This is a genomic window from Methanothermobacter thermautotrophicus str. Delta H, assembly GCF_000008645.1.
Taxonomy (GTDB): domain Archaea; phylum Methanobacteriota; class Methanobacteria; order Methanobacteriales; family Methanothermobacteraceae; genus Methanothermobacter; species Methanothermobacter thermautotrophicus.
The window spans coordinates 1,275,110-1,332,780 of sequence record NC_000916.1; the positions used below are offsets into that span (position 1 = coordinate 1,275,110).

Genomic DNA, 57,671 nt, shown 5'->3' on the forward strand with positions numbered 1-57,671 from the left:
TGAGTTCCTGGGGCCCTATGAATTCAAGGGGGACTCCTAGGAGCCTGGCAGCCTCCCTGATACCATCCTCATCCCTTTTCATGTAGCCTGTTGCAATGGCATCAAGCCGTTCGGGGGGTATTTTCAGCAGTTTCAGGGTTTCCCTGATGAGACCGATTACTCTATCTGATCCAACCCCCCTCCTTGTCCCTATCCCCATTGAAAGCTTGAGGGGTGCAAGCCTCATGACCCTTGAGTTGCAGTGGGCCCTCACAACCTCGTCCCCCTCCGGGACATAGGTGTAGGTTCTGCGCATATCATCATCAATCAGGGCCTCAAGGTCCCTGGAGGAGTGAAGTTCAACCCGGTGCCCCTGGATAATTGAGGAGTTGAAGTGCCTGATAAGGTGGGGGTCAAGGATCCTGTAGAAGTACCTCGCTGCAAAGGTATCAATACCAACAAGGCCATTGACGTCTGTGGATGTTGTTATAACGGGATTAGCACCTATCAGACCTGCAAGTTTAATTGCAAAGTCATTGGCACCCCCCGCATGACCGGAAAGTAGACTTATAACATTTGACCCCTTTTCATCAACAACCAGGACCCCAGGGTCCGATAGTTTGTTATTGATCAGTGGTGCTATCTTCCTCACCATTATACCTGCAGCCATTATACCCACTATAATGTCGCTTTCAGCGAAAACATTCCCCAGATCCATGTTCCGGTGCATGACTTCAACCGAAAGAATAGTCGGGTCCCGGAGGAGTTTCTCCCTCATCTCCCCTGCGAGTCTTCTGGCCCTCTCTGTTAGTGTGAGTATTGTAACTATCATGGTATCACCAGCATTACCCCTGCTGCAGCTAACGTGAACAGTATCAGGGTCAGGGAACTCAGCTTCACGGCATCAAGAAGTTTTTCATTGTCCAGTCCATCACATGGATCCCCGAGGACGTACACGCCCGGCTTTTCCAGCTGAACAGAAAGGGCCCCTGCCGCTGCAGCCATGGTGAAACCTGAGTTGGGGCTTGGAGTACGCCGGGCGTCCCTCAAAAGAATCCTGAAGGATCCCCTCCAGTTCATGCCGAGTAGGAGGGCTGCAGGGACCATCAGGACACCGGTGATTCTTGATGGGATGTAGTTGAGTATATCATCCAGCCTTGCAGGGAACCATCCTATGTCTCTGTTCTCGCTGTCAAGGTAGCCCACCATAGCATCAAGTGTATTGACCACCCGGTAGAGGAAGGCGCCTGGAAGGCCCAGGAGGATGAAATAGAAGATGGGGGCTGTCACCGAATCCGTGATGTTTTCTGTGAGTGTCTCAATCGCCGCTGAGGTTATCTGTTCATCTGAGAGGGAAGTGGTGTCCCTGCTGACGAGCATTGAAAGTTTCCTCCTGGCATCTTCAATGTCCTCCTTGAGGGATCCTCCAACCTCCAGGGCAGAGGTTACAAGCATCCTTATGGATATCACCGCTGAAAGTAAGATGGAGGATATAATGAGATTCAGGGGGTCTTGAAGATGGTTGATAAGGAACAGGGGGAGTGTGAAGGGCGCTGCAACTGCAATGGTGAGTATTATGCCGGATATACGGCTGTTTCCAAGGATGTTCCGCATCCATTCCACTGCTGACCCCATCCAGACCACCGGATGAAGCCGGTGTGGTGGTTCCCCAATGAGTAGGTCAAGGATTACAGCAAGCAGGAGGACTGAAACTTCACTCATGTACTCCTCTTTTAACTGTGCTCTGTTATATATCTGAGACATGTAATAATTTTTATCTATATATTCATGAAGGGAGATAGTTATAGCCGTGATAACATGTCCCAAGAAATGATCAAGAAATGGCTTGATGAAGAGGGGTTCCTCCGCATGGAGGTTCCTGACGAAAACGCCAGATTTCACTATGTTGTGAACTACCCTGAGGATCACGTTATCGATATAATCCAGCCCGCCGGAAAGGATGACATGATTCTCATAGCCTGCGCAACCAGTGTCAGTCCAGAGCACCAGGCAGGGATCCGGGCGCTCAGCATGGAGAAGAGGACTGAGTTCATATGGAAGGTCAGGTTCACGCTTAACCGGTTCGGGGTTGATTTCCAGCTCGACCATCCAGAAAACGTCCTTAACAGTTACCTCGTGACAGATGAAATATTCTTCGACGGCCTTTCAAAGGACAGATTGATTTCAAGTATAAAAAATGTCTTCAGGGCAAAACTGCAGGTCATGTGGATGATACAGGAACGTTTCGGTGAAGAAAGACCAGAACATGATAGCATGTATGTCTAGGGGAGGTCCGGTTCAACTGTAAGGACTCCCTGTAACCATTTTTCTTATGTGGGGGATGGCTTTCAACTGTAAAATCATTTGGGTTTCCTGTTTCTCTGGGTGTGGGTCAATGGTTTCAAGTGTAAAGTTTTTTCTCTCGTTTAGTTGCCCGAGTGAGAGAGGTCAATTTCAACTGTAACCAGCGAAACTTTATTCAGGCTTAACAGAGAGAGGTCAATTTCAACTGTAACTTTATTATTAAAAATTTGTCTAAAATAGTGACATCAGGTTCAACTGTAAAAGGTTCTTTCCTGGTTCGGCCTGGTTTACAGAGCGAAAAATAAAAACCTTAAATACACTTGAAATGAATGTCTCAAAAAATCGAGATCAATTAATACTAACTTACACTTGAAATGAATGTCTCCCTTACAGGTCATCAGAACCATGGTCAGATTACACTTGAAATGGATGTCTCCCACATCTAGCCATGAATCAGAGAACTGGATAAGGAACAGCAGGATTTTTTACACTTGAAATTCATCCCTCATGAATTCCCATCGAGGATCCAGATGGTTACACTTGAAATAGATGTCCCACATATATTATTATCGATCAACCTGATTTTAATAAAAACTTTTATCTAATAGTTGGAATAAGAGAATTTACACTTGAAATCTACCACACCCTCAAATCAGGGAATGGTAGTACGGGGCGCTGCCAGCTGAAAAGGTCATCCTGATATTGAATTTCACTGTATCCAGATTTTAGGGCCTTTACTGAAATTTGATGCAGCAGTTTTCTCTAAAAATTTAGTTGAAGTGGTACTATGAACATTTTTGATGAGATAGGGGACAAAGAATCTGTTTTTAAGGATAAGAAATATCTTGATCACAGGTTCCTTCCTGACAGATTACCTCACAGGGAGGAGCAGATACGATCAATAGCCAAGTACTGGGTCGAGGCCCTCAATGGAGTGACACCTCCAGACATTACAATCTATGGTAAAACAGGTACAGGGAAAACTGCCGTTGCAAAATTTGCCATGAAACAGCTGAAGGAGGCATCAAAGGACTGTGACGTGAATATAAGGACTGAATACATCCGCTGCACAGATTACACAACAGAGTACCAGGTCATAGCAAGATTATGCCAGCAGCTCGGTCGTGATGTCCCCTACCGTGGCTGGACAAAGGCTGAAATCGTGAACACCTTCAGGAACATGTTCAAGAAAAACGCCTTTGGCCAGGACATGATACTCATGGTCGTACTTGATGAAATAGACATACTCCTCAGAAATGATGGAGATGGACTCCTGTACACCCTCACAAGGACAGATAATGTCTCCATTTTATCCATAAGTAACTACGTGGAATTCAAGAAATTCATAAAACCCCGGGTCAGGAGCAGCCTCAGGGACAGGGAGATAGTTTTCCCACCCTATGGGGCCCAGCAGCTTGTTGATATCCTTGAGGAGAGGTCAAAGATGTCCTTCAAGGAGGGTGCCCTTGATGATGATGTCATACCCCTATGCGCAGCTCTGGCAGCCAAGGAGGAGGGTGATGCAAGGTACGCCCTGGACCTCCTCAGGACAGCAGGTGAAATTGCCGATGAAAGGGACTCAGATAAAGTCCTGGGGGACTTTGTGAGGGAGGCCAAGGACTACATAGAACACAACAAGATCACAGACATAATACTGACACTACCGAGCCAGCAGCAGAGGGTGCTTGAGGCCATACTCTACCTCACAAAGAGGAAGGAGGAAATAACCTCCGGAAGGCTTTATGAGGTCTACAAGGAAATAGCAAAGGGGGACTCTGTTTCCTACAGGAGGATATTTGACTTCATAAACGAGCTTGAAATGCTCGGCCTCATATCCACAAATACTGTTTCACGGGGAAGGGGAAAGGGACGTACAAATATCATAGACCTGCAGTGCGAAACCTCCCTCCTGGAGGACTCACTCTGGGGTGTTTAAAGCTTTTTTCTAGAGCCATCCCGCTCAAACTATCTTCTGGTTTTCAGATCCTCTCCTCTCACTTATCAGCAGCCTCAGGAGGGCCATCCGGACCGGCACACCATAGAACGCCTGTCTGAAGTACATGGCCTGTGGGAGGGAATCCACCTCTGGGGATATCTCATCTATCCTTGGGAGTGGATGCATCACAATCAGGTCCCTATCAGCCACAGTGGATCCATCTATGTGGTAGGCTCCCCTTATCCTTGAATACTCCTCAGGGTCAGGGAAACGTTCCTTCTGTATCCTTGTAACGTAGAGGACATCCACCTCATCTATGACATCATCAAGCCTTTCTGTCTCTTTAACTTCAACACCAGCCCTCCTCAGATCATGTATGATGTTATCAGGCATTCTGAGGACGGGTGGTGATACGAAGCTCATACTGGCACCGAAAACAGCCAGGGCATAGGCCAGTGAGTGGACAGTCCTCCCGTACTTGAGGTCACCAACCAGTGCAACCCTAAGGGAACCTATCCTCCCGAAGAACCTCTTCATGGTGTAGAGGTCCAGGAGGGTCTGTGTTGGGTGCTGCCCGGCACCATCCCCTGCATTTATCACTGGAACATCCACAACATCTGATATGTAACGTGCTGCACCCTCCAGGTTGTGCCTTATAACTATGGCGTCAGAGTAGGCTGAAAGCATCATGGCGGTGTCAGCCAGGCTCTCACCCTTAACGGCAGATGTCGCCCCCGTATCTGCAAATCCAACAACGTCCCCTCCCAGACGCTTCATGGCAGTTTCAAAGGATAGACGTGTCCTTGTGGATGGCTCATAGAACATCATGCCAAGTATCTTTCCTCTGAGGGCGCTGGAGGATTTTTCTCCCGATGCAAATGGCTCCATCTTCTCGGCTTCCCTGAGGATGAACTCGATATCCTCCCTCTTAAAATCCTTTATTGAGATAACGTTTTCAAACATCAGTACCCCTTCCAGATTTTCATATATAACCCTATAACTTCCTTAAATCTTTCTCATGAAGGTTAGATACCCTGTATGGCCGACCATCCTTGTTCTGGGCCTTGTACCCTGCTTTCTGACCTCTATTTCACGTTCAATGGTTTCAAAGGTCCTTATATCTGCAAATCCAACCTTCAACCCTATCCTGTGTATCAGCTTCACCTGTTCAATGTAGGGGTTGTAGAAGACTGCCCAGCCACCCCTGAGTAGGGAATCATGGACATCCTCCATCAGCTCCCAGGGCCTGGGCAGATCAAGGAAAACCAGGTCGAGGTCCTCCTCCTCTATACCCTCCTTTATATCCCTGTTCTTGACCTCCACGTTTTTGAATCCAAAGGCTGCAATGTTCTTCTCTGCTATCTCAGCAAAGTCCTCACGTATTTCATAGGTTGTGACGTGCCCTGATTCTCCCACCAGATTGGCAAGGTACATTGCAACTGTACCCGCACCGGTACCCGCATCAACAACCCTTGAACCTTCAACTATCCCTGTATATGCACATATCATTCCTATGTCCTTGGGAAGGAGTATTGAACACCGCCTCTCCATGAGTTCAAGGTAATCTGAGAGTCCGGGTTTAAGGACGTAAATCTCCCTGCCAAGGTGGGTTTTGAGGACATCCCCGGGCCTGGAATCCTCCAGGGTTTCTGCTTTGATGATCCCCATGTCACTCTGAAAGTCCTCTCCTTCTTCCAGGAGATATTTTTTACCTCTCTCATCCATAAGTATGCGCAAGTCCAATCACCTTACTCCTTGAATTGATATGTGGCTTCATCGGGTCCCTTAAATTCTGCCTCAATGACCCTCCTGATTTCCGAAGCCCTCTTTGCACCTATACCCTCCACGCTACGGAGTTCCTTCTCTGAGGCGTTCATAACACCTTCAACTGATCCGAAGGCTTCCAGGAGCCTTTCAGCGTACTTTGAACCGATATTTGGCAGGGATTCCACGATGAAGAGCTGCTTCTCCCTGAGGGTCAGTGGCTTCTTATCCGTGCGAACACGCATATCAGGCCTGCCTTCCCTCTGCTCCCTTATGGCTATCCTCCTTATCATTGCAGCGGTATCCTCGGCTGACCTCGTGGGGATTACAGGTATTCCAAAGTCCACAGCAACAGCTGCAAGGGCACCCCTCACGGCGTCCGGGTTTATGAATCCTGAATAGAGGTCATCCCCCTCTATGATCATAACAGGCCTTTTGAAGTTTTTGACCATCTCCCTTGCCTGTTTATACAGTCTTTTATCTATAATTGAACCAATAAAGTCCTGTGTTGTCTTCCTCTCAATTATAGTATCCTCGCTTATCTGATAGTCACCAACTGCAAGGGGTTTGAGTTCAAAATCCACTCCTATCTTTTTGAGTTCCCTGAGGACCCTTGAGTTGACCTCCCGGGAATCAGCATAGATGAAGGGTCCCTCCCCTGAGGGTTCCATTATGGGGTTAACCTCCACGTTAACTGACCCGCCCCTGAGGTTCTCCTTCATGGATCTCTCCTTCCTGATACTTGAGTAGTAGTATGCCTCGTCGCGGGTCTTCTCTGTTATGAGGACAACCATGCGGCCCTTCCTCTTCCTCCCGGTCCTTCCACGTCTCTGTATCATCCTTATCTCAGAGGGAACAGGTTCATACATCACCACAAGGTCCACCGAGGGGATATCTATACCTTCCTCAGCGACACTGGTTGATAGGAGCACGTCATGGTTCCCCATGCGAAATGATTTTATTATATCCCTCTGCTGTTTCTGGGTGAGGCCCTTCTCTCCGCTCCTGCTGTTCTGTCCATAAAATTTAACTGCGTTGATACCTTCACGTTTGCATCTCTGGTATATCTCCTCAAGGGTGTCGCGGAACTGTGTGAACACTATTATCCTTGCTTCATCTCCTTTAAGTTCCCTTTTCAGTATCTCCATTAGCCTGTCAAGTTTAGGGTGTTCCACCCCTGACATCATGGCCCTTCTTGTGAGGTGCATGGCCCTTGTAAAGTCTGGATCTGCCAGGAGACCCTTAGCAGCCTTTGTTTTCTTCTCCTTTAGCCGGAGAAGGTACTGGTGGAGTGGTCTTATGCCCTGTGTTTCAAGAAGTTCAAGGGCGTGTTCCACGTTTATACAGGATGCAAGGAGTGATATGGCCCTGTAGCATGCCCTTGGAGGGCTCGTTGATCGCGCTATCCTGTTCTGGACACGGCCCCTTGCCTTCAGAAGGTCCTTCTTACCCACACTGATGGTGTCTATAACACCGAGGTTTTTAAGCATCTTCAAGCGATTTTTAAGGACCTTCCTAAGGAGTTCCCTTATATCCTCAAGCTCCGGTGTCATCCTGACCTTTACCCATTCTATTTTTATGGGCTTGAGGTAGGGGCGCACATCAGGGTCCCCCTCTGTTTTCACCACAACCTCATTCATGAAGAGGTTCTCACAGACAGTTTTTATCTTATCCTCATCTGCACCCGGAGACGCTGTGAGTCCCAGTATGAGGGGGTGCCTGGCGTTCTGTATATAATTAGATGCAAGGAAGACGTATGAGTATGATCCAACTGCGCGGTGGCATTCATCGAATACGATGAGTGAGACGTCCCTGAGGTCGTATCTTCCAGCCAGGATGTCTGATTCAACTGTCTGGGGCGTGGCGGATATTATCTGGGATTTAATCCACCGTTCTTTTCTCTCTTCAGGTTTTATGCTACCTGTAAGGGATGTGCAGGTTGCAAGCATGAACTCCCTGAAGCTCTCCTCATGCTGTATGGCCAGGGGTTTGCTGGGTGATAGGATGAGTACCTTTGAGCCCCTGTATTTCCTGAGTCTCTCTGCAGCCACAAGGACAGCCACAACCGTCTTTCCGAGGGCTGTGGGGGCGACTATCATTGAGTTGCCCTTTCTGATGACATCTGCTGCCAGCAGCTGCTGATAGGTCCTTGCCTCTATTTTCTCTGGCTTTATGAGGGGGTGCTCTATGTACCTTGCCATGGTCTTTTATCTGGTCATCAATTTATTTAAGGTTCAGGTTCCTTTCAGTGCTGAAAATCAGGTTACCTGAGGCTTTGGCCTTCCTAGTTTGAGGTTTAAGAGATTAAAAGAAGGAATAAATGGGGGTTTATTGGGGATGATGCGTGTTCAACCGGTCTAAAAGATTTAAGGGAGGTTAAAGTGGGACTGAGGCAGCTGCGAGCACCGCAGCAACGGTGACTGTGCTCAGATGGCAGGCGTAGAGTGGAGCTGTCTGGAAGCTGTCCCTCAGAACCGGGAGGAACTGTGTGTAGGCTGAAATCCCTGTGAGTACCTGCAGAGCCACTGCAACGTAATTCAGGGTTACATTGCCAGACATGATATTTGCTGCCGTTGCAATGAGGGCAAGGATAAGGACTCCGAAGTGTGGCGCCATCCTCATCCCCATTATACGGAAGGTTATGAAACCTGATGAGATTCCTGCAAAGAGGAGTGCGAATATAATGACCTGATACATTTCATCACCTCTAGAAGTTCACCACTGCGTAGCTCGGGTCACTAAGCAGTGTTATGAACGTGGCTGCACCTGCTATCTTGCAGCCCTCGACCATGTTATCTTCTCTGAGCCCCCTGAACTGGGCGCTCATTTCACAGACGTAGATCTTAACACCCATCTCAATGACCTCGGCCATGAGTTCATCCAGCCGCGGGAAGGCCGGGTGTTTTACGGCGGCTGCACCACCCTTCCTTGCAATGCTCACGCCATCCATGAGGAGGAATATTGTGACATCCTTTCCCATGCTGAGGGCAGCCTTTGAGAATATGAAGGTGGCGTAGGCCCTCTCTGCATTCCCTGTCCCGTTGCTCTGGACAACGAGTACCTTATCCTTTCCTGTAAATTCCCTTTCCCTGCTAACATCTGTTTTTTCAAGGATGAGGTGGCTGGCCGATTTTTCAATGACCTCTGCCTTCATTTCAGGAGCTGAGAGTGCAAGGTCATCGATCACGTCACTGCTTTCTGATTTTATCTTTATCCTCATCCCTGGCTCCATTGAGGAGAGCCTATCCCCTACGATTATAACCGGGCCGGGACAGGTTTCTCCGGTAACATCTATCTCTTCAATACCCTGAGGTGAAATGTTAACCACCAGCCCCTTTTCTGTTTCTCTGGGAGAATATTCCATATGGTGCTTCTCTGCAACTCTCCTGACCTCTTCAGAGTCCTCCTTCAGGATCAGCTGGAGGTTCTGAACACCATTTTTAAGTATATTGTCTGTTATTATAGCTGCAGCGTATCTGTTTACTCCCCTGAGGTTTAATTTCATTTTTATCCCCATTTTTCCCTGAATTTTCTGAGGGCCTCCACAATTCCCTCAAGGTCAGATGCTGGTACTCCGACTGCAAGTTCCTCGGGCCTGATCCCGGCGTATTTCCTTGAACCGTTACACCCCATTGTCATGTTTGGGATGCCCCTCTCCCTTACAGCTGCAACGGCGTCTGCACAGAGTGACTGTATCCCTGAGTAGTCCCCGCTTATTCTGCCACCCCTGTCATGGAGGTATGCCTGGCTGAGTCTAAGCGCCTGGGCCGGTTTAAGTATGAATACAACGGCGTCTGGTTCGAAATCAGCCTCTTCGAGCGGTGCATAGACTGAGGCATGGTATTCCCCTTTCACCGCGGGAACGGCCTCTACGGTTTCAGCAGCAGCTTCCAGTGTGCTGTAGTTTCCGAGTTTATGGTACAGGCTTCCATCCGCAACCTGGGGTGGTACCCTGCAGAGTCCAAGGACCGCTGCGCCACCCCTGCAGAGGTGTTCGTCTGCAGTTGCATAGCCACAGGCACCCCTTAAGCGTGCATCCTGTATGAACTCGCAGTGCCTCTTCTTTTCAAGCTTTTCACCAGATATTTCCTCATTCTTGACTAACCTGACAGCCACGGGCTGCCCTCCATTTTCCAGGAGTTCCTTAAGTTCTTCTGAAATCTTCCTGTAATCCATACAACCACCTATACATGATAGTATAACTATACGATAAAGTATAAAAACCCAATATTTAAATTTTTCTCTAAAGTTATAATTCATGGTTATACCATAGCTATCATGGGGTGAGGTCAGTGGAGAAACTCTCTGAAACCGAGAAGATGATAATGTCCTACCTGGAATCAAATCCTCCAGAGGAGTGCATGCTCGACAAGATAACCCGTGGAATAAACAGGAGCAGGGCAACGGTTCTCAAGTACCTTCACATACTGGAGGCCAGGGGTCTTGTAACATACAGGACGGTTGGCAGAAGCAAACTATGGATGCCTGCGGGAGACCTTGAGGGAACTGTGGAATACACTGGAGACACATCCAGAGATTCTGAGCTTATAAAAAACGCATCAAAAATTCACAGAAACCTCCTGGAACTCCTGGAACTTGAAAGAAAAATAGATGACCCTGATAAACTCGTCTTCACCATAAACACCCTCATGGACATAGTAGTATCCAACGGCCTTTTCAGAAGAATGTTCCCCGGTGCACAGTGCCTTGGGGACATCATGGACCGGGAGAGCATGGTCCTCATTGAGAACAGAATGAAATCCCGGGGCACGATACAGGTCGATCTGAGGGGAAGGGATGGGATAAGGAGGAACTACAGCCTTTCAGTCACACCTGTAAACAACTTCTGGGTCATAATAGGAAGGGACCTTGCAAGTTCCTCATTTTCCAAGAATGAACTTGAGGTCCTCCTCACAATCACAAGGTTGAGATCATCCTCTGGCAGCCTTGAAGAGCTTATGAACTCAATAAGGGATGAATTATCCACCATAATGGACCTTAAACAGCTTTCGGTGGTCCTAAGCGATGCCTCAGGGTTCAGCAGGGCCTACGAATACCCTGAGTCAGAGGATCTCACTGAATTTGAATACTTCATCTACAGGAGCATTGAAACCCTCGAGACGGTATCATGGAGGCATGACTCGGGTCTCATGCTTTCAGTACCCCTCATCACAGAGGAAAGGGCGAGGGGAGCCCTTATAATCAGAAGCCCCGAGGACTCCATAGCCTCACAGAGCCTTGAAATCATAGAGATGGTGGCCGACGAGGTCTCAGAGTATCTAGAAATGGAGAAACTGAGACAGGAGAAGGATGAGTTCATAAGAACACTTCTGGCCATGAACAGGGTTTCCGAAATCATAAACAGTGATGAGGAAGAGGAAAAAATGCTTGAAAAATCAATCGAGGCCGTCATAGAAACCCTGGAATTTGAAATGGGATGCATATACCTCATGGAGGAGAAAAAGGAACTCCAGCTCAGGGTTCAGAGGAACTGCCAGAAACCCTCAGCAGAATGTGCATGGCCGGGGTCTTCACAGACCTCTTTGAGAGGTCCATTGAGAAGGAGGGGGTTATATACATAACCTCTGAGTCGCCTGAATACCGCATGATACATGAGTCCATAAGGAGAAACAATATAAGAACAATTCTAATGATTCCGATTAAGTTTTCAGGGGAGATAACAGGAATATTAAACCTGGCAAGTTACAGTGTTAAACCCTACAACAGGATAAGCCTTGAGAACATTTCATCAATAGGGCTTCAGCTTGGAAGCGCCCTCCAGAGGAAAAGTTATAACTTATAAGTTATAACTTTTAAGGTCTGATGAGGTTCATCCAGTCATCATAGACGGCATCAAGGCCACACATACCAGGGACATAGTTGGCGGCCTTGGCAGAGTCAACACCAAGGACCTCATAGCCAAGATCCTCCACAGGTGCAACCACCATGCAGGTGTCAGATACAACCATCCCACCTGCTGCCTCTATAACGTCTGTGTAGCCCATCCTGCTGGCAGCACTTCCTATGGCAGCAGAGGTGCACACCCAGAGGTCACAGGCAGGCTTATTTTTCCTTAAAAATGAGGCTATCCTCCGGATCTCATCCAGGGAACAGTGCGGGCACCCCAGGCATATGAGGTCAGGATCATCATCAGTGGTGGACAGCTCCTCCCTTGCCTCCAGTATATCCCCGGCATCAACCGTAATGCTATCCCCTGCTTCATCAGGAGAGGCTTCCATGTACTCGGGTGTCACCCCATCAACATGGTAGAGTGCAACCGCACCGGACGACGCCATGGCAGCCCCAAGGGCTTTGAGGTCATCAGCCGATGGATGGCCAGTGAAAGTGAAATATGGGACACCCTCACCGGCAATTTTTCCTGTAATGTAACCCAGGGCCCCGTAATCCGAGCCCGAGAGTTCACATTCAACATCAACCCTCAGGGTGGCCCTCCGGTTCTCCTGGAGATGGTAACCATACTCCGGGGTCTTACCGCATATGGCGGCTGCAAGGGCCCCTGGACCACCCTCACGGTTGGTCCTGGCTCCCAGAACAGAGTTGGCATAGGAAACTGCAGAGGACTCTGACCAGGCAACATGGGAGCCCCTCAGGGGGACGTTCCCTATGAGGTAGGGGGTGCAGGTGCAGGTGTTCATGACATCCATGGCAGAGTATGCCTCCACTATCCTTATCTGTCTCCTGGCGAATTCCTCTGAGAATCCCATTTCCCTCCATCTCTGGAGGTCCATCCCCGCAGGGTTAAGGGTACTTGCAACCTTCACTCCGGCACCCCTGGCACGGAGGTCCTCCAGGTATTCAAGACCGGCGTCCCCTATTGTCTTGTAGGATACCCCTGAAACCTGGGCAGAGGATATGTCAACCATCCTCTCAGCACCATAGATATCACCCAGGGCAACAAGTATCTCCATACTCTGCTGGACTGTCTCACCGAATTCACCATCATACATCCTCTCTTCTGTCCTATCAAGGTACACTTTTCCAACCCCACACATGGTGTCTCTTCAGGGACCGGTCTGGGTCCCCAGTATCTCATCAACAAGCTGCAGAAAACTCTCCATATCCCTGTAGGGCACCATCGCCCCGGCCGCTATATCATGTCCTCCCCCGGTACCACCAAAACTTGCGGCGGCATCCCTGAGGGCAACCCCGAGGTTAACACCCCTTTCAACAGCTGGCCTGGTTGTCCTTGCAGATACCTTAACGTGCTGATCCATCCGTGAAAGTCCGAGGAGGGGGATGTCAGGGTCAAGAATTTTGAGGGAGAGTGATATGCTTGCTATGGTCCCCATGATCCCCTTGAAGGCCTTATCCTCACTGTAGATGTACTGCAGGTTCTCCAGGGTGGTGGAGCCCTCCCTCCTTATCCATGCAAGGCCCTTCACAAGCTCCTCACGGTAGTTCTTCTGGAGCTCGAGGGCCACATCAAGGGCACCTTCCCTTTCACCAAGGCACAGTCCGATTCCTATGCCATATTTACGGTTCTTTCCACAGGCATCAAGCACCCCTGCAATGTCAGAGAGGTCACCTATATTCCGGAATTCCCTGCTCGTGAATACCTCTCCGAATATCTCAGGGTTTATCCTTGTAAGTTCATCCCTCAGAACATCCCTCTCCTCAGGGGACAGGTCAGGATATTTAACGCCATAGGATACGCCTATATTCTCAAGGAAGCCCATAGAAGCCTCCATATCCCCGGTGAGGCCAGGCAGGGCCGGGTTGAAGGTGTATGCAATGGAACGGTAAAGGGGCTCGGTGTACCTTGATGCCAGCTTGAGGTCACTGTGGACCTGAAGGACACCCTCTTCAACAGCCTCCTCCATGATGAACCTGTTTGCACCGGTGAATCCGTCAGTGTACTGCATGTCCCCCAGGGCACCCACAAGGGCAAGGGGGGCGGTCTTTCTGTTAAGGAGTCTCGTGGCCAGGTAGGCCGTTCCAGATGCACTGAGGTCCCTGCTACCATCAAGACCATGCAGATGAGGGTTTATGTGAACAACATGGGGTCCTGCCTCGGATTCAGAGGGCTGATGATGATCAGCGACGATGACATCACCCTTCAGGCGGGATATCTCCTCAAGGTAGGCGCTTCCCATATCACAGAAAAAGAATAGGGAGTATTTCTCTCCCGACAATTTCTTAATGAACTCCTTCTTCAGCCTCGAGAGGATGGAGATGTGGAACTGACCATTCATGGATGAAATGGCCCTTGCAACAACTCCTGCGGCTGATAGACCATCTGCGTCGTTGTGCGAGATGATCCTTATTATGTTTCCCCTTTCAAGGTGCTCCTCAAGGACCTTTGAGGCCTCTGCACCCCTCTTGAGAATTGAGTCGGGGAGTTTACTTGACGAGGAGGGCTGCTTTCTGTGGGTCATATCTCCATCCTTCAGGAAGGACACCTTCTCTCACATAGTACCTGACAAGGCGCCTTATCTTTGATTCAACGATCTGAAGGCCCCTCCTTGTGTGGAGGTCCTTTGGGTGTTCCTTAAGATGATCCCTTATGTTAACAGCCTTCCTTATGAGATTCATGAGGTCCTCAGGGTATTCAGGTTTCATTTCATGCTTCTCAAGTATCTGTGTTATTTTAAGCCCTGTAACGGCCTTTACGCTGGGTATGCCGTGCTGGTCCCTCAGTATTATACCTATTTTGCTGGTGGAGTTACCCTCCCTGTATAGTTTGACTATAAGATCCTCTATTTCTTCATTTGAGTATTCAACCCAATCAGGTTTTAGAGACATCAAATCACCTCATAATTTTCAATGTACCATTCTGCAAATTTTTTAAGGGCCCTGCTTCGATGCGAAAACCTGTTCTTCTCTGAGGTACTGAGTTCTCCGAAGCTTTTATCCATCCCTTCAGGATAGAATAACGGGTCGAAGGCGAAACCCATTGTTCCGCGCTCCTCAGTACCTATACGTCCCTTCACCACGCCTAAAAAAACCTCGGGTTCGGAGTTGGGGGTGCAGAACCCAACAGCCGACCTGAACTCGGCGTAGCGATCTTCAACATTTTCCATGAGCTTTAATATGCCACGGTTTCCTATGGTATCCTGTACATAGGCAGAATAGGGTCCTGGAAACCATTTAAGAGCCCTTATAAACAGTCCTGCGTCCTCAACGATCACAGGACCATCCATGATCCTGGCAGCATGTTCTGCACCGTAACGGGCCACCTCCTCAAGTGTTCCCTGAAGTTCCGGGTAGCCCAGATCAGCATGCATCAGTTCTATTCCAGTACCATGGAATATCTTCTCTGCCTCAGATAACTTGTGTTTATTACCGGTTATAAATGTTACCTTCATGATGAACCTCCTCAGTCAGTATATTCAGGGGGTTTAGTATCGTGTGGATATTAATTCTGAGCTCAGTCAGTGTATCTTCCCCGGGACTCTATCTCCCTTATCTTTGACTGGATGTCAGCATCTATTATCTTACCGTACCCCTCAAGGACCCTGCTGAAACACTCGCCGGCCAGGGCGTAGTGGGTGCTTTCAAGGGACTTTTTGAGGACAAGGAGATCCACACCCATATCCTCGATTTCATCTGAGAACCTCCCAAGTCCAAAGTCTATGAAGACCACATCACCCCCCCTGATGATTATGTTGGATCCTGTGAGATCCCCGTGTATTATACCCGCGTGATGGAGCCTCCCTATGGCCTCACCGATCCTTGAACAGAGCTCTGTATCCTCAACAGCGTCCCTGAATGGGGTGCCGCGAACCTCCTCCATGACCATAACCCCTCCATCAGGGTCGACATCGAACAGTACTGGTGTGTGCACACCGGCGCCCTTGGCCTGGTTGATGAGCCTGGCCTCCCTCCGGGTCCTGGATGACCTGAGCTTCTGATCAATTTCAGGTATTCTGTAACCCTTGGATATCCTCTCCTTTATTATGCAGGGCCTCCCAATCCACTGGCCCCTGTAGATATTTGCCTCGGCACCCTTGGCCAGGATGTCAGGGGGGAGCTCTATTCCTGCCTCTGATTCCCTCATCCAGGGGACATCCACCTCATCGGTCCGGTAACGCTGCACCACCGTGGTGTCCTCCAGGGCATCCGGCCCCCTGTACTTGTAGACGAGCTGACCGAGCCAGGCAATCATCGCACCGTTATCACCACAGTACTCAGGGGGAGGCATGTGGAATTCCACGTGGTGCTCCTGGCACATCTCCCTCAGCATATCCCTCAGACGCCTGTTAACAGCCACTCCACCACAGAGGAGGACCTGATTCTTTTCTGTGTATGCCAGGGCCCGCTCTGTAACCTCCACCAGCATGGAAAACGCTGTCTCCTGGATGCTGTAAGCCAGATCCTCAAGGCTTGCACCAGCCTCCATTTTTCTTAAAGCAGCCGTTAGAAGCCCTGAGAAGGATATATCCATCCCCTTAACGCTGTAGGGAAGTTCAATGTACTCTGAGGCCTTCAATGCAAGCTGCTCAATGACCGGACCGCCCGGGTGTCCCAGACCAGATTCCCTTGCAAACTGGTCGAGCATGTTACCGACGGCTATGTCGAGGGTTTCACCGAAGACACGGTACCTTCCCTCGTTGAAGGCTATGACCTGGGTGTTCCCGCCGCTCACATAGAGTGAAACAGGGTCACTGGCCCCTGTGGTGAGCCGGCCTATCTCTATGTGACCTATGCAGTGGTTAACACCAACTATCGGAACATCAAGTGAAAGTGCGAGTGTTCTAGCTGCTGTTGCAACGGTCCTGAGGGCTGGTCCAAGGCCCGGACCCCTCGAAAACGATATCAGTCCTATTTCCCCGAGTTCAACACCTGCATCACGGCATGCCTCAGCAATGAGACGGGGTATCCATTTTGCATGGTGTTCAGCAGCCTCCCTGGGATGTATACCTCCCTTTTCAGGTATAAGTGGCTTTCCCCGCAGTGATAGGACGTTTCCAGCCTCATCGACGATACCAACACCTGTCTTCTCTGCAGTTCCCTCTATACCAAGACACAACATTTAATTAACCACCTGTGACCCTGCTCCTTCTGGAGTGTAACTAATTTATGTATCTCCGGTTATAACTATTGTATCGTTGGAAAGGTGAATGGAAATGTTTGATGGACTGAAGATCTATGGTTCCGGCAATTACCTTGAAGGTGTTACTGACAGGGATTCCCTGTTCATCTGCGCCGTTGCAACAACCGAGACATCAAGAATCCCGGGAATAACAGGGGCAGGAGCAAGCCCCGAACTCACAGAGTACACTCCAGCAGCTGATGTTGAACTCATAGTTCATGATGCCCCCAGGTGTCTTCCTGAGATACCCCAGACCATCGTGGAGGGGGAGGCAGCCCCCACACCGGCTGTGATAACCAAGGCGGCCCTGGAACTTGCAGAGGTCCCCTTCATGGTCGCCGATGCAGGCGCCTCGGTTAAACCCGATGTTCCCTATATAAACATTAACTCCGAACCCGGAGGTGATATAAGGACAGGGAGGGCGGTCACCGAACCTCAAAGGATATATGAGAGGGGTTTGATGGTTGGAAGGACCCTCTCCTCCCTCACAGAGCATCTGGTGGTGGGTGAGAGCACACCGGCAGGTACAACAACTGCCCTGGGCGTTTTAACGGCCCTGGGATATGATGCTGATTTCAGGGTCAGCGCCAGCATGCCCCACAACCCACATGACCTCAAGAGGGAGGTTGTGATGGCAGGACTCAGTAATGCAGGGATCGAGAAGGGGGACTGCTCCAGGGAACCCTTCAGGGCAGTGGAGGCAGTGGGGGACCCCATGATACCTGCGGTTGCAGGGATATGCATGGGCAGCACTGTACCGGTGACCCTTGCAGGTGGTACCCAGATGACAGCGGTCTGCGCCCTTATGAGGGCCATTGACCCGGACTTCGACTTTTCAGATACAGCAATTGCAACGACCATATTCGTTGCCGAGGACAGCACCTCCGATATAAACAGGATAGCAGAGCAGATAGGTGATATTGACATCTATGTGGTTGACCCTGACTTCGGGTCTGCCTCGCACAGGGGGCTCCATGAGTACCTCAACGGTTCTGTGAAGGAGGGTGTTGGGGCCGGCGGCGCCATGCTACTGGCACTTCTCCATGGCATACCCGTTGAAATGGTGAGGGAGCGTATCGAGGAACTCTGCAATACAATACTGGCCTGAAATCCTTTAATGGAGGTTCCAGATGACTTCAGGGTCCCGCTGGGATGGCATCATCCCACACCCTGGAATTCTTGCCTTTGCAATGGCACTCTACCTTCTTGGCTTTGTACTGGATGCCTCGGGAAGACCACTGGCCTATGGGTTCCTCACAGGGGACATGGTGGTCCACTTCTTCACGTTCCCTGGTCTCAGGGAGCAGTTCATCGATTACCTGTTAGCAACTGCCTTCTGGATATTCATATCAAACATAACCCAGGTTACAGTCTTCATCTTCTCCCTGGCAACATTTTATCCTGTTCTTAAGATTTTCGTCCTTGCAGGGGCCCTCTTACATAACCTTCTGGTGGGGTGGGGTGTCAGGGGGCTCCTGATCTATGCGGGGACACTGCACCTGCACCTTGAGGTCACAGGGTGCCTACTTTCACTTCAGGCAGCCCTTGTATTTGTGAGGTCCCTCCTTGGGACCATCCAGCACAGGTCCAGAGGACCTCTCGTCACAGCCCTCAGGGAGAACCTTGCATACCTTATCCCACTTATAATACTTTTATTCGCCATTGCAGCAATTCTGGAGGTCTTCTGGAGCACCTGGTGGGTTTATAACCTCACCCATGGACCGGTATCATGGAGATACTTCTATACCCATGTATTCTCTGTGGAACTCTGATTTTTAATCGATTCAGGAGCTCTGGTATCTGAAACCCTTTAACCTTTATGCATCTGCTTTAACAAAACGAAGAGCTTTGAATAAAAAAGGTGGTGCGGATACAGCTTCACCATTAGATGAGGGCGGCTGCAAGGATCATGATACCCAGTGCCCAGCAGTAGTAGGCGAATATGTAGAGGTCCCTCTCCTTTATGAGTTTAAGGAGGAACTTTATGGCTATGTAACCTGACACAGCCGCTGCAGCAAACCCTGCAACCATGCTGGCACCGAGGAGGTTCATTCCGGCCCCAATGTCCTTGATCTGGATGAGGGCGGCCCCCAGTATCGCGGGTATGGAGAGGAGGAAGCTGTACCTTGCTGCAAGTTCCCTCTCAAAGCCGAGAAACAGGCCCGCAGAGATTGTTGCACCTGAACGTGATATGCCGGGTGCTATGGCAAGGGCCTGGGCACACCCTATTATGAGTGACTCCCTGACACCGAGTTTTTCAACTGGAAGCTTCTCCCTCACACGCCTGCTGATATTCTCTGATCCCCACAGCAAAAAGCCTGTGACCAGCAGGAAGAATCCCACGGCGGTTAAACTGCTGAAAAGTGACTCAAAGAAGTCCTTGAACAGTACACCAGCAAGGCCGGCCGGCACAGTACCGATGATCACCATCCAGGCAAGCCTCTTGAAGGGGTCCTCAATGATTCCCCTCCTGAATCTACCTGCGGGATGTCCCTCAGACTTGAGAGGAAAGCCCCCAGCATGTGAACTATATCGTTCCAGAAGTATCCAATGACAGCCACCAGTGTGCCCACATGCAGCACGGTGTCGAATGCGAGGCTGGAGCTGACACCCATAAGTTCCGGCACCAGCACCAGGTGGCCTGAGCTGCTTACTGGCAGGAATTCGGTCAAACCCTGCACTGTTCCAATGACTATGGCCTGAAAAACGTCCATGAACATCACTTTTAACTTATAAGTTATCACTTATAACCTCATCATCAGATGTAGGTGAGCCATCCGAAGCTGTCCTCTGTCTCTGCCCTGATTATCCTGAAGAACTCATCCTGCAGCAGCTTTGTAACGGGACCCCTTCGCCCGGCACCTATCTCTATACCATCAACTGATCTGATGGGTGTTATCTCTGCGGCTGTACCTGTGAAGAAGGCCTCATCTGCGATGTAGAGCATCTCCCTGGTTATGGGTTCCTCATGCACGGTAACACCCTCGGTCCTGGCTATCTTTATTACGGAGTCCCTTGTTATCCCCCTCAGAAGGGATGATGAAACAGGGGGGGTGTAAATTTCACCCTCACTGACGAGGAATATGTTCTCCCCGCTACCCTCACTTATGTAGCCATGGTAGTCCAGCATTATGGCCTCATCATAGCCGTGTCTCACAGCCTCCATCTTGGCAAGCTGTGAGTTGAGGTAGTTACCGCCGGCCTTTGCCATGTTGGGCATTGTGTTTGGTGCCATCCTCCGCCAGGTTGAAACACCAGCATCGACACCAACCTCAAGGGCCTCTGCACCCAGATAGGCCCCCCATTCCCAGGCAGCCACAGCGACGTCCACTGGGCAGTTCACCGGGTGAACACCCATCTCACCGTATCCCCTGAATACCACGGGTCTTATATAGCACTCCTCAAGTCCGTTCTCCCTGACGGTCTCAACTATGGCATCACATATCTGCTCCTGGGTGTAGGGTATGTCCATCCGGTATATCTTTGCAGAATCAAAAAGGCGTTTAACATGCTCCCGCAAACGGAAGATGGCTGACCCCTTACTGTTCCTGTAGCACCTTATTCCCTCAAAGACAGATGATCCATAATGCACAACATGTGAGAGTACGTGGACGGTGGCTTCTTCCCATTCAACCATTTCACCGTTTAACCATATCTTTCCACTGGCTTCGCATGACATGATAATAACCTCAGGTGATTTACTAGGATAGGTTATGGTTGGAGGCCTATATAATGCTCTCCATAACCGCAAAACTTTAGTGGGGTATGTTATGGTCGGAGGTTTATATCAATGCTCCCAAACCGGAAAACTTTATATATTGTGAAAATTTAAAGTCACACTGAGGGCCGGTGGTCTAGGGGTATGATACCTCGCTTACAACGAGGTGGTCACGAGTTCGAATCTCGTCCGGCCCATTTATTATTCTTCGGGCTTCAGAGGGGCCGGTGGTCTAGGGGTATGATACCTCGCTCACACCGAGGTGGTCACGAGTTCGAATCTCGTCCGGCCCACTGGATTTTCATTTTTTCAGAGGCACACGCCACTCTCAAACTTATTTAATGCATTCAGTGCTCACAGGAATATGGCCTGGAGGCAGCACTATTAAGGCACTGCCAGGGACCGGTGCTTTTGATTATTCACCACCAATATATATTATCAATGAAAGATAAATAACAAACAGTACATTGGAATTTATTTTTCCGATGTTAGAATTTGGGGGGGTGAAAAATGTACAGATTTCTTTTGGTTGCCATGATTTTCCTTGCCATGGGAGCTGCAGCTGCCCAGGAAACTGATGACAACTTACAGGTAAATTCGGATCTTGCAGTGGACGCAGAATACCTTGATCTTGATGAAAACATTATAACCACTGCCAGCGTTGGCGATGAGGTCTTTGAGGGAGTTGCAGTCACAAACCTCGGCCCTGGAAATGCAACCGGGGTGAAGGTCGATATAACAAGGAGCAGTCAGTATCCCTTTGAGTACCTTGAACATGAGGTTTCATGGGACAATGGGGCAAACTGGATCTACAATGATCCATCCTACGACCCATTGACCAGCAGGTGGACCATCGGGAACCTACCTGTGGGCGCGGTCTACAAACTTGTTGTGCACCAGAGGGCCACGGCGTCCGGGTCCGCACAGTTCACAGCAACAATCTCAGGAGATCAGCCAGACCTCAATACCACAAACAATAATGATACTGCAACAATCATAATAAAGGAATCTCAGGAAGTTCCAGCAGCTGGAGCAGGAATGGTCCCAATGCAGGAGACAGGCGCAGCAGCAGGTTTACTTGTGGCTGGAATAGGCATACTTGGAGCAGGAATGGTTATCTCAAGAAGATAACCCAAAAATTTATTTTTTTGATTCAAGGTTGCTTTGCCATTGCACATATACTGCAGATACCTGTTTTTTTGGTGACGGGAATCAGATCAGTATCAGGATGACCAGGAGAAGGAGTGAACTGAAAAATACTATCGTACCCTTTATCATTATAACGGCACCGTCCTCCTCCACGAGGTAGGGTATACCATAGGATAGGGCTGCTGCGATCATCAGCTTCAAAACACCGGTGAGGCTCGTTCCGAGACCAGCCGCAAGCTGCAGAAGGGTCGCAATGATGAATGACACAGCAACAACTGTCAGGATAAGTATTATGGTGTTCTGCATCAGACCCCTTATAACTGGAGCCAGAGGTTTGCGGCTCTCCCTTCTTGATAGAACCCCCCTCTGGGGTGCAGTGTGGAATATGTTTGATGGGGGAGTGTAGACCTCAACCTCCTCCTCATCAGGGTACTCCTCATCCTCATCTTCAGGGACCTGGATTTTCTTTGAGAAGTCCTCTGCAATCCGTATAAGGCCCTTCCTATCTATGAGCTTCATGTTTCTCTTCACAGCATAATTTCTTGCCTGGGATGAGAAATCAGATGTCGTTACAATTACGACCTTGGATGCCTTGAGGGTCTTTGCAGCCATTTCCATTTCCTTCAGAACATCCATTCCAACCTTCCAGTTTTCATCATAATTCTTACAGGCAACAACGACCCCGATGTCCCCGAGGGCGGTTGGAAGAATTCCGTAGATATCCACTATATGCTGGGAGGTCCTGAAGTCCTTGTAAACCTTAAAACCAGAATCCTCCATGACCTTGGCAATAAAATCCACCAGTTTCTGTTTCTTCAATTCTTCCACCTGCCGGGGTTAGACTTAATAGAGCTATGTTATAAGATATACTTAAAATTTGATATAAAGACTATAAAAAGATAGAGATGATTATTGATGAAGATCAACCATCAGTTTTTTGGATCCATAGAAGAAGATAAGGGCGAGGATTAACATAATTGAGCATAAGATAATGATGATTGGTATCAGTTTAGTTCAAATGGAGGAAGATGATCAGCAATGAAGATTCTTATAACAAATGATGATGGAGTTAACTCTTCAGGCATCATTGCAGCAAGAAGGGCCGTTGAGGACCTTGGGGAGACAATCATAGTGGCCCCCGCCACGCAGCAGAGCGGGATAGGTCATGCGCTGACACTCTTTGAACCTGTGAGGGTAAGTGAGGTCACCCTCAGGGATGGCTCAGGGGCCTATGCTGTTTCGGGGACACACACTGACGCTGTTATCATAGGGATATTCGAGCTTATGGATGAAAAGCCCGACCTCGTGATATCAGGGATAAATATGGGTGAGAACCTTGGTAAATCAGAACTGACAACATCAGGGACAATAGGGGCGGCAATGGAGGCTGCAGTGCATGGGGTGCCATCCCTGGCAGTTTCTCTCCAGGTGAGACGGGGTGATATCAAGTTCCATGACGGACATGTTGACGTTGACTTTTCACTGGCAGCTGAACTCACAGGGAGGGTTGCATCGAGGATACTCAGGAGGGGACTCCCGGAGGGTGTTGACTTCCTGAATCTGAATGTCCCATCTCATCCAGCAAGCGATGAGATAAGGATCACGAGGCTGGGGGACCGGATGTACAATGTTCACATAAAGAAAAGGCTGGATCCCCGTGGACGCCCATACTACTGGATAGATGGTGACCCTGCAGGTACAGACTTCCGGGTACAGATGTCCACACACTTAAGGCTGAAAACACCGCCACCCTCACCCCCATATCACTCGACTGCACAGCAGGCCCTGACTCAATGGAGGGCTGGCTTGATTAGAGCCCGGAACTGATTTTTAAAAATTTTTTATCCACAGCCATCCAGGTCTCAACGTGACCTGTTTATCCCTGTGAATCTGGTGGAGATCTGGGTCTAAATCCGGAAAAATTTCTTTTAAGAGGCATACCCATCCATTATAAAGAGAGAACTTAAAGGTGATAACAGGATGGGATACAGTATTTTACCGGCAATACCCGTCACGGGACTTTATATGGTCACCTATTTACTCTACAGGACGGGTTTTATAGGCAGGGCCCTTCATGTGAACCTCTGGAATCTCGTAATACTGCTGGCATTTATCATATCCGGAATTGGGGGCTTCGTCCTCATGCTGCTTACTGAAGCCGGTGTGAAATTTTACCTCAACCCGCAGCTGCTCTACTGGCACGTGGAGGCCGGGATTGCGCTCATACCCCTCACAGTTTTCCACTTTCACTGCTACAGGGGGAGTTTGAGGAGAATAGTTGGGGTGGGAAAATGAGAATCAGGAGAATTTTAAGGACTCTAACCGGTGTATTGCCCTTCGCAGGTATCATGGCGGCTGGCGTAGCATGTGGTGCTTCCTGTCCCTATGGACTTGTGAATGACCCCTACCCCGGACAGTGCCCCAGGTTCACGGATCTTAACGGAGACGGGATATGTGACCTTTCACAGTCAACCACAGACTACAGCACCTCTGATGATACATCCCGGGACAGCTCTAATGATCAGAGCACCTCAGATGATTCCACGGCGACTTCAGACGATTCAGGTCACAGTGGAGGGGTTGATGCTCCAGATGAAACACTGCAGCATCCCTCAGTGGAGGAACCCACCACAGATTATCATCTCATACCCCTGAGCCTCATCCTGATCGCGGCTTATATGATCACACTCTACCTGATGGGGAGGGGCCTTATCAGGGGATCAGTGCACAGGAGGATCTGGAATATAATCCTGACAGCTGGCTATGCAGGGACTGGAGTCACAGGGGTTCTCCTCCTCCTCTTCATACGCCTCGGCATAAAAACGGCTCTTAACCCATCGGTTACCTACTGGCACGCCGAACTGGCAATCCTCATGGTCATAGGAACATTAATCCACATACACATATACTGGAAGCAATTCAGGGGGATTTTCAGGCACATCAAAAATCAGATATCATCCCCTTAAAACATGAATTCCTCTCTGGCAGCTGCAATTTCGCGGTCGAGATCGGATTCCAGGCGGAGATCAACAGTCTGCACTCAGAAAGCCAGTTGATAATCAGGTGATATCTGGAGCAGCATATCAAAGGCGCTGCTTCACCGGCGCATAAGAAAGTGATATCTGGAGGGACCACCATAACTCCATCCAGAACTTTGAATGTGGTCCCTATGAAGAGGTTGTTATGGTGGCTTCTTGCAGGTACAAGGGGAGGTCACAACCGTGGGAGGATAATCCGGATGCTGCATGAGAGACCATACAATAACAACCAGCTGGCCGAGGCACTGGGACTTGACTACAAGACAGTTCAGCATCATCTGAGGGTCCTTGAGAAGAATAAGATCATAGTATCCTCAGGGGAGAGGTATGGTAAAATGTACTTTCTTTCAGATGTAATGGAGGATAATTACCCCCTCTTTGAGGAGATATGGAGCAGAATCGAGGTGTGCGAATGAGGGGAAGGGGTGCCCATGATTTCATCCAGGACCAGAACTTCACGTTCCTGGCCATAATAGTGGGGCTTTTGAATGTTTTCCTTCTCCTGATCCTTCTCGGAATTTATCTTTCAAGCTACAGGAAGATAAAGTCCAGCTTCACACTGGGACTGGTGGCCTTCACAGTCCTTCTGATATTGCAGAACACAATATTCATAATCTTCATGGTAACCAGGGAAGGATTCAGGGGTCATGGAATCGGATTTCCTGTTCTGAGTGTTAATATATGCCAGTTTGCAGCTTTAACAGTACTCCTGAGGATAGCATGGGAATAGTCTGTGTCTGCGGCCGCCTTACCGTAGCTGGGCAGTGGTCTGCGCTGAGGGAGTAAGCCTGTGAAGTGTATGTGAATCATTACAGGTGTGTGGTCCGTGCTGGAAATTTAAGGCTGTGAACTATATATATGTGAATCATTATAGGATTACTAAATCAGTTAAGGGGATTAATAATGAAGGGCAGTGACAAGGAATTCAGGGTTAACAAACAGTTTCTGAAATTTAAAAATAAGAACGTTCTACTCACCCTGAAGAACAATGAAGAAACAAGGGGAAAACTCATATCAATCGACAACTACCTTAACACGGTTCTACAGACAGAAGAGGGCCTTCAGTTTATTAAGGGCACCAAGATAGCCTTCATAGCCATGGAATAAGTGGGCACTGATTTTATCGGTGGAGGACCGGTAGCTAAACCTCCACCTCTATTCCAAGGATCTCCCTTTTACCATTATATATGTCTCTTGCTATCTGGCACTTCCCATGGAGCCTGAGGTGGGAATCCGTACACCTTACATCTGCGATTTCCTTCACCATATCCTTCAGCTTTCCATGGAAGTCATAGGGTTCCCTCATGGCACCAACAGATCCCGTGAGGACGATTCCATCGATTCCACTGGAGATACCTGCAAGTCCCCATATCTCCATGGCAATGGTCATCATCATGGTATCGAGGGCAAGCCTAGCCTCATCCCGACCTGCACGGTACATCTCAAGGAGTTCCTCCCTGGCCCTTGAGACCTTTGTGTCGATACCCGCTATCTTAACTGCTCCTGCATGTGAAAAACATTCATTCGCTGTTTTCTCACCATCGTCTATTTTCCTGAGCATTTCAAGGTCAAGGGGTCCGTGTATAACTCCCATGGCACCTACACATGCATCCATGGCACCGACTATCCTGCCATCCTGTATCAGCATCGTGACGGTATTTGAACTTATGTCTGATACGATCATATTCTCCCAGCCGGTCTCAAGGTATGCGTTGTAGCAGATGCTCACCTTCTCGGGGCTCGCATGGTGGGAGTAGGCTGCCCTGAACCTCTCATCAAGGCAGGGCGTGTTCCGGTGGAGGCCAGGTATGAGGAGGGTGGGTATCCCCGATGATTCGATTTCACTGTATACTGCTGTTCCACCGCCTGTGACCTTACCTGCCCCTCCAATGGAGATTATACCCCTGTTTTTCACCCTCTCAATGGGCTTTATGGTGCTTATGGCGTCACCCATGGCATAGGTTATTGCCATGAGGTCTATCTCGTTGAGGGGAACCCTATCTTTGAGTTCATCAAGGGCGGAGGCTCTACCTGTTGATAGGTCCTCCCTCCCTATCTTGAAGTGTTCAGCATCATCACCGAGGATGGTGAAGGAGACACCCGTGGTCCCATGGTCCATACCCACGAATACCAAACCAACCACCTGAAAAAGAAGTTAAGGGGGGTTTACTTCTCGAGTCCGCAGAGTTTCCTCAGCTTTGACCCGACTTCCTCTATCTCCAGTTCACTCTCCAGCTTCCTCATCCTCTTGAGCATGGGGGCACCCGCCCTGTTCTCAAGGGCCCACTCCTTGGCGAATTTACCGTTCTGGATCTCCTTGAGGATCTCATCCATTTCCTTCTCAGTCTCCTCTGTTATGATCCTTCCTCTCCTTGTAAGGCCGCCGAACTCTGCGGTGTTACTCACATTGTGCCACATCCCCCTGAATCCCCTCTCATAGATGAGGTCCACTATGAGTTTGAGTTCATGGCAGGTTTCAAAGTAGGCTATCTCTGGCTGGTAACCGGCCCTCACAAGGGTTTTGAATGCCGTGTTTATGAGTTCTGTGACACCACCACAGAGCACAGCCTGCTCACCGAACAGGTCTGTCTCTGTTTCCTCCCTGAAGGTCGTCTCAAGGACCCCTGCCCTGGCAAGTCCACATGCCTTTGCCATTGCAAGTGCCTGCTCCATTGCATCGCCTGTTGCATCAACCTCAACAGCCACAAGGCCGGGTATGCCGAAGCCCTCAAGGTAGGTCCTCCTTACCATGGCACCCGGACCCTTCGGGGCCACCATTGTAACGTTGACTCCTTCGGGTGCCTTTATGTAGCCGTAGTGTATGTTGTATCCATGTGAGAAGGATATGGTGTTACCCTCCTTGAGGTAGGGCCTTATTGACTGTTCGAAAACGGTTTCCTGTATCTCATCGGGTATGAGTATGTGTATGATGTCGGCCTCCCTTGAGGCGTCCTCGATGGTCATGACATTCATGCCATCATCATGGGCCTTCTTCCAGGAGCTACCACCCCTTCTGAGTCCAACTATCACGTTGAGTCCGCTGTCAGCCATGTTCCTGGCCTGGGCTTCGCCCTGGCTCCCGTAACCTATAACCGCTATCTTTTTATCTGCCAGTATCTCCATGTCAATGTCATTTTCATAGTATATCTTCATAAAAAACCTCCTCAAGTTCTAATTAACAGCTCATTTAAAATAAAATTTATGGGAGTCCCGGTCTGATCCGGAATTTTTCCGCATTGAGCATCACATTGTCCTGCTTCCACGGGACATTGCAGTTGGCCCTGTCCTTGCGAGTTCCTTTATTCCAAAGTTCCTCAGAAGCTCCAGGAAGGCGTCTATCTTTTCAGAGTCCCCTGTAACCTCAACTGTCAGGGCATCGGGACTCACATCCACTATCCTCCCCCTGAATATGTTGGTGTACTGTATTATCTCTGACCTTTCACTCTCTGATGGGGCGTGGACCTTGACCATGCAGAGCTCCCTCTTAACAGTTGCCGCGGGTTCAAGGTCCCTGACCTTTATGACGTCTATGAGCTTGTTCAGCTGCTTTGTTATCTGCTCAAGCACCCTGTCGTCGCCCCTGGCGATTATTGTCATCCTGGCAATGCCTGGGGTTTCTGATTCCCCGACCGTTATGTTTTCAATGTTGAATCCACGTCTTGTGAAGAGTCCTGCAACTCGCTGGAGCACTCCTGGTTTGTGCTCCACGAGGGCGCTTATGATATGGGTATCGGGTTCCATCTCAATCACCATCCGCCTTCCCTGGGGAGTATTTAATTTCCTGGGGGTCCTCCCTTTCAACCCGGTACTCCCCCACTATCTCGGTGAGACCACAGCCGGGGGGGACCATGGGGAGTATCTCATCAGGATCTATCACTATATCAAGGAGGGCAGGTTCACCAGACCTTATTGCCCTTGAAAGGGCTTCAGAGGTTTCACCGGGTTCCTCTATCCTCTCAGCCTCCACTCCAAATGATTCAGCCAGCTTCACAAAGTCCGGAACTTCGCCCAGGTGTGTATGGGACATTCTCTCATCATAGAAGAGGCGCTGCCACTGCGCCACCATTCCAAGGTGCCTGTTGTCCATGATACATATCACCACCGGGATGTCGTATTCCCTTATGGTTGCAAGGTCCTGGCAGACCATGAGGAATCCGCCGTCACCGCACACTGCAACAACGTCACTATCAGGCAGTGCCACCTTGGCACCTATGGCGGCTGGAAAACCGAAGCCCATTGTTCCAAGGCCTCCTGATGATATGAACTTTCTGGGGGCACGGGATGTGTAGAAGTGGGCCATCCACATCTGGTTCTGTCCCACATCCGTTGTAACGACCGTCTCGTCATCAAGGACCTGGCTTATCTCCTTTATAACCTGCTGGGGCTTCAGGGGCACCTCATCATAGCTCATCCTTGGCATGCAATCGGCACGGAATTTCTGGACGCTTTCAAGCCATTGGCTGTCCCTCTTTTCATATTTTTTGAGTTTTGCTATGAGTTCCCTGAGGACGTTTCTTGCATCTCCAACGATGGGGACATCAACCCCAACGTTCTTACCTATCTCAGCGGGGTCGATGTCGACGTGTATTATCCTGGCGTTGGGGGCGAATTCTGCAACGTTCCCTGTTGTACGGTCTGAGAATCTGCATCCAACGGCTATGAGGCAGTCGCATTCGTCCACTGTCAGGTTCGCCACCTTGCGGCCGTGCATGCCGAGCATACCCATGGCTGAAGGGTGGTCCTCAGGAAAGGAACCCTTACCAAGGAGTGTTGTTGTCACCGGGGCCTTTATGAGATCTGATAATTCCTTTATCTCCCTGGACGCCCCTGATATTATAACTCCTCCACCAGCAAGTATGACGGGTTTTTCTGACCTCCTTATGAGTTCAGCGGCCCTCTTTATCTGGAGGGGGTGGCCCTTTACATTGGGCCTGTACCCTGGGAGCTCCAGGTCATCAACCTCCTCCATGATCTCCTGTTCCTGTATATCCTTGGGGAGGTCTATAACAACCGGTCCTGGCCGTCCTGTCTTTGCTATGTGGAAGCTTGCCCTGACAATTGCAGGTATCTCGCTGGCGTCTGATGGCTGGAAACTGTGCTTGGTGATGGGCATGGTTATCCCTATCATGTCCACCTCCTGGAATGCATCATTTCCAATGAGGTGTGTTGGGACCTGACCTGCAATGGCCACGATGGGGGCTGAGTCCATGTAGGCCGTTGCAATGCCTGTTACAAGGTTTGTTGCCCCGGGACCGGAGGTAGCTATGCAGACCCCCACCCTTCCTGAGGCCCTTGCATATCCGTCTGCAGCGTGTGCTGCGCACTGTTCATGTCTTACGAGGATGTGTTTAAGTTCAGAATCATAGAGCATATCATAGAGTGGCAGTAACTGTCCACCGGGGTATCCGAATACGGTGTCTGCTCCCTGATCCAGAAGTGATCTGATTATTGCCTGGCCACCTTTCATTGGAAACACCTTGAACGGAATCTGTCATTATTATTAATGACATATTTCCTATAAAATATATACTTTCAAATAAGTGCTAAGATTATATAAAACAATAGGGAGATTTAACCTTATCAATTTCCAGGAGGATTATCCGATGAAAATACTTGTTGTGGGAACAGGAGCAAGGGAACATGCCATATGCAGTGCACTGGCAGATGAAGCAACCATATACTCTGTGATGGGTAACAGAAACCCGGGTATATCAAGGCTCGCAGGGAATTCACTGTTGCTCCTGAAGTTGACACCGAAGGTGGTCAGGTTCGCATCAGAGAAGGGAGTTGACATGGCATTCATAGGGCCGGAGGCCCACCTTGAGGCTGGACTGGTGGACGCCCTTGAGGAGGCAGGTATACCCTCGGTGGGACCCACCAGGGATGCAGCCCGCATCGAAACAGATAAATCATTCATGCGCAAACTCTTTGAGGATTACAGAATACCGGGGTCAATAACCTACCGGGTCTTCAGTGACCCTGAGGAGCTACGTGAATTCATGGAAGACTTTGACAGTGAGGCAGTTGTAAAGCCAGTCGGCCTCACAGGAGGAAAGGGCGTCAAGATAGTTGGAGAACACCTCAGGGATAACATGGAGGCCCTCAAATACGCAACAGAGGTCATTGAGAAAAGGATAGGCGGTCATCCCAGTGTGGTGATAGAGGAGCGGGTTGTTGGAGAGGAATTCACTGTACAGGCCTTCTCCGACGGTGAACACATAGTGCCAATGCCAGCAGTCCAGGACCACCCCCACGCCTATGAGGGCGACCAGGGCCCCATAACAGGAGGGATGGGATCATATTCTGACTCAGACGGGCTTCTTCCATTCCTGACACAGAAGGACTATGAAGACGCCGTGGAAATAATGCAGAGGACGGTTGATGCCATAAGGAAGGAGACAGGGCCCTACAGGGGCATACTTTATGGTCAGTTCATGCTCTCTGCAGATGGTCCGAAACTCATAGAGTACAATGCACGATTCGGTGACCCTGAGGCAATGAACGTGCTCCCATTACTTGAATCCAGCATGCTGGAAATATGTGAGGGTATAGTGGATGGAAACCTTAAATCAGCAAGTTTCATGAACCTTGCAACGGTCTGCAAGTATCTGGTACCTGAGGGCTACCCTGAATCAGGTGTTGCCGGCGCCGAGATAAAGGTTGACGAGAAGAAGATAGAGGATATGGGCGTCATAACCTATTATGCGGCTGTGAACCAGGAGGATGATCACATATACACATCATCATCCCGTGCACTTGCACTCGTGGCCCCTGCAGATGACATATACTCTGCAGAGGAGCTCTGTGAGGAAGCAACGGCCCATGTGAAGGGAAGGCTCTACCACAGGAGGGATATAGGTACCAGGGAACTCGTTGAGAAGAGGATTAAACATATGGAGGACCTGCGGTCCTGAGGGAGTTGGGCAGATGAAGCACCTTCTATCTGTATGTGACATGGATAACGTGGTGGACCTCCTTGACCTCGCAGATGACTACAAGGAGGGGAAGATCAGGGAAAAGATCCTCAGGGGTAAAACACTTGCCATGATCTTTGAGAAGTCATCAACAAGGACCAGGGTATCCTTTGAGGTTGGGGCATTCCAGATGGGGGCTCAGCCCCTCTACCTCTCTGCATCGGACCTTCAGCTTGGAAGGGGCGAACCAATAGCGGATACAGCAAGGACCCTCAGCAGATACGTTGATGGAATAATGATAAGGGCCATAAGTCACTCCGACGTGGTTGAACTTGCAGGCGAGGCATCTGTCCCGGTCATCAATGGTCTGACAGACCTGGAACATCCATGCCAGGCCCTGGCCGATATGCAGACCATCAGGGAGAAGCTGGGGGGATTCGATGGAAGGCTGGTTTTTGTGGGTGATGGTAACAATGTCTGCCACTCTCTCCTCCTCATAACAGCCACCCTGGGGATGGACATGGATGTTGCCTGCCCCCCCGGCTATGAACCTGACCCCGGCATCAGGGAGATGGCAGGGAAAATAGCAGATGAGACAGGTTCACGGATAAGGGTAATTCATGATCCCTCCGAGGCTGTCAGGGGGGCCGACGTGGTTTACACCGATGTCTGGGTGAGCATGGGATATGAAGACGAGGCTGAGGACCGTTTAGAGGTCTTCAGACCATACCAGGTGAATATGGAGCTCATGGAACTTGCAGCTCCCGAAGCCATATTCATGCACTGCCTGCCGGCTGTGAGGGGCCAGGAGACAACAGCCGAGGTTATTGACGGTCCCCATTCGGTTGTCTGGGATCAGGCAGAAAACAGGCTCCATGCCCAGAAGGCCATAATGCACTGGCTCATGGGGGATATATGAGTTCCACTCAGCAGGTTTATGGGCTTAAAGCTCATTAAAACCTTATCATATTCATTCAGGACACCAGAATCGTGACGCAGGGTGTATGGCAGGATCATATTCTTACCCCAGAATGCCACTGATGCATGTTTAAAGAAATTTTTCATCCGTCAATTAATTAATAGAAAAACCTTAATGATCGTGATCCAGTCCAAAGACTCCAGGCCACTCAAAAAAAATTTTAATGAAGGATCCGAAGTGATCCTACATGGTCTCCGGGGCATGAATTCCCAGGAGATTGAGGGCGTTTCTGAGGGTTTTTCTAACAGAATCAACAAGTCTAAGGCGTGCACCCTCAAAATCAGATCCTATAACAGGCGTGGACCTGTAGAAACTGTTGAAGGTATTTGCAAGGTCCTGGGCATACTGTGCCACAGGGTGAACCCTCCTTGCAAGTGCAGATTCTTCAACCACCACAGGGAAACGTGCAAGAAGACGGACAAGTTCTCTCTCATCACCTTCGGGCTTCCATCCATCTTCAATATCCTCCTCACCAGTGAATGACGCCTTCTCAAGGAGTTTACATGCCCTTGCATGGGCGTACTGGATGGATGCACAGCCACGCTCAAAGCTGAGGGCATCATCCCACCGGAATACGATGTGCTTCTCGGGTGAGAGCCTTGCTATGTAGTACCTTATGGCACCGTTGCCGATGGACTCTGCAATATCATCTGCAACATCATCGGGAAGATCCCGCCGCTTTTTAACCTCATGAAGGGCCCTGCTGTGGGCTTCATCCATAAGCTCATCCACGGATATGAACACACCCCTCCTGGTGGACATTGAACCCTCAGGGAGTGTTATGAACTCATAGAATATGACCTCGGGTCTTTTACCTCCCAGGAGTTCCACTGCAATCCCCACCTGCTCGGCTGCAAGTTTATGGTCCGATCCAAGGACATCGATGATAACATCCCCCTCCTCTGACTTCTGGAGGTGGTAGGCTATGTCCCTGGTTGAGTAGAGGGAGGTTCCATCTGACCGTGTGAGCACCAGTTCCTTCTCAAGGCCGAATTCCTCAAGGTCGAGGTATAGGACGTCGTTCTCGCCGGTGTAACCGGTTTTTCTGAGGGATTCTATCACCCTGTCAACGGTACCATCCCTTACGAACTGGCCCTCCCATACGAAGCGGTCGTGGTGAACGTGGAGCCTTTTCATGGTCTCCTCCATCCCGCTGAGGCAGTACTCAACAACCTTCCTGAATAGCTCCTCGTTCTCCCCTGCCTCATACTTCCTTATTAGTTCATCCACCTCGTCCCTGATCCCTGGATTTTCCTTTAGCCTCTGGTTGACCTCGAAGTAGAGTTTACCTACCCTGTGGTCCATCTTATCCCCGGGGTAGTCCTCAAGGTCTCCATCAAGGTTCAGCAGGCCCCAGACTATCATGGCGATCTGTCTACCCATGTCATTAACATAGTACTGGGTTTCGACGTCGTAGCCAGCCATCCTCAGTATCCTTGCAAGGGAATCCCCTATGATGGCGTTCCTTATATGGCCTATGTGAAGGGGACCGTTGGGGTTGGCCGAGGTGTGTTCCAGGATCACCCTCTCATCCCTGGGGGGATGTGAACCGTAGTCATCCTGGATGGACTCCAGTAGTCTGCTGGAGAATCTGCCGTAATCGACGAAAAAGTTGATGTAGGGCCCCTTGGATTCAATGGTCTCAAATATTTCAGGGGTTTCTATCACAGACATTATATCCGCCGTTATTTCAATGGGGGCCCTTCTGAGTTTACCTGCAAGTTCGAAGGATACTGTGGATGCAAGGTCCCCGAGCTGGGGGTTTGGTGGTTCCTCCAGTTTTATTTCAGGGGGTACCTTTATACCGAGCTTTTCAAGTGCCGCTGTTATTGAATCCCTAGCCTCTTTTTCAATGTACCTGAACATCTCTTCACCTGCCTTATTCAGAGTCCCTTAAGCCAGAGTGTTATGTATCCAACCCTAGGTATCATGAGGGGCTGTGAACCCACCGTCAGCACCCTCGCCTCAACCTGTGATGGATAGACAGGGGCCGGGTCCGGGTCCTGGTTGTTATCACCCTTTGTGATGTAATATCTGGCCCCGTTTCTGTCAGTCTCAACGCCTATGACCCGGTGTATCACGGGTTCAGGGAACCAGGTGGCGTCATAGATGATTATGTCACCCTTTCTGATGCTTTCAGGGTCCATCTCCTGGACCCCGAAGAAGCTGGTCTTCTCGATTATGACGATGTCTCCACGGTAGAAGACGGGTTCCATGCTCCCTGATACAACCACGTTCATGTGCTGGGAGGCAACCACTGCCAGCACAAGTAGAAGTAGGTACGCGGCTGCCTCAATTACTTCGCGTCTGTCGTTCATATGGACACCTATCTGAGTACTGCACCTGTATCTGCGGATCCTGCCAGTTTACGGTAACGTGCAAGCCATCCCTTAACACTGCGGCGGGGTTTAACTGCACTCTGGAGTCTCTCCTCAATTTCCCGGGGACTAAGGTCAACCTCAAGTTTTCTTGAGGGTATATCTATTCTGATGATGTCCCCATCATTCACCGCGGCAAGGGGACCGTCCTCCATGGCTTCAGGCGATACATGGCCAACGCAGGGTCCCCTTGTACCACCTGAGAACCTTCCATCGGTTATAAGGGCGACCCTTTCAAGGCCCATGCCTGCAATCGCAGATGTCGGGTTGAGCATCTCCCTCATGCCGGGTCCTCCCTTGGGCCCCTCGTAGCGTATGACGATCACATCACCCTCATCTATCCTGCCACCGAATATGGCCTCCATGCATTCATCTTCACTGTTAAAGACCTTCGCAGGACCCTCATGAACCATCATGTCCTCTGCAACGGCTCCCTGTTTCACGACCGATCCCCGGGGCGCCAGGTTACCCCTGAGTATTGCAAGACCGCCCTCACTGTGGACTGGACTGTCAAGGGGCCTTATGACGTCCCTGTGTCCTACCTTCACATTCTCAATGTTCTCCTGGACTGTTCTGCCTGTGCATGTTACACATTCCCTGTTTATATGGTCCTCCAGGGTTTTTAAGACGGCGGGTATCCCGCCTGCCCGGTCAAGGTCCAGCATCATGTGTTCACCTGCCGGGGAGATTGATGCTATGTGGGGTATTACCCTGCTCAGCTCATCAAAGAGGTCCAGGTTGATGTTGAGTCCATCGATTTCAGCTGCGATGGCCGGGATGTGGAGTGTGGTGTTTGTTGAACCCCCCAGGGCGAGGTCAACCATAACCGCATTCTCAAAGGCCTCCTGGCTCATTATCATGGTTGGCTTCAGATTTTCCTGCACCATTTCAACTATCCTCTTACCTGAGAGCCTTGCAATCTGCCTCTTACGTGAGCTTACGGCGTGGGCGGTTGCACAGCCAGGGAGGCTCATGCCCAGGGCCTCCGTCAGGCATGCCATGGTGTTGGCTGTGAATAGACCCGCACAGGATCTTGGCCCCGGGCAGGCGCATCTTTCGAGTTCTTCCAGTTCATCCTCTGACATCTCACCTGCGCTGACTGTTCCAACACCCTCATAAACGTTTATGAGGTCCACCTTTCTTCCCTTAAATTCTCCAGGGAGCATTGGCCCGCCGGTCACGACTATGGCCGGTATGTCAAGTCTGGCCGCTGCCATGAGCATCCCCGGGACTATCTTGTCACAGGTTGGAAGCAGCACCAGCCCGTCAAGGGCATGGGCCATCGCCATGCTCTCCACGGTGTCTGCAACTATCTCCCTTGATGCCAGGGAGTACTTCATCCCGTCGTGGTTCATGGCTATTCCATCACATATCGCCATGGTGTTGAATTCAAATGCGACACCCCCCGCAGCATTCACACCCTCCTTAACAGCCTCTGCAAGTTCCCTCAGGTGGATGTGGCCGGGAACTATGTCAGTGTAACTGTTGGCTATACCTATGAATGGTTTCTCGAAGTCATCATCTGTCAGGCCGCAGGCCCTCAGGAGGGATCGGTGGGGCGCCCTCTGGATTCCCCTCTTTATTGTATCACTCTTCATGGAATCACCATTATTATCATCAACCCGATTATTATTAAATATTGGGGGATAATTAATATTAAAGTTACTGCCATATATTATAACATGGACTTCCCGGTAATTAAGTTTTTGATAGCTCTTGCAATAGGTGCGCTGGTGGGTATTGAGAGGGAGCGGCGGATCAAGAGGACAGAATTTGCAGGTATAAGGACCTTCATGCTCATATCACTTGTAGGGGCACTGTCAGCCTATCTTTCAGGAAAGTTTTTTCTGGCGTTCCCTGTGGCATTCCTTGGGATCATCCTCCTCATAGTCGTAAGTTACACAGCAAGCACCAGGGAGGGCGGTGATATCGGGGTAACCGGGGAGGTGGCTGCCCTTGTCACATTTCTCCTGGGGGCAATGTGTGTTGCATATGACTACCGGCTGGCGGTGATGCTCTCAATCATAGTAACGGCCATTCTGGCCCTGAAGAGGTACATACACGTTGCAGTGAGGAGGATAAGTGAGAGGGAGATGATAGACACCATAAAGTTCCTGATAATAGCCTTCGTAATCCTCCCCCTCCTTCCTGACACCGCAACTGGCCCCTAGGGTGTCTTCAATCCCTACCAGGTCTGGCTCATGGTGGTTTTCATATCTGCAATAAGTTATGCTGGATACATAGCCATGAAAATAGCCGGACCCGAAAGGGGCCTTGGGGCTACAGGGATCATAGGGGGCCTGGTTTCAAGTACTGCAGTTGTAACTGCAATGGCAGGGAGGGTGAGGGATTCGGAGGACCTTATGGGACCAGCGGTATTCGCGGCGGTCATTTCAAGTTCCATGATGTTCTTCAGGATACTGCTGGAGGTCTCAGTTGTTAACTCCTCACTTGTGGGTTATGTGGCCCCTCCCATGCTTGCAATGGGTGTTCTGGGTGTTATGCTTGCAGCCATGTTCATGAGGTCATCATCAGGGATCGATTCAGACATCAAGATTGAAAATCCCTTCTCTGTCAAACCAGCCCTAATATTCGGGGCCCTATTCCTTGCAATACTCTTCATATCAAAGGCTGCCAGCGTCTATCTTGGCCGTGGTGGTGTACTTGTGGCCAGTGTGATCTCAGGTGTTGCTGATGTTGATGCAATAACTGTGAGCATGTCAATCCTTGCAGCAGGGGGCTCCATCTCACAATCAACTGCTGCAGCCGCCATAACACTGGCGGGGGTCTCAAACACCCTGATAAAGGGGGGAATAGCCCTTGTTCTTGGAACAAAAAAATTCGGGAAAAGGGTGGGGACCCTTTTCGTTGCAATCATAACAGCCGGGTTGCTGGCTGTTCTCTTAACATAGATCAGGAGACTGGTTGTTGCTGTTTTATTGACCTGGATCAGGACCTTATCATGGTGAGGAGCATCTTGAAGGGTTTCACCGCCATCACGGCGTGGGGCTTTTCTGCAGGCATGATTATCATCTCACCTGCAACCAGGCGGTGCTTCTCTCCGCTTATGGTGACTTCGGCCTCACCATCAATGACCTGTACCATGGCATCGAAGGGGGCGGTGTGTTCACTGAGGCCCTGACCCCTGTCAAAGGCAAAGAGGGTAACTGTACCTGTCTCTTTGCGGATTATCTCCCTGCTGACCACCGAGTCGTCCTGGTAATCGATGAGGTTGCTGATCTTCATCACCTTTCCTGTGAGATCCAGTTAAATCACCCCAGTATCTTCCTGATATCCTCTTCAGGGTCACCTATTGGTGTGAGGTCATAGTTATCAACCAGGAACTTCACTATGTCCTCGTTGGCCCAGCCAGGCAGGATTGGACCGATGTACATGCCCTTGAGGTCCAGTGATAGGAGGCTCCAGAGTATGGCGGCTGCCTTCTGTTCCATCCAGCTGAGGATTATGCTGAGTGGCAGCTCATTTATATCCATCTGGAAGAGGTTGCTGAGGGCCTCAACGAGTTCAACTGCCACTATGGCATCGTTGCACTGCCCGAGGTCTATGAGCCTGGGAACCCCCTCGATGTCACCCAGGTCCATGGAGTTGAACCGGTACTTTCCACAGGCCAGTGTAAGGACAACGGTGTCCTCTGGCAGTTTTCTCACGAATTCGGTGTAGTATTTTGCCCTGGGGAGGGGGGAGTCACAGCCACCCACAAGGAAGAATCTCCTTATCTTACCATCCTCAACCAGCTCCCTGATCTTATCTGCCAGTGAAAGTATGGTTGATAACCCGAATCCTGTTGTGAGGGTCGTGGCATCCTCTTCACTGAGTGGGGGTAGTTCAAGGGCCTTATCTATGAGGGGACTGAAGTCATAGCCCTCCAGGTGTTCAACTCCGGGCAGGGCTGCAACACCACAGGTGAACATGCGATCCCTGTAATCATCGCGGGGAAGCAGGACACAGTTAGATGTTCCAAGTATGGCAGCAGTGTAGCGTGAGAAGGTGTCCTTCTGGTCGAACCATGGGCCTCCGAGCTGGCCGGCAAGATGGGGGTACTTCCTGAGTCCAGGGTAGCCATGGGCTGGCAGGAGCTCTGAATGGGTGTAGACGTTTATGCCGGTACCCTCGGTCTGCTTCAGAAGCTCCTCGAGGGCCCTGAGGCTGTGGCCGGTTGCGATTATGGCGGGACCTTCAAGGGCCCCCACCCTAACCTCGGTGGGCTCGGGTTCCCCGTAGGTGTCAATGTGGGCCTTCTTCAGGAGCTTCATGGTCCTGATGTTCATCTCACCTGCTTCAAGGGCAAGGTCTATGAATTCCCCGGCATCGAAGTTAACGTTTGTGAGGGTTGAATAGAATCCCCTCTCAAGGAAGGCGTCCACCTCCTCATCAGTGTATCCGAGTTCCCTGGCATGGTAGAGATAGGCTGAAATTCCCTTTATTGCGAATAGAAGGTTGTCCTGGAGTCTGGCAACTGTTGGTTCCTTTCCACAGACTCCCCTGATTGTGCAGGCCCTTCCACGGACGGTCTGGGAGCACTGATAACAGAACATGTCTATATCCTCGGGTCGCACCCGTTTTATTTCACCCCGGAGGGGTTCAAACTGGTCCTTGCCCACGTTGCACACAGGGCAGAGCCAGTCATCCGGAAGTTCCTCAAAGGGTGTCCCGGGTTCTATACCTGAGCGGGGGTCACCCACCTCCGGATCATATATGTAGTCACATACCTTGCAGCGGTACTTCATTTTCAATCACCATATTAAAAACTGGCAGTAAATTATATATAATTTTTGTCACTATTTCAGTATAAAATGTAACAGATAGATGGGGAGGGGACTCCAGGGATATAACGAGTGAGGTGTGTTTATGGATAGAGGTGTTAATGAAGCCCTGAAGATCATGGGTCTGACAGATTATCAGGCCTCAGCCTACACTGCAATGGTCACGCTGGTATCTGCCAGGGCAGTGGAGGTTGCCGAGGTCTCGGGCATTCCAAGATCAAGGGTCTATGAGGTCCTGAGGCAGCTCTCAGACAGGGGCTTCGTGGAGGTTGAGAGGGGTAAACCCATGAGGTACCATGTGGTGCCACCCTCAGAGGTGTTCAGGAGGGAGAAGGGTAGGATCATCAAAAAACTTGATGAGGCCATGTCCAGGCTTACCGAAATCTATGAGGACAGGGTTGCCAGGGTACCGACACCTGTATGGCTCATCCATGGACAGGAGAAGATTGTGAAGAAGGAACTGGAGATAATATCCCGTTCAAGGAAGGAACTCAAGATGAGGATGGGCTTCATATTCAGGGATGAAATAAAGGCACTCCGCCCGGCCCTTGATAGAATAACCGATCGTGGAGTTGAGGTGAGGATCATGGCCAGGGATGTAATTGATGTACCCGGTGAGGTTGAGGTGAGGAGAATACCCCCTGTCAGGATGCTTGTCCGGGATTCACAGGAGATGATGTGGATATTCTCACGCTTCACACCCGATGGTGCACCCATCCCTGAAACCGCCATCGGGATATGGAACCAGTACCCTGAGATCGCAGAGAACTATGCCAGGATATTCGACACGGTATGGAAGGGGGGTGCCGGGAGGTCACCTTAAGATCCTTTCAATCGCAGAGACAGGACATTTCCATTTCAATCAGCACAGAATGTACCTCATTGAAGAGGTTCAGGAGATCCCTTAAGGGTCATCATCTGAACATTACTAGGGGTTTAAAGATCCACCGGAGCAATATTTAAAAACCCTCACCTTAAAAACAATAACATTAGTTATTCTTACCAAGGTGATGGCATGAGGATACTGTTAATTCACTCTGATTACTTGAAATACGAGACAAAGAATAAAACAGGGATAGCAGAGGAAATCCCTGAAGATAAGATGCAGGGAGATTTCAGGGAGTCCCTGGTGGTTTTCACAGCAGTGGAGGCTGAAGATGAGGATAACCCTGAATCAGTAATTGAAAACGCGGTTAATGAAATAATAAAGGTTTTCAATGACGTTAAGGCAGAGAACGTCGTGATATACCCTTACGCACACCTCAGCTCCTCGCTCAGCTCCCCCAAAACAGCGGTGGAGGTCCTTGAGGGAATGGAATCAGCCCTCCGCAGCGAGGGTGTTGATGTCTCAAGGGTTCCTTTCGGGTGGTATAAGGCCTTCAAGATATCCTGCAAGGGTCACCCACTATCAGAGCTATCAAGGAGCATAAGGCCACAGCCCCCAAAGGTGGAGGAGGAGAGCGAGGAATCCGAGTGGTTCATACTCCACAGGGGAGAGACGGTTAAACCCGGAGACTTCGAGTTCAAAAACAGGGATCTTGAGAACCTGGTGAAATATGAGCTTGGCGAACTTGAATCCTCTGGTGAAGAACCACCACACGTTAGACTCATGAGGGAGAAGGGACTTGCAGACTATGAGCCATCAGCAGACGTTGGACACCTCCGGTGGTACCCCAGGGGAAGGCTGATAAGGGACCTTCTTGCAGACTACGTCTACATGCTTGTCACCAGTGAGGGGGCAATGCCAGTTGAGACACCCATAATGTATGACCTCGAGGACGAGGCAATCAGGGTACATGCAGAGAAGTTCGGTGAAAGACAGTACAGGATGAAGAACAGGAAGGAACTCATGCTGAGATACGCCTGCTGTTTCGGAGCCTTCAGGATCCTTTCAGACTCCTTCCTGACGTGGAAGAACCTGCCTGCATCCATATATGAACTCTCGACCTACAGCTTCCGGCTTGAAAAGAAGGGCGAGGTGGTTGGTCTTAAGAGGCTCAGGGGCTTTACAATGCCGGATCTCCACACGGTATGTGCTGACCTTGATCAGTCCCTTGAGGAATTCGCCAGGCAGGTCGAGATGTGCATGAGGACCGGCCAGGACCTCCAGGTGAACTATGAGGTCATATTCAGGGCCACGGCTGACTTCTATGAGGAGTACAGGGAATGGGTACATGAAGTAGCGGATAAAATCGGAAAACCAGTGCTCCTGGAGATACTCCCCTCAAGGAAGCACTACTGGATTGCCAAGATGGACTTCGCAGCCATAGACTACCTTGGAAGACCGATAGAGAATCCAACAGTTCAGATTGACGTTGAAAGCGGTGAGAGGTTCGGGATAACCTATGTTAACAGTGATGAGGAGGAGGTAAACCCAATAATCCTCCACTGCAGTCCAACAGGCAGCATTGAGAGGGTCATATGCAGCCTTCTTGAGAAGACGGCCATTGAAATGGATGAAAAACCACCTATGCTGCCCTTGTGGCTCTCACCCACCCAGGTACGTGTGCTTCCAATTGCAGAGCGCCACATGGAATATGCCAGTGACCTGGTATCAGAACTTATCGCAGCTGACGTAAGGGCTGACCTGGATGACCGATCAGAGACCCTCGGAAAGAAGATAAGGAATGCGGCCCAGGACTGGGTCCCCTACGTTGTTGTTATAGGTGACAGTGAAATGGAGGGCAAACTCACGGTCAATGTGAGGGAAACAGGTGAAAAGCTTCAGATGGGCCTGGATGAACTCATAGAACGTATAAGGGCTGAAACAGAGGGCATGCCCTTCAGAAGACTGCCGCTACCGGTTAAACTATCCGAGAGGATAAACTTCTAATAATTTTTTTTAATCTGATAACTTATAACTTATCACATATACTTTATAAGTTATAAATTATAACTTAGATCCAGCAGGTGATGAGATGGGAGAGGTAATTTCAATCATAAACCAGAAGGGTGGCTGTGGAAAGACAACAACAGCCGTTAATCTATCAGCAGCACTTTCCTCCTTGACAGGAGGGTTCTTGTAATCGACATGGACCCCCAGGGCAATGCAACCACTGGGTTCGGGATAAACAAGTCAGAACTGGAGTCAACAATATACACGGTCCTGAGCCGAAAGGCAGCACTGTCCTCTGTGATAATGCCTGCAGAGCTCCAGGACCTCTACATAGCACCCAGTAACATATCCCTCAGCGGTGCCGAGATAGAGCTCAGCAGTGAGATAGGATACCATGCCATCCTCCAGGAGTCACTGGGGGATGTGAGGAATGACTTTGACTACATATTCATAGACGCCCCACCATCCCTGGGCATACTCACACTCAACGCCCTCGTGGCCTCTGACAGTGTCATAATACCCATACAGGCAGAGTACTATGCCCTTGAGGGCATGGCAGACCTCCTGAAGACAATGAACCTGGTGGAAGAACGACTCCAGAGTCCCTGTCCGATAAAGGGGATACTGCTGACCCTCTACGATTCAAGGACACGACTTGCAAGGGACGTACAGAGGGAGGTTGAGAAGTTTTTCGGTGAAAGGGAGAACATCTTCAGGACAAGGATACCCAGGAACGTTCGCCTTGCAGAGGCCCCCAGCCACGGTAAGCCCTGCATAACCTATGACCCCGAAAGTACAGGTACAGAGGCCTACATGAAACTTGCAGCTGAAATACTTGAAATGGAGGGATAGGATGACACAGAAGAAGGGCCTTGGAATGGGACTGGATGCACTGATCCAGTCAAGGACAAGGAAGGAACCTGAAAAAGATACCGGAAAGGATGATGATGCACGCATCCAGGAGGTCATACGGGAAGTTAAGAAGAATCCCCGGGTTACCCTTTGGTCTGCAAGATCAGCAGCTGTTTTAAGGTACCTTAAAAAGACGCAGCCAGAATTCAGCATAAGCAGGGAGGCATCTGCCCTTATAGAGCAGGCGGTGAGGAATAAGTACCCTGATATATGGGAGCTGTTTTCTGAACTTTAGGCGCCCGTGGATCGCCCATGGCTGCTTCACTCCCTTCTATCTTTACCCCATTCAGCCAGTGTGGACTGGAAGCCATCAAGGTATATGAATGGTTCTGCCCTATTCATCCTCACACCCATCTTTCTGAGCCTTTCAGGTGTGAGGCGTGTCCTGCTGCGCATCTCAATTATTCTCCTGGCAGACTTGGGACCGATCCCGGGGACCCTTATGATTTCATGGTAGGGTGCGCTCTCAAGGTCAACAGGAAAGATATCCATATCCATTGCAGCAGCATATTTCGGGTCAAGGTCCGTGTCAAGGTAGCCCCCACTGAACCTGAGTTCATCTGGACTGAAACCATAGGAACTGAGGAGGGAATCTGCCTGATAAAGCCTAAGAACCCTCATAGGATCAGCTTCATCCCTGGATTCGAGGGGAGTGCCCTCCATGGGCTGGAAGCCGCTGAAGTAAACCCTTTTAATTGAGAAACGGTCATGGATCCACCCGACTCTTTTCACTATATCCTCATCTGTTTCATCAACGGCCCCAACCATGAGCTGTGTGCTCTGACCTGAGGGTGCAAGTTCGGGGTGCCTCTTCCGTAACCTGTGTATCCACCTCATTCTCCGGAGTATATCAACACCGTAATCCTTGGTTGATGAAAGCTCATCCAGGCCATCGGGGGTGGCTGTCTCGATGTTGATGCTCACACGGCTTGCAAGCTCCATGGCCCTCTTTATGCTATCCATGGAGGATCCCGGTATGATCTTGAGGTGTATGTAACCACCATAGCCTTCCAGACGGAGGATCCTGAGGGTTTCTATGAGACGCTCCATGGTTTCATCCGGGTCGTGGCTGACACCGGAACTTAGGAAGAGACCATCAACATATCTCCTCTCATAGTAGTCAAGGAATACCCTGGCAATTTCCTCAGGGCTGAGCTCCACCGGCATCTCGCATGAGCTGTTTATACAGTACCTGCAGTCATTGCAGCACCTGTTGGTGAGGAGCACCTTGAAGAGGGGGACCCTGCAGCCCCTGTAACTGGTGTAGTAGATGCCAGGGACAGCTGTATTTCGCTGTGATGGGTCAGCACTGTAATCACACAGGTCAAACTGGGCGCTGTCACTTAGTACCTGGACCCTTTCACCGAGACTCATGGAGGTATATATGTGGAGGCTTCTATTAATTATTTTACCAGTACATGGACTGCCAGATTTTACCATTAGATTGGACTGCCAGATGACCAGAAATTAACCATTAAATGAGTTTTAATGACAGTTGGATATATGAACATTTTAACGGCTATTTCACAATTTAAACCACCGAATCAGGCACGAAATTCGAATCAGACCTCTAAATGATCCAGATGGATTTTGCAGCCTCTTTCAGTATAATCCATTGGACCATCGCAACCAGAAAGGAGCTTAAAATGACTTATTTTTCGAAAAAGACGATTTAGATTGTCAAAGAGGTTTAAAGGGGAAATAAAAATGACACATCCATTATCAGCATATTTGAAAAAGGATTAAAAGGTTTTAATTGAAAAAAAGAGTTTTATGATGCCTTATTTTTTGATTTGGAGGCAAAATATTTATATATGGCTTCGCAGTTATATTCCTACCATCCAGAGGGAACGATAAACGTATTTCTGGATTGGAGGCGGTACAATTAAGCGATTTTTTATTACATCCCTGTTCCTCCTTCCCATGGTAGCAGCAGGTGTGGCTGCTTCCCATGATGCGGAGGATGGAAGAACTTTGTAACCGTGAAGCCGGTTAAGGTTGCTGCAGCAAAGCACACCTACAAGAAAAAGAGGGTTCATACAAAGGCCTACTACAGGAAGAAGGTCTACAAGAGGAAACACGTCAGGGCCTACAGACGCATATCCCGTGATGTGGGAGCATCTTACCACAGGGTAACTTCACAGTACGTTGAATCGGTGGGTAGATGTTCATGCTCACTCCACACAGACTACGCTGAACACAGGGCTGCCTTCAGGAACCACTGCCCCTTCTGTGGCAGGGACGGTACACTGAGGTATGAGAAGGGTCCCACCTGTCCAGAGGGTATGTGGGTATGCAGTCACTGTGACGCGGATTTCTGTCTTGTACATGGAAAGTCCCACACAGCAAGGGCAAGGTACCTTATCAGGTGCTGATGCAGTCTCTAAACTCCATCATCTTCTGTCGGCCGCAGGGTATCTTACGGGGCTGATGCATTCCATCAGCTCCGGTCATTTTTCTCTGTTTGTTACAAATAATTTAAATAAATTGAGCGCTGACCATCATACATGAGAGTTGTACTTGCAGGGACAGGGAGTGCGGTTGGTAAGACCACAATAGCAACAGGGATAATGAAGGCGCTCTCAGGTAGAGGCGTGCAGCCCTTCAAGGTTGGCCCAGACTACATAGACCCATCCTATCATACCATGGCCACCGGCAACACCTCAAGGAACATTGACTCATTCTTCATGACAGAGGCCCAGATAAGGGAGGCATTCACAAGGGCCATGAAATTATCAGGATCCAGGATGGGCATAATAGAGGGTGTAAGGGGATTATATGAGGGTATAAGCCCGATAGGAGATACAGGAAGTACGGCATCAGTTGCAAAGGCACTCGATGCTCCGGTTGTCCTTATAATAAACTCAAGGAGCCTTGTTAAGAGCGCTGCAGCAATGGTCCTAGGATTCAGAAGCCTCGACAGGGAGGTTAAAATAGAGGGCGTCATACTGAACCAGGTCAAGAACAGGAGGCACTACCTCAAGACCAGAAGGGCCGTGGAGGAACTGACCGGCACAGCGGTTATTGGGGGCATACCCCGCAGCAGTGAACTCGAGGTTGAACAGAGACACCTCGGCCTTGTCCCTGCAGTTGAGAGGGATACCATAGCAGCCCAAATCGAGAAGTGGGGCCTTGCAATGGAGGAGTACATTGACCTGGAGGCCCTTCAGGATATAATGTCCTCCGCAGGGAAGATAAGGGGTGAAAGGCAACCTCTCTGGCAGAGGGGAAACAGAAAGAGGGTTAGGATAGGTGTTGCCATCGACGAGGCCTTTAACTTCTACTACCAGGAGAACATTGAGGCCCTTGAGGACAACGCAGCATCTGTGGTTCCCTTCAGCCCCATACACGACGAGGAGCTTCCAGATGTTGACGCCGTCTACATCGGTGGGGGATACCCCGAGATCTTTGCAGCGGAACTTGAATCCAACACCTCAATGAGGAAGTCCATCCAGAGGTTCCATGCAGATGGGAGACCTATCTTCGGGGAATGCGGTGGCCTCATGTACCTCATGAGTTCAATCGATGAACGTGAAATGTGCGGTGTTTTCCCACACCCCGCTGAAATGACAGGACGCGTCCAGGGATTGAGTTACGTGATAGCCGAGGCAGTGATGGATAACCTGATCACAGAGGCCGGTGATAAATTCAGGGGACATGAGTTCCACTACTCAAGGGTCCTGGGGGCTTCAGGCGGAAAATTCGCCTTCAGGGTCCTCCGGGGGAGGGGGATAGTGGATTCCCTTGATGGTATCACATCAGGCTCATCCCTTGCAAGCTACATCCACATACATGCCGCATCCTGCCCACAGTTTGCTGCAAATTTCACAAGGAATGCCTGGGAGTTTTAGCATGGAGGGATTTCTGCTGATCCAGAAGGGGGGGCCATAAATGAGGTTTGATGTGTTTTCACCATACTCAGTGGTGGCTGTCATTATAATCTACCTTTCCCTGGCACTGACCGGAACCGGACTCGGCCTGAGGGGACTTGAACCACCTTCAGCCCTTTCCATCATATACATTGCCACCGGAACGGTCGCCCTCATTGGAGGTGTTTACCTATCATCAGGGTTCAGGATAGGGAAGATAAGGACCCATGAAGGTTCCGAACCATTCCTCGTGGCTTTAGTGATTGCCGGAATTCTCATCCAGGCAATTAACCTGTATCTTCTGGGGGGAATCCCACTCCTAAGCGGATACCTCAAGGCAAGGGCTGTCACAAAGTTATGGTTCATCTCATACCTGTTATTCCTCCCATCCATCAACATACTCCTGGCAGCGTATCCACGGAGGAAATACTACATCCCCCTCATCATGGGGGCCATTCTCTTCGCCCTCACAGGTTACAGGACAACTGTGGTGGTCATACTCCTCAGCGGCACCATAACCCTCTACTATTCAGCCAGGCCCTCCTGGAGGGAACTGGGAGTTTTAATCTCTGCGCTTGCAGTTGCAGCTCTTCTTGTTGGCTACGTTGCAGTTAAATCCATTGAGTGGCAGACCTGGACCCTTAACCCGGTGGAACTTCTCCTCTACAGGGCAGGCTACACCCTCACAGTCTTTGACAGGATAATATCCCTGCAAGGTGCAACAGGCGGCAAACTTCTCTATTACACCCTGACAGGGTACATCCACTCCACCGACCCCAGGGCAATCGTTGGGGAGGTTGTACTGGGTTACAGCCACTCCACAACATCCACGATTTTTGGACCATCCCTCCTCGATTTCGGATTACATGCAATGCTTTTCCAGATGTTTATACTGGGCCTGCTTCTGGGGCTCATGCACCGAATTCAGGGAGTTCTCGACGGCTTTTTCACGGGTATATACTCCATCATACTGGCCCAGACAATTGTATGGGTTGAAACGGGACCCACGGACCTTGTGGTCTGGGTATTCTACCTTATAGGATTCATATCAGCAATATACGTTCTCTGGAGGTGTTACTCTGAGGCTGGCAGTTGCAGCTGAAATGGCCCCTGCGAAGACATTCCACCCCCTGATGGAAGACACTGAACATGATTATCACTGCCTCTGTCATGGCGATGGTGTTAGGGAGATCCTTGATGGCCTCTGTTCACGATTCTATTCCATGGGTGCAGGCAGGAGCCGGTCAGGGAGGGCGGTTGAGGTTGGAGCACTTGTCCTGAGGGACATCATGAGGACCTGGAGGCACCTCGGGGTGATAGAGCCTGACATGGTCCTCACATGTGGAAATGCCGGCGATGTCAGGAAGGCCATAGCAGCTTCACGTCTCAGGGGTATCGGTGTCCTCCACGTTGAACAGGATATCTACAACCCCATCGAGATGATAGCCTTCGCAGACATTGTAACGGCACCTTCAGGACGCTACAGGGATTACCTTGAGGACCAGTACCTCCTTGAGAATGTTGAGGTCATCGGAGGATACCCCCACGCCCTCTATGTGAGCCGCCTCCAGATCGTAGACCCGGGGATAAGGGACTACACCCTCCTTGTACTTGGCGGGGACCTGAGGAGAAGGGACATACCGGAGGTGATCTCAGGGGTTGAAGCACTTGACAGGAGAGTCCTGGTTGTCCCGTTCCGTTTCAGCCCGGATTATGTCAGGAGCTTTGTAAAATCTGGCAACGTGGAGGTACTTGAGGGCTTCGTTGACCTTCCCTCCCTCATGAGCGCCGCTGACCTCATGGTATACGGTGCCGGAATGGGCATCACAATCGAGGCGGCGGTACTGGGTGTCCCCTCCATCAAGATTAAGGGCTTCCACGGGAGGCATGCCAGTGTTGACCTCGCCGGTGAGGTGGGGATACCGGTTGCTGATGCTGGTGATCTGAGGGATGTGGTGGATGATGTCAGACCACCAGCAGCATCAGACATTGTCAGAAACGCTGAAGCTGCTTTAAGCAAGCTTTCAGAACTTGTAGAAGATTTTAATGAATTTGCCGGTCCCAGAGGTGGTTTTAAGTCCATGAAACGAATCTGGGATGCCCGCAAACATTTCAGGTAGGTTGTTCTGGCTGTCTGCGCACCTCTTCTTTCTGGTAGTCCTCTTCTCATATTCTCAGCTGATTGTTTCTCTGGAGATCCCTGAGGTTCTTCCATATTCCACAGATCACCAACATTTATTAATAACATTTAATAATTAATTATTAACATCAGTATTAAAATGGAGGTTTTTGTTATGAGCACATCTCTGGGTGATGAGGTTATAGTCATGCAGAGCAGGAGCTACAGCTGTGGACCGGCAGCGCTTGCAACGGTCCTCAGAAACCTTGGAGTGAACTGTACCGAGGCAGAACTTGCAGAACTTGCAGGTACAGACGAATCAGGTACCACAATGTATGGACTGATCGTTGCAGCAACTTCAAAGGGCCTGAGAGCAAGGGGAGTTAAAATGGAACTCAATGATCTTAGAAAAAACCACATAGTCTTTGTTAAGTATGGAGACACATGTCACTACACAGTCATCATGTCCATGGATGAGAGAAATGTCACACTTGCAGACCCTGCACTTGGGAGGATCACAGTTAAGAGGGAGATATTTTCAAGGATCTTCACGGGCAATGTCCTTGTTGTTGAAAGACCCTGTGATTAATAAATTCAATATTAAATTAAATGATTAAAATATTATTTATAATTTGAATTTTAACCATCCGCATCCCAGCAACCGTGAAAAATATACTACTGATATAAAAGCTTAATCATAATCTTTAAATCATAAAATACTTAATAAGGTGCAAAATAATAAGATTCTGGTGATCTAATGGTTGTAAAAATTGGGATAATAAGATGCGGTAACATCGGGACCTCACCGGTACTTGACCTGTTACTAGATGAGAGGGCCGACAGGCCAAACATAGATGTCTGTGTGGTTGGTTCTGGTGCAAAGATGAACCCTGATGAAATTGAGAGGGCAGTACCCACCATGCTTGAAATGGACAGGGACTTTGTTATATTTATAAGTCCAAACCCCGGTGCACCGGGCCCTGCAAAGGCAAGGGAACTCCTATCAGAGGCTGACGTCCCTGCCATGATAATTGGTGACGCTCCAGGTCTGAGGGTAAAGGATGAAATAGAGGAACAGGGACTCGGTTACATCATAGTTAAGGCGGACCCAATGATAGGTGCCAGGAGGGAGTTCCTGGACCCAACAGAGATGGCATCCTTCAACTCCGACGTTATAAAGGTTCTGGCGTTCACAGGTGCATACAGGGTCGTTCAGAACACAATTGATGCCATGATTGCCGATGTTGAGGCTGGAAAGGCTCCTGAACTTCCACAGGTTGTTATAGATACCGACGTGGCTGTTGAGGCAGCAGGATATGAGAACCCATATGCAAAGGCCAAGGCCATGGCAGCATATGAGATAGCCACCAAGGTTGCAGATATAGACGTTAAGGGCTGCTTCATGGTGCAGGATCCAGACAAGTACATACCAATAGTTGCATCAGCACATGAAATGCTGGCCGCAGCAGCCAAACTTGCAGTAGAAGCAAGGGAGATTGAAAAGGCCAACGACACCGTCCTCAGGACACCACACGGTAAAGAGGGCGAAACATTAAGCAAAACTGATCTTCTGGCCAAACCAGAATAGATCAGTTCTGGTTTTACTTTTTTTCTCCCTTTAATATAATTTTAGAGGTCTCAGCTGAAAAGACATCCACACAAGTTTTGAAGTTCCACAGCAAAATGAAGTGGGGATGGAGAGGTTCAGATTAACCTATTCTCCGGAGATGTATACCAGTTTACCATCCCTGTAGACCCTCAGTTCACCCTCCTGGAATTCTTCCCATTTTTCATTGGTCAGAGGATTGCTTGCGATGATGTAGCCCTCCTGGTCGGGTCTTTTCTCATGGGCAAGGTTTATCTCGTAGTCATCGTCCAGGAGTTTCACTTTATCATAGGGTGCCCTTCGGTGCAGCTGGCAGAGACCATTGTATCCGGCATGGTCATGGTAACAGAAGAGATGCCTGCCATCGGATAGAAGGCAGTTGAATGTTCCGCGCTGGTTTATATCCCGCAGGAGGTCCCATAGCCACCTGTATTCTGATTCATCCTTGAATGTAACCCCCTTTTCGCTGATCTGGTTCATGATATGGCAAAAGGCTATCTCAGAGTCAGTTTCACCTACTGGCCGGTATCTTCCGTCTTCCAGGTTAAATTCTGCATTTAGGGTGCCATTGTGGGCGAATACATATTCTCTACCGTCCCACTCCCTCTGGAAGGATGGGTATCCTTGTGGGAGATCTCTCCACTGCTTTTAGTCCGGACATGGGACATTATGATGCTGGATCTGATAAGGTTATAGCCCTCCATGATCTCCGCCATAATGCTTTTTCTGGATTTTACTGGCTCCTTATACACCTGGACGGATTTGTCCGGATAGAAGGCAAGCCCCCATCCGTGGGGGTTGCGCTCTGATCTCATCCTGAAACCCCTCAAGGAGAAGGATGGCTGCACCTCCTGGTTGAAACACATTCCTAAAAGTTCACACAAAACGTTCACCCCCATTCCAGTTGATAACCGCGATTTGCAGTCCTTCAATGATATGATCATGGCCGGTGAGCCTGATCCTGATACAATATATGTTAAAAAAGGTTAATAAATGTTTACAAATTAAGATTTGATATTATCAGTGAATGGATATACTTGAAGCGTGTCTGATGTTTTCTGGGTCCCCATGGTGGTCTCTGGATGAACATGGCTGAGGCACAATCCACCATGGAGGTGACTCATGTTAATCAATGAAAAAAAGGGGCTTACGGTTGCGTGGAGAGGTGCTTTACTGTTTCAGTGGAGCCGGAATGCCGGCTAAATTATCTGGAACTGGAGTTTTCATCCCATATCCTGTTCCATATTACAATTTGCCCTTCGTGCTTGGAATTTCCCCGTGTTCAACCCGGACAGCGTCCCGGATTGCAAGGGCAAGGGCCTTAAATAGAGCCTCGGCCTTGTGATGGTCGTTCCTTCCCCTCACGGAGGCGTGGATGTTCATGGCTGCAGATACCGCAAGGGACTCAATGAAGTGTCCTATGTTCTGTGATTTCACATCACCTATCACAGCATCATCGAATTCCAGTTCAAGGACCGTATAGGGCCTTCCACTGAGGTCCAGGGCAACGGTTGCAAGGGCATCATCCATTGGGACCATGGCATGGGCCATCCTCCTTATACCGCTCTTATCACCCAGGGCCTCCCTCAGGGCCTCCCCCAGTGTGAGGGCAACATCCTCAACGGTATGATGGTCGTCAACCTCCAGGTCACCCCTCGCCTCAACCTCCAGGTCAAGGAGTCCATGGCGTGCAACTGATTCAAGCATGTGGTCAAGGAATCCGAGACCGGTGTTCACGCTTGATTTTCCACTCCCGTCGATTTCAAGATCCACCTTCACATGGGTTTCAAGGGTTTCCCTCGTCTTCATACTTCTTCTCATAGTTATCATCCCTGATAATTCTTATGGCGCCCTCAGGACACTTACTTGCGCAGATCATGCACTGGTGGCAGAATTCAAGATTTGATGGGGTTGCAGGCTTCCCTCTCTGGATGGTCCATATCTTACCACCCTTGGGGCATGCCTCCCGGCACTCGCCACATGCTGTGCACTTATCTGGATCAACAATTATCTTCAAGTGAACCACTCCCATCTTCATGAAAGGTTAATGCGTTTTGAGATTATGTGAACACCTCATATCTTCAGGACGGTAACAGCAACTGCCTTAAAACCGGCGTAGATCATTGTGCCCAGTTTAAGCTGGAGGTTCCTCTGTGAAGCCGGTGTTATATGGGTTTCAATTTCAAGTCCATCACCGGCGTCCACTCTGACCCTTACGATGTCCCCCTTCATCTCAAGACCTGTCACCCTCCCCCTGATGATGTTCCTCATGCTTGTGACCTGCCTTTCCCTCATCAGGACAACATCGTCGGGTTCAACAAGGAGGATGACCCTGTCCCCGGCGGATACATCCTATGCACGGGCGGCATCAATGGTGAAACCCCCTACCACAACCCTGAGACCATCCGCTGAAACCTCCTTAACGACACCCTCAAGTTCATTCACAGTTCTCTGTCTTTCGAGGGCCCTCTTTAGTTTAAGGTACTCCTTGATGATCATCAGGCCTGTATCTGTGAGCCTGCTGCCTCCACCACCTCCCCTTCCACCACGCCGGGTCTCCACTATGTTCTCGCCAAGGATATCCTCGACGTTCCGTATGTATGCAAGGGCGCTTCTGTAGGGAATTCCAGCATCCCTTGCTGCAACTGTTATGGAGCCCATCCTGTGGATGAGGTTGAGGAGCTTGAACATTCTCTCATCAACCGGAACTTCAAGATCGTTGATAGGGATTCTACAGGCAAATCTCATTGTAGAACCTATGGCGCCGGTTCTTTATATCTTTATGCCATCAACTATCTCGCCCACCGGTCCATCAGATCAGCCATTCTTGCAACTGCACCACTGAGGGGCCCCATCCTTGCACCTAACCTTCGAATGAGCCTCACATCCCTCTTCTCAACACCACCGACAAGGAGAATGCTCAGACCATAAACCAGGGGAGCGAAGATGATGGCTGCAAGGAGGCCTGGGATGTTCTGGGGGAGCAGAATCATGAAACCACCCATAACCCCGGATGCAGTGGCTATCCTGATGAACGCCATCCCTGGAAGCTTCACACCTGTTATCTGTGTGGTCTTCCACAGGATTATGATCATTATAATTAGGGCTGCAAGGGTTGTTGCAAGGGCCCCTCCCTCGATCCCGAGCATGGGTACAAGGGCAACGTTGAGTACAAGGTTTATGATGGTCCCACCCACCAGGACATACATGGGGAGGCGGGGGTACCCTATCCCCTGGGCTATGCTTGATGATATCATGAAGAGGGTGTAGAAGCTCATACCCACCACGAGTATGCTGAGGGCCCCAGCCCCAAAGATGAAGTCCCTCCCAAAGAGGAGTTCAAGGAGGGGCCCTGAGAACACGGCTATACCCACACACATTGGCAGCACAAGGAGGGTCACGACCCGGTATGACTGGACAATGTAGGTCTCAAGGAGATTCTGATCCTTCAGGGCGAATGCTTCAGAGGCTGCTGGAAGTACAGCCGTGGCTACAGACATTGATATCACAAGAGGGAGCCTTGCAACAGGATCGGCGGCGGTGTAGTACCCCACCGAGGTTGTTGCCATGAAGTATCCTATTACGAATACGCTTATGTCGTATATGGCCATCTCAGAGAGGGCGGTTATTATGACCGGGATCGAGAAGGATATCAGGGTCTTGACAAGTCCAAGTTCCTCCCTGAGGCCCAGTCTCTTTTCGGGTGGGGCGGGCGGAAAGTAACTGTTTATCAGTCTGCGAAAGATGATTATGGCTGAGATGGCTGATGCAAGGAACCCCATGGAGGTGCCAATGACCGCCCCGGCTGCATAGAAACCTGCCATGACGAATACAACAGCCATTGTTATCATGAAAACCTGCTCAACAGCCCTTGTAATCACGACGTATTCCATGCGGTATATGCCCTGAAATGCTCCACGGAATGCCCCAACAATGACACTGAATGGTGTTATGAGGGCAACCGCCTGGAGGGGGTACTGGGCCGCTGGTTTGTGGAAGAAATCATTTGCAAGCCAGGGGCAGTGAAAAACATGACCAGGGAAAAGGCTATACCCAGGAATATCATCACCTTTAGGGATGTCACAACGACCTGGCGCGCCATCTCCTCCTCATTCAGAGCCCTATGCTGGGCCACGTACTTTGCAATGGCTGGAGGAAGGCCCCCCGCTGCCAGTATCTGGAATATTCCCTGGAAGGGGAGTGTGAGTCCAAGCAAACCGTAGCCCTCGGGTCCAAGCAGACGCGTCATGAGCACCCTGTAGATGTAGCCCCCGACCCTGAACAGGAGGTTGCCTATCATTATAAGGAAACTGCCCTTTAGAAGTTTGGATGTGCCTGAAGATGCCATTGAATCACCAGAAATAAAGAGTTGACGGATTTAAATAAATTCCGAATAAAAAAGAATTTCAGGGTCCTTCAGAGTCCAGGAACCTTTTAAACATGCCCAGGGTCTTTTTGAGGGTTTTGAATCCATATGAGTCCTCTTTAACACCTCAAGGGTGTCCCTTGACCAGAAACAGGCCCCCAGATTTGCACCGAAGGAACCTCCACTTACGGGTATGACGCCGTTGAGTATGTAGAAGGTGTGGATCTGCATGAGGGCTGGCTCCTGCCCCCCGCATCTATCACCACCAACAGCTATACCCATACCAACCTTCCCGCGGAGGGAGTCATAGTCTTCAGCACCCAGTGCCCGGCAACGATCCATGATGGCCTTTATCTGGGCGCTGACACCTCCATTGTACACGGGGGTTGCAATTATGATCCCGGCGGCCCTCCGGAGTAGTTCATATAGGGGGAACATGTCATCCTTCAGCACACATTCCTTATTCCTCAGGCAGTAATCACAGTGTCTGCAGGGGGAGATGTTCTTACCCCTCACCGTGAAGAACTCTGTCTCAAGGCCATCATCCTCAAGCATTGAGAGGGCCCTTTCAAGGACATGTTCTGTTGCCTGCTTCCTGGGGCTTCCACATATACCGAGTATCATGCAACCCCCTCCAGTTCTAGATTGCTTCGTCCTCGTCGAGGGGCAGTCTCATGGTGTCGGGGTCCTGGGGCATGTGCTCAAGGAAGTCCTCTGCAGCCCTCCTGACGTCCCTTGATCCTATTATGTACCTGCCAACGACTATTATGTCTGCGCCGCTGTCAAGGGCCTCCTGCATCTTTGAGGGTGTTATTCCCCCTGCCACTGCCACAAGGCCCCTGGGTCCAAGGATCTCCTTTATCTCCCTGATGTTACCCCATTCACTCATTTCACCAAGTTCCTCTCCACGTTCAGCTCTGAGGGTTTCAAGGTCAACGTTTCTGTGGAGGAGAACAATGTCGGGTTTGTATTTGAGTCCCCTGAGTTTATCGACGAAGTTTTCAACGTTCATCATGTCAAGTATGGAGTAGATTCCCTGTTTCTGGGCCTCGTGGATGGCCTTTTCAATGGACTCAACTGTCCCGAGGCCTGATATTGCAACGGCGTCCGCAGTTTCATCTGCAGCCATTTTGACCTCTATCCTTCCAACATCCAGGGTTTTGAGGTCCGCTATTATGAAGGCATCCCTTCTAAGCTCCCTTATCCTCCTGACAACACCCACACCGAATTTCTTGACAAGGGGTGTTCCAGCTTCAAGCAGTATACGCTCCCTGTCAGGAAGGGTGTTGATGATCCTCTCCATCTCCTCCATGCTATCGAGGTCAAGGGCAACCTGCAGGTATGGGGGGTTCCAGAGCCTCACGGCCCTGAAGCCCATTATGGGATGGCTTCCGCGGTCCTTTTCACTGAGGACCTTTCTGACTGATGGGTAGCCCTCCATGGCCCTTCTGAGGGCAAGCTTGGTTGCTCCGTAGTTGTACTGGTATATCTTCCTGTAGTCCTCTGCCTCAGGGTGTATGAATACGCTGACTATAACAACCAGGTCTTCAGCCTTTTCCTCGGGGATTATGCCCTCCTCAACGGAATCAGCAACTGCACGTGCCACTGCTGTCTGGGCAGGACCAAATACCTTATCGGCATCCTCAAGGCAGCTCACCGTGACCTTTGGCACGATGAGTGTGGCGGGCTTGGTCATGAGGTTGGGTCTTACGACTGATAGAAGTGGGGTGTGACCCAGTGAAAGGTTTGTGAGACCATTTGCGAAGGCGGCCCCTGCGTTTCCCTCCTTATCCCCTATGATGAGATCTATATGCGCGACTTCGTTGCCGCTTCCTATGAGTGCTTCACCTATTCTGTACATTAAAATCCTCCTATGTGGTCTGGTTTCCTGCTGGTTCTTCAGGTTCAGATGTTTCTGTGCTGTTTTCAGCACTGCTTGTGTTTGTTTTTATCTTCTTGGTGGTGGT

Annotated in this window: 56 protein-coding genes, 2 tRNA genes and 6 pseudogenes (2 of these 64 running past the window's edge); 29 read left to right on the plus strand and 35 right to left on the minus strand. The window is 50.0% G+C overall.

Annotation, left to right across the window (positions count from 1 at the left end; translation table 11 throughout):
* Positions 1–811, minus strand: partial view of a cobalt-precorrin 5A hydrolase gene (locus MTH_RS06740; RefSeq protein ID WP_010877020.1) — the 5' portion only. The gene continues 179 nt to the left of window position 1, outside the view; the window shows 811 of its 990 coding nt (coding positions 1–811); the start codon lies at positions 809–811; its stop codon lies beyond the left edge, outside the window.
* Complete coding sequence (gene cbiB, locus MTH_RS06745; protein WP_010877021.1) at positions 808–1,701, minus strand: adenosylcobinamide-phosphate synthase CbiB; 894 nt, start codon at positions 1,699–1,701, stop codon at positions 808–810. Before cbiB ends, MTH_RS06740 begins: the two co-directional genes overlap by 4 nt.
* 108 nt (positions 1,702–1,809) lie before the next feature.
* Between cbiB and MTH_RS06750 the strand changes: the two genes are divergently transcribed.
* Positions 1,810–2,265, plus strand: a complete 456-nt coding sequence (locus MTH_RS06750; RefSeq protein ID WP_231855277.1) for a DUF2299 domain-containing protein — start codon at positions 1,810–1,812, stop codon at positions 2,263–2,265.
* 805 nt (positions 2,266–3,070) lie between these two features.
* Complete coding sequence (gene cdc6-1 / locus MTH_RS06755) at positions 3,071–4,219, plus strand: ORC1-type DNA replication protein Cdc6-1 (RefSeq protein WP_010877024.1); 1,149 nt, start codon at positions 3,071–3,073, stop codon at positions 4,217–4,219.
* A 24-nt stretch (positions 4,220–4,243) separates the two neighbouring features.
* Here cdc6-1 and pyrB read toward each other — a convergent pair whose 3' ends face one another.
* From pyrB to MTH_RS06785, 6 genes are all read right to left on the minus strand, one after another.
* Positions 4,244–5,182: an aspartate carbamoyltransferase gene (pyrB, locus tag MTH_RS06760; RefSeq protein WP_010877025.1), complete on the minus strand. Its 939-nt coding sequence runs from the start codon at positions 5,180–5,182 to the stop codon at positions 4,244–4,246.
* Positions 5,183–5,224: 42 nt separating this feature from the next.
* Positions 5,225–5,956, minus strand: a complete 732-nt coding sequence (locus MTH_RS06765) for a tRNA (adenine-N1)-methyltransferase (RefSeq protein ID WP_048061045.1) — start codon at positions 5,954–5,956, stop codon at positions 5,225–5,227.
* Positions 5,957–5,967: 11 nt separating this feature from the next.
* On the minus strand, positions 5,968–8,184 hold the full coding sequence (locus tag MTH_RS06770) for a DEAD/DEAH box helicase (protein ID WP_010877027.1): 2,217 nt from the start codon (positions 8,182–8,184) through the stop codon (positions 5,968–5,970).
* Between the two features lie 175 nt (positions 8,185–8,359).
* On the minus strand, positions 8,360–8,680 hold the full coding sequence (locus MTH_RS06775; RefSeq protein WP_010877028.1) for a DUF5400 domain-containing protein: 321 nt from the start codon (positions 8,678–8,680) through the stop codon (positions 8,360–8,362).
* A gap of 10 nt (positions 8,681–8,690) precedes the next feature.
* A complete protein-coding gene (locus tag MTH_RS06780) occupies positions 8,691–9,488 on the minus strand; it encodes a DsrE family protein (RefSeq protein WP_048061046.1) in 798 nt (265 codons plus the stop codon).
* 2 nt (positions 9,489–9,490) lie between these two features.
* Positions 9,491–10,159, minus strand: a complete 669-nt coding sequence (locus MTH_RS06785; RefSeq protein WP_010877030.1) for a DUF169 domain-containing protein — start codon at positions 10,157–10,159, stop codon at positions 9,491–9,493.
* A gap of 116 nt (positions 10,160–10,275) precedes the next feature.
* On the opposite strand from MTH_RS06785, the gene MTH_RS09770 reads away from it, so the two are divergent.
* Together MTH_RS09770 and MTH_RS09700 are read left to right on the plus strand one after the other, a co-directional pair.
* On the plus strand, positions 10,276–11,565 hold the full coding sequence (locus MTH_RS09770; protein ID WP_158296335.1) for a GAF domain-containing protein: 1,290 nt from the start codon (positions 10,276–10,278) through the stop codon (positions 11,563–11,565).
* On the plus strand, positions 11,502–11,786 hold the full coding sequence (locus MTH_RS09700; protein ID WP_158296336.1) for a GAF domain-containing protein: 285 nt from the start codon (positions 11,502–11,504) through the stop codon (positions 11,784–11,786). Before MTH_RS09770 ends, MTH_RS09700 begins: the two co-directional genes overlap by 64 nt.
* A gap of 10 nt (positions 11,787–11,796) precedes the next feature.
* On the opposite strand, the gene MTH_RS06795 is transcribed toward MTH_RS09700, so the two are convergent.
* From MTH_RS06795 to MTH_RS06815, 5 genes are all read right to left on the minus strand, one after another.
* Positions 11,797–12,978: an aconitase X catalytic domain-containing protein gene (locus MTH_RS06795; RefSeq protein WP_286708745.1), complete on the minus strand. Its 1,182-nt coding sequence runs from the start codon at positions 12,976–12,978 to the stop codon at positions 11,797–11,799.
* A 27-nt stretch (positions 12,979–13,005) separates the two neighbouring features.
* Complete coding sequence (locus tag MTH_RS06800) at positions 13,006–14,379, minus strand: single-stranded-DNA-specific exonuclease RecJ (RefSeq protein WP_010877034.1); 1,374 nt, start codon at positions 14,377–14,379, stop codon at positions 13,006–13,008.
* Complete coding sequence (locus MTH_RS06805) at positions 14,345–14,746, minus strand: 30S ribosomal protein S15 (protein WP_048061047.1); 402 nt, start codon at positions 14,744–14,746, stop codon at positions 14,345–14,347. The genes MTH_RS06800 and MTH_RS06805 overlap by 35 nt, the downstream gene beginning before the upstream one ends.
* A complete protein-coding gene (locus MTH_RS06810) occupies positions 14,746–15,309 on the minus strand; it encodes an XTP/dITP diphosphatase (protein WP_010877036.1) in 564 nt (187 codons plus the stop codon). The genes MTH_RS06805 and MTH_RS06810 overlap by 1 nt, the downstream gene beginning before the upstream one ends.
* 62 nt (positions 15,310–15,371) lie before the next feature.
* Positions 15,372–16,976, minus strand: a complete 1,605-nt coding sequence (locus tag MTH_RS06815; protein WP_010877037.1) for a bifunctional N(6)-L-threonylcarbamoyladenine synthase/serine/threonine protein kinase — start codon at positions 16,974–16,976, stop codon at positions 15,372–15,374.
* 94 nt (positions 16,977–17,070) lie between these two features.
* Between MTH_RS06815 and cobT the strand changes: the two genes are divergently transcribed.
* On the plus strand, positions 17,071–18,144 hold the full coding sequence (gene cobT / locus MTH_RS06820) for a nicotinate mononucleotide-dependent phosphoribosyltransferase CobT (protein ID WP_048061048.1): 1,074 nt from the start codon (positions 17,071–17,073) through the stop codon (positions 18,142–18,144).
* Positions 18,145–18,166: 22 nt separating this feature from the next.
* A complete protein-coding gene (locus MTH_RS06825; RefSeq protein WP_010877039.1) occupies positions 18,167–18,808 on the plus strand; it encodes a hypothetical protein in 642 nt (213 codons plus the stop codon).
* A gap of 112 nt (positions 18,809–18,920) precedes the next feature.
* Here MTH_RS06825 and uppP read toward each other — a convergent pair.
* Positions 18,921–19,750 (minus strand): annotated as a pseudogene (uppP, locus tag MTH_RS06830) (undecaprenyl-diphosphatase UppP).
* A 44-nt stretch (positions 19,751–19,794) separates the two neighbouring features.
* Complete coding sequence (ilvE, locus tag MTH_RS06835) at positions 19,795–20,715, minus strand: branched-chain-amino-acid transaminase (protein WP_048061049.1); 921 nt, start codon at positions 20,713–20,715, stop codon at positions 19,795–19,797.
* Between the two features lie 164 nt (positions 20,716–20,879).
* Between ilvE and MTH_RS06840 the strand changes: the two genes are divergently transcribed.
* The 3 genes from MTH_RS06840 to MTH_RS06850 all read left to right on the plus strand — a co-directional run bounded on the left by MTH_RS06840 (position 20,880) and on the right by MTH_RS06850 (position 21,885).
* A tRNA-Val gene (locus MTH_RS06840) sits at positions 20,880–20,951 on the plus strand.
* Between the two features lie 24 nt (positions 20,952–20,975).
* Positions 20,976–21,047 (plus strand) — tRNA-Val (locus MTH_RS06845).
* 217 nt (positions 21,048–21,264) lie between these two features.
* Positions 21,265–21,885 carry an NPXTG-anchored protein gene (locus MTH_RS06850; protein WP_010877043.1) on the plus strand — a complete coding sequence of 207 codons (621 nt, stop codon included), beginning with the start codon at positions 21,265–21,267 and terminating at the stop codon, positions 21,883–21,885.
* 81 nt (positions 21,886–21,966) lie between these two features.
* Here the strand turns inward: MTH_RS06850 and MTH_RS06855 are convergent, their stop codons facing one another.
* The gene (locus tag MTH_RS06855; protein ID WP_010877044.1) at positions 21,967–22,731 is read right to left on the minus strand and encodes a restriction endonuclease; all 765 of its coding nucleotides are present in this window, start codon (positions 22,729–22,731) and stop codon (positions 21,967–21,969) included.
* A 210-nt stretch (positions 22,732–22,941) separates the two neighbouring features.
* Between MTH_RS06855 and surE the strand changes: the two are divergent.
* From surE to MTH_RS06885, 6 genes and pseudogenes are all read left to right on the plus strand, one after another.
* A pseudogene (gene surE / locus MTH_RS06860) lies at positions 22,942–23,717 on the plus strand (5'/3'-nucleotidase SurE).
* Between the two features lie 166 nt (positions 23,718–23,883).
* The gene (locus tag MTH_RS06865; protein WP_010877046.1) at positions 23,884–24,198 is read left to right on the plus strand and encodes a hypothetical protein; all 315 of its coding nucleotides are present in this window, start codon (positions 23,884–23,886) and stop codon (positions 24,196–24,198) included.
* On the plus strand, positions 24,195–24,869 hold the full coding sequence (locus MTH_RS06870) for a hypothetical protein (protein ID WP_010877047.1): 675 nt from the start codon (positions 24,195–24,197) through the stop codon (positions 24,867–24,869). The genes MTH_RS06865 and MTH_RS06870 overlap by 4 nt, the downstream gene beginning before the upstream one ends.
* Before the next feature lie 203 nt (positions 24,870–25,072).
* Positions 25,073–25,357 carry a winged helix-turn-helix domain-containing protein gene (locus MTH_RS06875; protein ID WP_048061051.1) on the plus strand — a complete coding sequence of 95 codons (285 nt, stop codon included), beginning with the start codon at positions 25,073–25,075 and terminating at the stop codon, positions 25,355–25,357.
* The gene (locus MTH_RS06880; RefSeq protein ID WP_010877049.1) at positions 25,354–25,671 is read left to right on the plus strand and encodes a hypothetical protein; all 318 of its coding nucleotides are present in this window, start codon (positions 25,354–25,356) and stop codon (positions 25,669–25,671) included. The genes MTH_RS06875 and MTH_RS06880 overlap by 4 nt, the downstream gene beginning before the upstream one ends.
* A 173-nt stretch (positions 25,672–25,844) precedes the next feature.
* Positions 25,845–26,048, plus strand: a complete 204-nt coding sequence (locus MTH_RS06885) for an LSM domain-containing protein (RefSeq protein WP_010877050.1) — start codon at positions 25,845–25,847, stop codon at positions 26,046–26,048.
* A 34-nt stretch (positions 26,049–26,082) separates the two neighbouring features.
* Here MTH_RS06885 and MTH_RS06890 read toward each other — a convergent pair whose 3' ends face one another.
* From MTH_RS06890 to MTH_RS06905, 4 genes are all read right to left on the minus strand, one after another.
* A complete protein-coding gene (locus MTH_RS06890) occupies positions 26,083–27,075 on the minus strand; it encodes a methanogenesis marker 12 protein (protein WP_048061052.1) in 993 nt (330 codons plus the stop codon).
* A gap of 32 nt (positions 27,076–27,107) precedes the next feature.
* The gene (gene ilvC, locus MTH_RS06895; RefSeq protein ID WP_048061053.1) at positions 27,108–28,094 is read right to left on the minus strand and encodes a ketol-acid reductoisomerase; all 987 of its coding nucleotides are present in this window, start codon (positions 28,092–28,094) and stop codon (positions 27,108–27,110) included.
* A 90-nt stretch (positions 28,095–28,184) separates the two neighbouring features.
* Positions 28,185–28,682, minus strand: coding sequence for an acetolactate synthase small subunit (ilvN, locus tag MTH_RS06900; RefSeq protein ID WP_048061054.1), 498 nt, complete (start codon positions 28,680–28,682; stop codon positions 28,185–28,187).
* 1 nt (position 28,683) lies between these two features.
* A complete protein-coding gene (locus MTH_RS06905; protein WP_048061055.1) occupies positions 28,684–30,408 on the minus strand; it encodes an acetolactate synthase large subunit in 1,725 nt (574 codons plus the stop codon).
* A gap of 136 nt (positions 30,409–30,544) precedes the next feature.
* Here MTH_RS06905 and purD point away from each other — a divergent pair, with 136 nt between their 5' ends.
* Together purD and argF are read left to right on the plus strand one after the other, a co-directional pair.
* Positions 30,545–31,855 carry a phosphoribosylamine--glycine ligase gene (purD, locus tag MTH_RS06910; RefSeq protein WP_048061056.1) on the plus strand — a complete coding sequence of 437 codons (1,311 nt, stop codon included), beginning with the start codon at positions 30,545–30,547 and terminating at the stop codon, positions 31,853–31,855.
* 13 nt (positions 31,856–31,868) lie between these two features.
* Positions 31,869–32,774, plus strand: coding sequence for an ornithine carbamoyltransferase (argF, locus tag MTH_RS06915; protein ID WP_010877056.1), 906 nt, complete (start codon positions 31,869–31,871; stop codon positions 32,772–32,774).
* 243 nt (positions 32,775–33,017) lie between these two features.
* On the opposite strand, the gene argS is transcribed toward argF, so the two are convergent.
* Genes argS through ilvD form a run of 3 tightly spaced genes read right to left on the minus strand, consistent with a single transcriptional unit; the run spans position 33,018 to position 36,810 of the window.
* Entirely contained in the window at positions 33,018–34,700 is a 1,683-nt protein-coding gene (argS, locus tag MTH_RS06920) for an arginine--tRNA ligase (protein WP_010877057.1), read from the minus strand.
* A gap of 17 nt (positions 34,701–34,717) precedes the next feature.
* Complete coding sequence (locus MTH_RS06925; RefSeq protein ID WP_010877058.1) at positions 34,718–35,152, minus strand: signal peptidase I; 435 nt, start codon at positions 35,150–35,152, stop codon at positions 34,718–34,720.
* 8 nt (positions 35,153–35,160) lie between these two features.
* The gene (gene ilvD / locus MTH_RS06930) at positions 35,161–36,810 is read right to left on the minus strand and encodes a dihydroxy-acid dehydratase (protein WP_048061057.1); all 1,650 of its coding nucleotides are present in this window, start codon (positions 36,808–36,810) and stop codon (positions 35,161–35,163) included.
* 108 nt (positions 36,811–36,918) lie between these two features.
* Between ilvD and MTH_RS10075 the strand changes: the two genes are divergently transcribed.
* Positions 36,919–37,383 (plus strand): MgtC/SapB family protein, encoded by a 465-nt coding sequence (locus tag MTH_RS10075; protein WP_238374189.1) that lies wholly within the window; start codon positions 36,919–36,921, stop codon positions 37,381–37,383.
* 30 nt (positions 37,384–37,413) lie between these two features.
* Positions 37,414–38,124: an MgtC/SapB family protein gene (locus tag MTH_RS10080; protein WP_010877061.1), complete on the plus strand. Its 711-nt coding sequence runs from the start codon at positions 37,414–37,416 to the stop codon at positions 38,122–38,124.
* A gap of 37 nt (positions 38,125–38,161) precedes the next feature.
* Here the strand turns inward: MTH_RS10080 and MTH_RS06940 are convergent, their stop codons facing one another.
* Together MTH_RS06940 and hcp are read right to left on the minus strand one after the other, a co-directional pair.
* Complete coding sequence (locus MTH_RS06940) at positions 38,162–38,458, minus strand: cupin domain-containing protein (RefSeq protein WP_048061058.1); 297 nt, start codon at positions 38,456–38,458, stop codon at positions 38,162–38,164.
* A 26-nt stretch (positions 38,459–38,484) separates the two neighbouring features.
* Entirely contained in the window at positions 38,485–39,960 is a 1,476-nt protein-coding gene (gene hcp / locus MTH_RS06945; protein ID WP_083750458.1) for a hydroxylamine reductase, read from the minus strand.
* A gap of 121 nt (positions 39,961–40,081) precedes the next feature.
* Between hcp and MTH_RS06950 the strand changes: the two genes are divergently transcribed.
* From MTH_RS06950 to MTH_RS06965, 4 genes and pseudogenes are all read left to right on the plus strand, one after another.
* Positions 40,082–40,819 carry a TrmB family transcriptional regulator gene (locus tag MTH_RS06950; protein ID WP_048061059.1) on the plus strand — a complete coding sequence of 246 codons (738 nt, stop codon included), beginning with the start codon at positions 40,082–40,084 and terminating at the stop codon, positions 40,817–40,819.
* Positions 40,820–41,011: 192 nt separating this feature from the next.
* Entirely contained in the window at positions 41,012–42,829 is a 1,818-nt protein-coding gene (locus tag MTH_RS06955) for a threonine--tRNA ligase (protein WP_010877065.1), read from the plus strand.
* A gap of 85 nt (positions 42,830–42,914) precedes the next feature.
* Positions 42,915–43,684 (plus strand): annotated as a pseudogene (locus MTH_RS06960) (ParA family protein).
* A gap of 1 nt (position 43,685) precedes the next feature.
* Entirely contained in the window at positions 43,686–43,979 is a 294-nt protein-coding gene (locus MTH_RS06965) for a hypothetical protein (RefSeq protein WP_010877067.1), read from the plus strand.
* Between the two features lie 26 nt (positions 43,980–44,005).
* On the opposite strand, the gene MTH_RS06970 is transcribed toward MTH_RS06965, so the two are convergent.
* Complete coding sequence (locus MTH_RS06970) at positions 44,006–45,118, minus strand: radical SAM protein (protein WP_048061302.1); 1,113 nt, start codon at positions 45,116–45,118, stop codon at positions 44,006–44,008.
* Positions 45,119–45,726: 608 nt separating this feature from the next.
* Here MTH_RS06970 and MTH_RS06975 point away from each other — a divergent pair.
* From MTH_RS06975 to MTH_RS07000, 6 genes are all read left to right on the plus strand, one after another.
* Entirely contained in the window at positions 45,727–46,119 is a 393-nt protein-coding gene (locus tag MTH_RS06975; protein WP_010877069.1) for a hypothetical protein, read from the plus strand.
* 132 nt (positions 46,120–46,251) lie between these two features.
* Positions 46,252–47,595 carry a Ni-sirohydrochlorin a,c-diamide synthase gene (gene cfbB / locus MTH_RS06980; RefSeq protein ID WP_010877070.1) on the plus strand — a complete coding sequence of 448 codons (1,344 nt, stop codon included), beginning with the start codon at positions 46,252–46,254 and terminating at the stop codon, positions 47,593–47,595.
* A gap of 40 nt (positions 47,596–47,635) precedes the next feature.
* On the plus strand, positions 47,636–48,715 hold the full coding sequence (locus MTH_RS06985) for an oligosaccharide repeat unit polymerase family protein (RefSeq protein ID WP_010877071.1): 1,080 nt from the start codon (positions 47,636–47,638) through the stop codon (positions 48,713–48,715).
* Between the two features lies 1 nt (position 48,716).
* Positions 48,717–49,733: a hypothetical protein gene (locus MTH_RS06990; protein WP_010877072.1), complete on the plus strand. Its 1,017-nt coding sequence runs from the start codon at positions 48,717–48,719 to the stop codon at positions 49,731–49,733.
* A gap of 159 nt (positions 49,734–49,892) precedes the next feature.
* Entirely contained in the window at positions 49,893–50,321 is a 429-nt protein-coding gene (locus MTH_RS06995; RefSeq protein ID WP_010877073.1) for a C39 family peptidase, read from the plus strand.
* Positions 50,322–50,489: 168 nt separating this feature from the next.
* Positions 50,490–51,320, plus strand: coding sequence for a F420-dependent methylenetetrahydromethanopterin dehydrogenase (locus MTH_RS07000; protein WP_010877074.1), 831 nt, complete (start codon positions 50,490–50,492; stop codon positions 51,318–51,320).
* A gap of 126 nt (positions 51,321–51,446) precedes the next feature.
* Here MTH_RS07000 and MTH_RS10270 read toward each other — a convergent pair.
* The 9 genes and pseudogenes from MTH_RS10270 to MTH_RS07045 form a co-directional block, all read right to left on the minus strand.
* Positions 51,447–52,282 (minus strand): annotated as a pseudogene (locus MTH_RS10270) (class II glutamine amidotransferase).
* A gap of 301 nt (positions 52,283–52,583) precedes the next feature.
* Entirely contained in the window at positions 52,584–53,159 is a 576-nt protein-coding gene (gene hisB, locus MTH_RS07010) for an imidazoleglycerol-phosphate dehydratase HisB (protein WP_048061060.1), read from the minus strand.
* Complete coding sequence (locus tag MTH_RS07015; protein ID WP_369798278.1) at positions 53,125–53,364, minus strand: 4Fe-4S binding protein; 240 nt, start codon at positions 53,362–53,364, stop codon at positions 53,125–53,127. The genes hisB and MTH_RS07015 overlap by 35 nt, the downstream gene beginning before the upstream one ends.
* A gap of 47 nt (positions 53,365–53,411) precedes the next feature.
* Positions 53,412–53,666, minus strand: coding sequence for a TOBE domain-containing protein (locus MTH_RS07020; protein ID WP_269889821.1), 255 nt, complete (start codon positions 53,664–53,666; stop codon positions 53,412–53,414).
* A gap of 24 nt (positions 53,667–53,690) precedes the next feature.
* Positions 53,691–54,086, minus strand: a complete 396-nt coding sequence (locus tag MTH_RS09425) for a LysR family transcriptional regulator (protein ID WP_010877080.1) — start codon at positions 54,084–54,086, stop codon at positions 53,691–53,693.
* A gap of 44 nt (positions 54,087–54,130) precedes the next feature.
* Positions 54,131–55,686: pseudogene (locus MTH_RS07030) on the minus strand (oligosaccharide flippase family protein).
* A gap of 58 nt (positions 55,687–55,744) precedes the next feature.
* Positions 55,745–56,328: pseudogene (locus MTH_RS07035) on the minus strand (flavodoxin family protein).
* Positions 56,329–56,344: 16 nt separating this feature from the next.
* Positions 56,345–57,565, minus strand: a complete 1,221-nt coding sequence (locus MTH_RS07040) for a bifunctional 5,6,7,8-tetrahydromethanopterin hydro-lyase/3-hexulose-6-phosphate synthase (RefSeq protein ID WP_010877084.1) — start codon at positions 57,563–57,565, stop codon at positions 56,345–56,347.
* An 87-nt stretch (positions 57,566–57,652) separates the two neighbouring features.
* On the minus strand, positions 57,653–57,671 hold the final stretch of the coding sequence (locus tag MTH_RS07045) for a hypothetical protein (RefSeq protein ID WP_143485783.1). Its footprint extends 191 nt past the window's final position; the window shows 19 of its 210 coding nt (coding positions 192–210); its start codon lies off the right edge, out of view; the stop codon is at positions 57,653–57,655.

Bases quoted from the DNA above. Each gene is read 5' to 3' on its own strand.
- MTH_RS06750 (WP_231855277.1), top strand. From the start codon at position 1,810: ATGATCAAGAAATGGCTTGATGAAGAGGGGTTCCTCCGCATGGAGGTT.
- MTH_RS06985 (WP_010877071.1), top strand. From the start codon at position 47,636: ATGAGGTTTGATGTGTTTTCACCATACTCAGTGGTGGCTGTCATTATA.
- ilvC (WP_048061053.1), bottom strand. From the start codon at position 28,094: ATGAAGATATACTATGAAAATGACATTGACATGGAGATACTGGCAGAT.
- MTH_RS09700 (WP_158296336.1), top strand. From the start codon at position 11,502: ATGGCCGGGGTCTTCACAGACCTCTTTGAGAGGTCCATTGAGAAGGAG.
- cfbB (WP_010877070.1), top strand. From the start codon at position 46,252: ATGAGAGTTGTACTTGCAGGGACAGGGAGTGCGGTTGGTAAGACCACA.
- MTH_RS06885 (WP_010877050.1), top strand. From the start codon at position 25,845: ATGAAGGGCAGTGACAAGGAATTCAGGGTTAACAAACAGTTTCTGAAA.
- hisB (WP_048061060.1), bottom strand. From the start codon at position 53,159: ATGAGAAGAAGTATGAAGACGAGGGAAACCCTTGAAACCCATGTGAAG.
- cobT (WP_048061048.1), top strand. From the start codon at position 17,071: ATGTTTGATGGACTGAAGATCTATGGTTCCGGCAATTACCTTGAAGGT.
- MTH_RS06905 (WP_048061055.1), bottom strand. From the start codon at position 30,408: ATGAAAGGTGGCCAGGCAATAATCAGATCACTTCTGGATCAGGGAGCA.
- MTH_RS06925 (WP_010877058.1), bottom strand. From the start codon at position 35,152: ATGAACGACAGACGCGAAGTAATTGAGGCAGCCGCGTACCTACTTCTA.
- MTH_RS06800 (WP_010877034.1), bottom strand. From the start codon at position 14,379: ATGACCCACAGAAAGCAGCCCTCCTCGTCAAGTAAACTCCCCGACTCA.
- MTH_RS06815 (WP_010877037.1), bottom strand. From the start codon at position 16,976: ATGTTGTGTCTTGGTATAGAGGGAACTGCAGAGAAGACAGGTGTTGGT.
- ilvN (WP_048061054.1), bottom strand. From the start codon at position 28,682: ATGGAACCCGATACCCATATCATAAGCGCCCTCGTGGAGCACAAACCA.
- MTH_RS06870 (WP_010877047.1), top strand. From the start codon at position 24,195: ATGAGAATCAGGAGAATTTTAAGGACTCTAACCGGTGTATTGCCCTTC.
- argF (WP_010877056.1), top strand. From the start codon at position 31,869: ATGAAGCACCTTCTATCTGTATGTGACATGGATAACGTGGTGGACCTC.
- MTH_RS06810 (WP_010877036.1), bottom strand. From the start codon at position 15,309: ATGAAGGTAACATTTATAACCGGTAATAAACACAAGTTATCTGAGGCA.
- MTH_RS07040 (WP_010877084.1), bottom strand. From the start codon at position 57,565: ATGTACAGAATAGGTGAAGCACTCATAGGAAGCGGCAACGAAGTCGCG.
- MTH_RS06775 (WP_010877028.1), bottom strand. From the start codon at position 8,680: ATGTATCAGGTCATTATATTCGCACTCCTCTTTGCAGGAATCTCATCA.
- MTH_RS06865 (WP_010877046.1), top strand. From the start codon at position 23,884: ATGGGATACAGTATTTTACCGGCAATACCCGTCACGGGACTTTATATG.
- cbiB (WP_010877021.1), bottom strand. From the start codon at position 1,701: ATGAGTGAAGTTTCAGTCCTCCTGCTTGCTGTAATCCTTGACCTACTC.
- MTH_RS10080 (WP_010877061.1), top strand. From the start codon at position 37,414: ATGGTGGTTTTCATATCTGCAATAAGTTATGCTGGATACATAGCCATG.
- MTH_RS06780 (WP_048061046.1), bottom strand. From the start codon at position 9,488: ATGAAATTAAACCTCAGGGGAGTAAACAGATACGCTGCAGCTATAATA.
- ilvD (WP_048061057.1), bottom strand. From the start codon at position 36,810: ATGAAGAGTGATACAATAAAGAGGGGAATCCAGAGGGCGCCCCACCGA.
- pyrB (WP_010877025.1), bottom strand. From the start codon at position 5,182: ATGTTTGAAAACGTTATCTCAATAAAGGATTTTAAGAGGGAGGATATC.
- hcp (WP_083750458.1), bottom strand. From the start codon at position 39,960: ATGAAGTACCGCTGCAAGGTATGTGACTACATATATGATCCGGAGGTG.
- MTH_RS06770 (WP_010877027.1), bottom strand. From the start codon at position 8,184: ATGGCAAGGTACATAGAGCACCCCCTCATAAAGCCAGAGAAAATAGAG.
- MTH_RS06970 (WP_048061302.1), bottom strand. From the start codon at position 45,118: ATGAGTCTCGGTGAAAGGGTCCAGGTACTAAGTGACAGCGCCCAGTTT.
- purD (WP_048061056.1), top strand. From the start codon at position 30,545: ATGAAAATACTTGTTGTGGGAACAGGAGCAAGGGAACATGCCATATGC.
- MTH_RS06880 (WP_010877049.1), top strand. From the start codon at position 25,354: ATGAGGGGAAGGGGTGCCCATGATTTCATCCAGGACCAGAACTTCACG.
- MTH_RS06785 (WP_010877030.1), bottom strand. From the start codon at position 10,159: ATGGATTACAGGAAGATTTCAGAAGAACTTAAGGAACTCCTGGAAAAT.
- MTH_RS06805 (WP_048061047.1), bottom strand. From the start codon at position 14,746: ATGTCTCTAAAACCTGATTGGGTTGAATACTCAAATGAAGAAATAGAG.
- MTH_RS06990 (WP_010877072.1), top strand. From the start codon at position 48,717: ATGGCCCCTGCGAAGACATTCCACCCCCTGATGGAAGACACTGAACAT.
- MTH_RS07000 (WP_010877074.1), top strand. From the start codon at position 50,490: ATGGTTGTAAAAATTGGGATAATAAGATGCGGTAACATCGGGACCTCA.
- ilvE (WP_048061049.1), bottom strand. From the start codon at position 20,715: ATGTCATGCGAAGCCAGTGGAAAGATATGGTTAAACGGTGAAATGGTT.
- MTH_RS06965 (WP_010877067.1), top strand. From the start codon at position 43,686: ATGACACAGAAGAAGGGCCTTGGAATGGGACTGGATGCACTGATCCAG.
- cdc6-1 (WP_010877024.1), top strand. From the start codon at position 3,071: ATGAACATTTTTGATGAGATAGGGGACAAAGAATCTGTTTTTAAGGAT.
- MTH_RS06995 (WP_010877073.1), top strand. From the start codon at position 49,893: ATGGAGGTTTTTGTTATGAGCACATCTCTGGGTGATGAGGTTATAGTC.
- MTH_RS06955 (WP_010877065.1), top strand. From the start codon at position 41,012: ATGAGGATACTGTTAATTCACTCTGATTACTTGAAATACGAGACAAAG.
- MTH_RS06940 (WP_048061058.1), bottom strand. From the start codon at position 38,458: ATGAAGATCAGCAACCTCATCGATTACCAGGACGACTCGGTGGTCAGC.
- MTH_RS06950 (WP_048061059.1), top strand. From the start codon at position 40,082: ATGGATAGAGGTGTTAATGAAGCCCTGAAGATCATGGGTCTGACAGAT.
- MTH_RS06850 (WP_010877043.1), top strand. From the start codon at position 21,265: ATGTACAGATTTCTTTTGGTTGCCATGATTTTCCTTGCCATGGGAGCT.
- MTH_RS06825 (WP_010877039.1), top strand. From the start codon at position 18,167: ATGACTTCAGGGTCCCGCTGGGATGGCATCATCCCACACCCTGGAATT.
- MTH_RS06875 (WP_048061051.1), top strand. From the start codon at position 25,073: ATGAAGAGGTTGTTATGGTGGCTTCTTGCAGGTACAAGGGGAGGTCAC.
- argS (WP_010877057.1), bottom strand. From the start codon at position 34,700: ATGTTCAGGTACATTGAAAAAGAGGCTAGGGATTCAATAACAGCGGCA.
- MTH_RS09425 (WP_010877080.1), bottom strand. From the start codon at position 54,086: ATGAGATTTGCCTGTAGAATCCCTATCAACGATCTTGAAGTTCCGGTT.